Source organism: Cellulomonas sp. Marseille-Q8402 (assembly GCF_965119525.1).
On record NZ_CBCPLX010000001.1, the window covers coordinates 1423361 to 1481031 of the forward strand.

43 protein-coding genes and 1 tRNA gene (2 of these 44 running past the window's edge) are annotated in these 57671 nt (G+C 76.7%); 16 read left to right on the forward strand and 28 right to left on the reverse strand.

The window, feature by feature from the left end:
- From ACWPWW_RS06510 to ACWPWW_RS06530, 5 genes are all read right to left on the reverse strand, one after another.
- Positions 1-1840 carry the 5' end (the start) of a hypothetical protein gene (locus ACWPWW_RS06510; RefSeq protein WP_454049523.1) on the reverse strand. Its footprint begins 3020 nt before the window's first position, so only the first 1840 of its 4860 coding nucleotides appear in the window; the start codon lies at positions 1838-1840; the stop codon falls past the left edge of the window.
- 11 nt (positions 1841-1851) lie between these two features.
- The gene (locus ACWPWW_RS06515; RefSeq protein WP_454049524.1) at positions 1852-5127 is read right to left on the reverse strand and encodes a hypothetical protein; all 3276 of its coding nucleotides are present in this window, start codon (positions 5125-5127) and stop codon (positions 1852-1854) included.
- A 91-nt stretch (positions 5128-5218) separates the two neighbouring features.
- A complete protein-coding gene (gene ligD, locus ACWPWW_RS06520; protein WP_454049525.1) occupies positions 5219-6946 on the reverse strand; it encodes a non-homologous end-joining DNA ligase LigD in 1728 nt (575 codons plus the stop codon).
- On the reverse strand, positions 6930-7682 hold the full coding sequence (locus ACWPWW_RS06525) for a nucleotidyl transferase AbiEii/AbiGii toxin family protein (protein WP_454049526.1): 753 nt from the start codon (positions 7680-7682) through the stop codon (positions 6930-6932). Before ACWPWW_RS06525 ends, ligD begins: the two co-directional genes overlap by 17 nt.
- Positions 7679-8290, reverse strand: coding sequence for a type IV toxin-antitoxin system AbiEi family antitoxin domain-containing protein (locus ACWPWW_RS06530; protein ID WP_454049527.1), 612 nt, complete (start codon positions 8288-8290; stop codon positions 7679-7681). Before ACWPWW_RS06530 ends, ACWPWW_RS06525 begins: the two co-directional genes overlap by 4 nt.
- 187 nt (positions 8291-8477) lie before the next feature.
- Here ACWPWW_RS06530 and ACWPWW_RS06535 point away from each other — a divergent pair, with 187 nt between their 5' ends.
- From ACWPWW_RS06535 to ACWPWW_RS06550, 4 genes are all read left to right on the forward strand, one after another.
- A complete protein-coding gene (locus ACWPWW_RS06535) occupies positions 8478-10103 on the forward strand; it encodes a methyl-accepting chemotaxis protein (RefSeq protein ID WP_454049528.1) in 1626 nt (541 codons plus the stop codon).
- 25 nt (positions 10104-10128) lie between these two features.
- Positions 10129-11748 (forward strand): LuxR C-terminal-related transcriptional regulator, encoded by a 1620-nt coding sequence (locus ACWPWW_RS06540; RefSeq protein ID WP_454049529.1) that lies wholly within the window; start codon positions 10129-10131, stop codon positions 11746-11748.
- A 128-nt stretch (positions 11749-11876) separates the two neighbouring features.
- Positions 11877-12323 carry a hypothetical protein gene (locus tag ACWPWW_RS06545; RefSeq protein ID WP_454049530.1) on the forward strand — a complete coding sequence of 149 codons (447 nt, stop codon included), beginning with the start codon at positions 11877-11879 and terminating at the stop codon, positions 12321-12323.
- The gene (locus tag ACWPWW_RS06550; protein WP_454049531.1) at positions 12268-13377 is read left to right on the forward strand and encodes a class I SAM-dependent methyltransferase; all 1110 of its coding nucleotides are present in this window, start codon (positions 12268-12270) and stop codon (positions 13375-13377) included. The genes ACWPWW_RS06545 and ACWPWW_RS06550 overlap by 56 nt, the downstream gene beginning before the upstream one ends.
- A 43-nt stretch (positions 13378-13420) precedes the next feature.
- On the opposite strand, the gene ACWPWW_RS06555 is transcribed toward ACWPWW_RS06550, so the two are convergent.
- The 4 genes from ACWPWW_RS06555 to ACWPWW_RS06570 all read right to left on the reverse strand — a co-directional run bounded on the left by ACWPWW_RS06555 (position 13421) and on the right by ACWPWW_RS06570 (position 20454).
- Positions 13421-15034, reverse strand: a complete 1614-nt coding sequence (locus ACWPWW_RS06555; protein ID WP_454049532.1) for an FAD-dependent oxidoreductase — start codon at positions 15032-15034, stop codon at positions 13421-13423.
- 89 nt (positions 15035-15123) lie between these two features.
- Entirely contained in the window at positions 15124-16689 is a 1566-nt protein-coding gene (locus tag ACWPWW_RS06560; protein ID WP_454049533.1) for a CYTH and CHAD domain-containing protein, read from the reverse strand.
- Positions 16690-16767: 78 nt separating this feature from the next.
- Complete coding sequence (locus ACWPWW_RS06565; protein WP_454049534.1) at positions 16768-17514, reverse strand: DUF4386 domain-containing protein; 747 nt, start codon at positions 17512-17514, stop codon at positions 16768-16770.
- Positions 17515-17715: 201 nt separating this feature from the next.
- Positions 17716-20454: a LuxR C-terminal-related transcriptional regulator gene (locus tag ACWPWW_RS06570; protein WP_454049535.1), complete on the reverse strand. Its 2739-nt coding sequence runs from the start codon at positions 20452-20454 to the stop codon at positions 17716-17718.
- Positions 20455-20617: 163 nt separating this feature from the next.
- Between ACWPWW_RS06570 and ACWPWW_RS06575 the strand changes: the two genes are divergently transcribed.
- Positions 20618-24184: a TM0106 family RecB-like putative nuclease gene (locus ACWPWW_RS06575; protein ID WP_454049536.1), complete on the forward strand. Its 3567-nt coding sequence runs from the start codon at positions 20618-20620 to the stop codon at positions 24182-24184.
- Positions 24185-24200: 16 nt separating this feature from the next.
- Here ACWPWW_RS06575 and ACWPWW_RS06580 read toward each other — a convergent pair whose 3' ends face one another.
- Together ACWPWW_RS06580 and ACWPWW_RS06585 are read right to left on the reverse strand one after the other, a co-directional pair.
- A complete protein-coding gene (locus tag ACWPWW_RS06580) occupies positions 24201-24695 on the reverse strand; it encodes a GNAT family N-acetyltransferase (protein ID WP_454049537.1) in 495 nt (164 codons plus the stop codon).
- On the reverse strand, positions 24692-25228 hold the full coding sequence (locus ACWPWW_RS06585; protein WP_454049538.1) for a MarR family winged helix-turn-helix transcriptional regulator: 537 nt from the start codon (positions 25226-25228) through the stop codon (positions 24692-24694). Before ACWPWW_RS06585 ends, ACWPWW_RS06580 begins: the two co-directional genes overlap by 4 nt.
- Before the next feature lie 84 nt (positions 25229-25312).
- On the opposite strand from ACWPWW_RS06585, the gene ACWPWW_RS06590 reads away from it, so the two are divergent.
- Complete coding sequence (locus tag ACWPWW_RS06590) at positions 25313-25945, forward strand: FMN-dependent NADH-azoreductase (RefSeq protein ID WP_454049539.1); 633 nt, start codon at positions 25313-25315, stop codon at positions 25943-25945.
- Between the two features lie 16 nt (positions 25946-25961).
- Here ACWPWW_RS06590 and ACWPWW_RS06595 read toward each other — a convergent pair whose 3' ends face one another.
- From ACWPWW_RS06595 to ACWPWW_RS06620, 6 genes are all read right to left on the reverse strand, one after another.
- Positions 25962-26420 (reverse strand): GNAT family N-acetyltransferase, encoded by a 459-nt coding sequence (locus ACWPWW_RS06595; RefSeq protein ID WP_454049540.1) that lies wholly within the window; start codon positions 26418-26420, stop codon positions 25962-25964.
- A gap of 23 nt (positions 26421-26443) precedes the next feature.
- Positions 26444-27235, reverse strand: coding sequence for an amino acid ABC transporter ATP-binding protein (locus ACWPWW_RS06600; protein ID WP_454049541.1), 792 nt, complete (start codon positions 27233-27235; stop codon positions 26444-26446).
- A complete protein-coding gene (locus ACWPWW_RS06605) occupies positions 27232-27900 on the reverse strand; it encodes an amino acid ABC transporter permease (RefSeq protein WP_454049542.1) in 669 nt (222 codons plus the stop codon). Before ACWPWW_RS06605 ends, ACWPWW_RS06600 begins: the two co-directional genes overlap by 4 nt.
- A gap of 28 nt (positions 27901-27928) precedes the next feature.
- Positions 27929-28780, reverse strand: a complete 852-nt coding sequence (locus ACWPWW_RS06610) for an amino acid ABC transporter substrate-binding protein (protein ID WP_454049543.1) — start codon at positions 28778-28780, stop codon at positions 27929-27931.
- Positions 28781-29202: 422 nt separating this feature from the next.
- Positions 29203-29276 (reverse strand) — tRNA-Met (locus tag ACWPWW_RS06615).
- 299 nt (positions 29277-29575) lie between these two features.
- Positions 29576-32611, reverse strand: a complete 3036-nt coding sequence (locus tag ACWPWW_RS06620; RefSeq protein WP_454049544.1) for a UPF0182 family membrane protein — start codon at positions 32609-32611, stop codon at positions 29576-29578.
- A gap of 174 nt (positions 32612-32785) precedes the next feature.
- Here ACWPWW_RS06620 and ACWPWW_RS06625 point away from each other — a divergent pair, with 174 nt between their 5' ends.
- Positions 32786-33385 (forward strand): PPA1309 family protein, encoded by a 600-nt coding sequence (locus ACWPWW_RS06625; protein ID WP_454049545.1) that lies wholly within the window; start codon positions 32786-32788, stop codon positions 33383-33385.
- 16 nt (positions 33386-33401) lie between these two features.
- On the opposite strand, the gene ACWPWW_RS06630 is transcribed toward ACWPWW_RS06625, so the two are convergent.
- The gene (locus ACWPWW_RS06630; protein ID WP_454049546.1) at positions 33402-34553 is read right to left on the reverse strand and encodes a YlbL family protein; all 1152 of its coding nucleotides are present in this window, start codon (positions 34551-34553) and stop codon (positions 33402-33404) included.
- Between the two features lie 153 nt (positions 34554-34706).
- Between ACWPWW_RS06630 and ACWPWW_RS06635 the strand changes: the two genes are divergently transcribed.
- Positions 34707-36125: a zinc-dependent metalloprotease gene (locus tag ACWPWW_RS06635; RefSeq protein WP_454049547.1), complete on the forward strand. Its 1419-nt coding sequence runs from the start codon at positions 34707-34709 to the stop codon at positions 36123-36125.
- Between the two features lie 7 nt (positions 36126-36132).
- Here the strand turns inward: ACWPWW_RS06635 and ACWPWW_RS06640 are convergent, their stop codons facing one another.
- Complete coding sequence (locus tag ACWPWW_RS06640) at positions 36133-36735, reverse strand: YgjP-like metallopeptidase domain-containing protein (protein ID WP_454050409.1); 603 nt, start codon at positions 36733-36735, stop codon at positions 36133-36135.
- Positions 36736-36990: 255 nt separating this feature from the next.
- On the opposite strand from ACWPWW_RS06640, the gene ACWPWW_RS06645 reads away from it, so the two are divergent.
- Both ACWPWW_RS06645 and ACWPWW_RS06650 read left to right on the forward strand, forming a co-directional pair.
- The gene (locus ACWPWW_RS06645) at positions 36991-37149 is read left to right on the forward strand and encodes a DUF5679 domain-containing protein (protein WP_454049548.1); all 159 of its coding nucleotides are present in this window, start codon (positions 36991-36993) and stop codon (positions 37147-37149) included.
- An 82-nt stretch (positions 37150-37231) separates the two neighbouring features.
- Positions 37232-38254, forward strand: coding sequence for a ThiF family adenylyltransferase (locus tag ACWPWW_RS06650; RefSeq protein WP_454049549.1), 1023 nt, complete (start codon positions 37232-37234; stop codon positions 38252-38254).
- A gap of 49 nt (positions 38255-38303) precedes the next feature.
- Here the strand turns inward: ACWPWW_RS06650 and ACWPWW_RS06655 are convergent, their stop codons facing one another.
- The 3 genes from ACWPWW_RS06655 to ACWPWW_RS06665 form a co-directional block, all read right to left on the reverse strand.
- Positions 38304-38657: a WhiB family transcriptional regulator gene (locus tag ACWPWW_RS06655; protein ID WP_454049550.1), complete on the reverse strand. Its 354-nt coding sequence runs from the start codon at positions 38655-38657 to the stop codon at positions 38304-38306.
- A gap of 138 nt (positions 38658-38795) precedes the next feature.
- The gene (locus ACWPWW_RS06660) at positions 38796-39053 is read right to left on the reverse strand and encodes a hypothetical protein (protein ID WP_454049551.1); all 258 of its coding nucleotides are present in this window, start codon (positions 39051-39053) and stop codon (positions 38796-38798) included.
- Between the two features lie 79 nt (positions 39054-39132).
- Positions 39133-41187, reverse strand: coding sequence for an ATP-dependent helicase (locus tag ACWPWW_RS06665; protein ID WP_454049552.1), 2055 nt, complete (start codon positions 41185-41187; stop codon positions 39133-39135).
- Between the two features lie 182 nt (positions 41188-41369).
- Between ACWPWW_RS06665 and ACWPWW_RS06670 the strand changes: the two genes are divergently transcribed.
- Positions 41370-41636 (forward strand): mycoredoxin, encoded by a 267-nt coding sequence (locus tag ACWPWW_RS06670; protein ID WP_454049553.1) that lies wholly within the window; start codon positions 41370-41372, stop codon positions 41634-41636.
- Positions 41637-41672: 36 nt separating this feature from the next.
- Here the strand turns inward: ACWPWW_RS06670 and nudC are convergent, their stop codons facing one another.
- The gene (nudC, locus tag ACWPWW_RS06675) at positions 41673-42809 is read right to left on the reverse strand and encodes an NAD(+) diphosphatase (protein WP_454049554.1); all 1137 of its coding nucleotides are present in this window, start codon (positions 42807-42809) and stop codon (positions 41673-41675) included.
- Positions 42810-42926: 117 nt separating this feature from the next.
- Here nudC and ACWPWW_RS06680 point away from each other — a divergent pair, with 117 nt between their 5' ends.
- Positions 42927-43862, forward strand: coding sequence for a phosphotransferase (locus ACWPWW_RS06680; protein WP_454049555.1), 936 nt, complete (start codon positions 42927-42929; stop codon positions 43860-43862).
- A gap of 154 nt (positions 43863-44016) precedes the next feature.
- Here ACWPWW_RS06680 and ACWPWW_RS06685 read toward each other — a convergent pair whose 3' ends face one another.
- Together ACWPWW_RS06685 and ACWPWW_RS06690 are read right to left on the reverse strand one after the other, a co-directional pair.
- The gene (locus tag ACWPWW_RS06685) at positions 44017-47577 is read right to left on the reverse strand and encodes an ATP-dependent DNA helicase (RefSeq protein WP_454049556.1); all 3561 of its coding nucleotides are present in this window, start codon (positions 47575-47577) and stop codon (positions 44017-44019) included.
- On the reverse strand, positions 47574-50942 hold the full coding sequence (locus tag ACWPWW_RS06690; RefSeq protein ID WP_454049557.1) for an ATP-dependent helicase: 3369 nt from the start codon (positions 50940-50942) through the stop codon (positions 47574-47576). Before ACWPWW_RS06690 ends, ACWPWW_RS06685 begins: the two co-directional genes overlap by 4 nt.
- Positions 50943-51028: 86 nt before the next feature.
- On the opposite strand from ACWPWW_RS06690, the gene ACWPWW_RS06695 reads away from it, so the two are divergent.
- Together ACWPWW_RS06695 and ACWPWW_RS06700 are read left to right on the forward strand one after the other, a co-directional pair.
- Positions 51029-51796 (forward strand): TetR/AcrR family transcriptional regulator, encoded by a 768-nt coding sequence (locus tag ACWPWW_RS06695; RefSeq protein WP_454049558.1) that lies wholly within the window; start codon positions 51029-51031, stop codon positions 51794-51796.
- Between the two features lie 50 nt (positions 51797-51846).
- Positions 51847-52071, forward strand: coding sequence for a DUF3107 domain-containing protein (locus tag ACWPWW_RS06700; RefSeq protein WP_454049559.1), 225 nt, complete (start codon positions 51847-51849; stop codon positions 52069-52071).
- Positions 52072-52144: 73 nt separating this feature from the next.
- On the opposite strand, the gene ACWPWW_RS06705 is transcribed toward ACWPWW_RS06700, so the two are convergent.
- A complete protein-coding gene (locus tag ACWPWW_RS06705; RefSeq protein ID WP_454049560.1) occupies positions 52145-52882 on the reverse strand; it encodes a ferritin-like fold-containing protein in 738 nt (245 codons plus the stop codon).
- A gap of 130 nt (positions 52883-53012) precedes the next feature.
- Here ACWPWW_RS06705 and ACWPWW_RS06710 point away from each other — a divergent pair, with 130 nt between their 5' ends.
- Complete coding sequence (locus ACWPWW_RS06710) at positions 53013-54272, forward strand: MFS transporter (RefSeq protein WP_454049561.1); 1260 nt, start codon at positions 53013-53015, stop codon at positions 54270-54272.
- Positions 54273-54525: 253 nt separating this feature from the next.
- Positions 54526-56268, forward strand: coding sequence for a DEAD/DEAH box helicase (locus ACWPWW_RS06715; RefSeq protein WP_454049562.1), 1743 nt, complete (start codon positions 54526-54528; stop codon positions 56266-56268).
- A gap of 112 nt (positions 56269-56380) precedes the next feature.
- Here the strand turns inward: ACWPWW_RS06715 and ACWPWW_RS06720 are convergent, their stop codons facing one another.
- Both ACWPWW_RS06720 and ACWPWW_RS06725 read right to left on the reverse strand, forming a co-directional pair.
- Positions 56381-57256 (reverse strand): oxygenase MpaB family protein, encoded by an 876-nt coding sequence (locus tag ACWPWW_RS06720; RefSeq protein ID WP_454049563.1) that lies wholly within the window; start codon positions 57254-57256, stop codon positions 56381-56383.
- Positions 57257-57379: 123 nt separating this feature from the next.
- A protein-coding gene (locus tag ACWPWW_RS06725; RefSeq protein ID WP_454049564.1) for a MarC family protein crosses the window boundary here: on the reverse strand, positions 57380-57671 show its 3' portion. Its footprint extends 332 nt past the window's final position; the window shows 292 of its 624 coding nt (coding positions 333-624); its start codon lies beyond the right edge, outside the window; the stop codon is at positions 57380-57382.

Here is a 57671-nt window from a genome sequence, read left to right on the forward strand (position 1 = left end):
CGGGCGGCAGCTGCGGGACGGAGCCGCCCGCGAGGTCGACCGCCAGCACGCGGAAGGAGTACGACGTCCCGTACCGCAGCCGCGGCAGCGTGCCCGGCTCGACCCGCGACGTGACGCGGGCGCCGTCGCCCGGCGGGTCCGGCGGCGCGTCCAGCACCGCCTCGGTCGCGCCGTCGGGCCCCGGCGGCTCGACGTGCACGACCACCCGGCCGGGCCGCGGCGCGGACAGGCTCCAGCCGTCCCAGCCGGCGACGACCTCGTGCACGTAGTACCCGGTCGCGGCACCGGGCGGGCGGTTCAGCGCGGAGAGCTGGAGGAACCCCACGTCGGGCGCGTCGTCGAGCAGCACCGCCCCGGACGCGTCGGCGACCGTCACCCGGCGCCGGTGCAGGCTGTGCCACTGCCGGCTCGCGTCGTCCCAGACCTCCACGCGGATGCCGCGGACCAGGTCGTCCAGCAGCAGGTCGCCGGCGCCGCCCGCGAGCGCCTCCGCCTCCTGCACGCGCTCCCGGAGGCGGGCGGCGCGGTCCCGCCGGGCCAGCGCGAACCCCGTGGCCCGCAGCGTGCCGGGGGCCGAGGTCGCCGGGTCGCCGTTCGCCTCGCTCGCGTACTGCCGACCGAGGTCGCGGACGTGCTGGTCGAGCTTCAGCCCGGACGCGTCCGGGTCGGTGTCGAGCACCACCCACTCGTCGTCGCCGAGCGGCAGCGCCCCGCCGACCCACGCGGACGACGACCGCGCCGCGAGCACGGGCCCCTCGACCACGACGGCCGTGCGGCGCGGCGGCTGCACCTCCAGGTCGGGCACGTCCGCCGGCGGCGTCACCGTCACCGCGACCCACGTCGCCCCGGCCAGCGCGTCGCGCGCGCCGGCCGCGTCGAGGCCGTCCAGCACCACGTCCACCGCCAGCCCGAGCGGCCGGAGGAGCGCCGGCGTCGCACCGAACCCGGCGATCCGGGCGTGCACGTCGTGCTCCGGCGGCTCCGGCCGGGGCGTCGGCGGTGCGGCGGGGTCGGGCTCCGCGCGCGGCTCGGGCCCGGGCACCTCCGGGCGCTCGTAGTACCGGCGGACCGCGTGCGCGTCGGCCAGCAGCCGCAGCCGCGGGTCGCCGGGCGCGCCGGCCGCCGTCAGCGCGTCCAGCCGCTCCGTGACCCGGCGGTCGGCGTCCGGGTCGTCCAGCAGCACCTGCACGGGCGAGACCACGTCCGTGACCTCGGACCGGTACGGCGGCGGCGGGGGCAGCTCGCGGCCGTGCCCGCGCTCCGGGTCGGTCTCGTCCGGCTCGGTCAGCGGGCCGATCGTCGTCAGCGCGTCCTGCAGCCGCCGCGCCGGCAGCTGCAGCGCCCGGCGCGACCGGGCCGGCGCCTCGTCGAGCAGGCGGCGCAGCGGCCCGCCCCGGTCCAGGCCCGCGAGCGCCTCGAGCAGCCCGCCCGCCACGGGGTCGACGGCGACCCCCGGCCGCCGGGTGGGGGCGGCGGTCACCGCGGCCAGGTGCAGGTCGACGGCGTGGTCGCTGATCCGCGCGGCCGGCAGCGTGCGCCAGGCCTCCGCGGAGACGACCGGCTCGGGGAACGCGGCGACGGGCGTCGCCGGCGGCAGCAGCGCGGCCCAGGCGGCCGGGTCGGGCGCGGACACGACCCGCAGCGGCAGGTCGGTCCCCAGCGAGGTGGTCAGCGTGAGCGTGCAGCCGGCCAGCGTCGCGGGCCAGTCGACGGCGGCCGGGTAGTCCGCGAGGGTCGCGCCACCCGCGGTCAGCCGGTGCGTGAGGAACACGGTCAGGTGGCACGGGGCGTCGTCGGCGAGCGACCGCGGCAGGGCCGTCGCCAGGAGCGTCGTGGGCATCGGTCCGCGCCTCAGACCGGGGCGAACGCCGCGCAGTACGCGGCCCAGTCGGCGTTCGTCCCGTCCGCGGCGGGCGGCAGCACCTGGAGCATCGTCGGGTCCCCCTTCGAGCCGGCGAGCCGGCGCTCGACCGTGATCTCCACCGACGCGGAGAAGAACAGCACCTCGACCTCGACCACCAGAGAGGCGCGGCCGATCAGCTTGCCGGTCTCGAACTGGTAGGTCAGCGACAGCTCGAGCGTGATCGAGGCGCTGACCAGCCCGAGCACGTCGACCTCGCCGCGGATCCGGAAGTAGGCGGTCAGCAGGCCCTGGTCGGCCTCCAGCCGCAGGTACACGCCAACCGCGATCGACACCGAGCCCGACGCCACCCCGAGGTCGACCGACAGCGACGCGCACGCCTCCAGGCCGAGCTCGAGCAGCACCAGCCCCTTCGGCGCCGCCCGCAGCACCAGCCACCCGCCGCCGCCGACGGCCATGACCGTCAGCCGGAACGGGGCCTCCTTGCTGCAGAAGTGGAAGCCGACCGTCATCGCGTCGCCGAGGAACGGCACCCGGGCGTCCGCGCCGAGCGCGATGTTCTCCAGGCTGAACACGCCGACCGACACGTTGGGCAGCGCCAGGTCGAACCCGGCGGTGACGCCCTCGGGCGCCACGTCGACGAACGGCGGGTCGGCGAACCCGTCGAACGGGATGAGCTCGCGCAGCCGGTCCACGAACGACAGCGGGCCGAGGAACGCGATGCCGCCGAACACCACGTCGACCTCGGGCTTGCCCACGGACCCGGCGTGGAACCCGACCCGCCGGAACGTCAGCCGCATCAGCCCGCCGGACCCGTCACCGATCAGGTTGAGGTCGAACCCCTCGATCTCGGCCAGCACGTCCACCACGGGCGGGGCGCTCGCCGACGCGCGCACCTCGACGTCGACGTGCAGCGCGTGCGGGTCGTGCGGCCGGAAGACGTTCGCGGCGCCGCCGAGGCTCCACGGCCGGATCGCCGGTCGCCAGGCGAGCCGCGCGGTGACCTGCCCGGCGACGGCGCCCTCGAGCATCCGCGCCAGCCCGGCGGCGTCGGCCGCGAGCCCGGTCAGCGTGGTCAGCGCCTGCACCGGGACCGCGAGCGCCGACCGGACCGCCGCGGGGACGCCCGGCAGCCCGATCGCGTCGAGCAGCGGCTGCAGGTCGCCCGCGAGCGCCACCGCGGCGTCGCTGACCGCCTGCGGCTCGCCGGGCAGGCCGCGGACCGCCGCGACCAGCGCGTCGAGGTGGTCGCGCAGCGCCGCGGCGCGGGCGTCGAGCGCGTCCCGCGCCTGCTGCGCCACCGCCTGCGCGCCGCCGTGCGCGGCGGCGGTCACCTCGCGGGTCAGCCGCGCCTGGGCCTCGTCCAGCGCCGCCCGCAGCCGCTGCGCCTCGGTGAGCAGCCGCGTCACGGCGTCGAGCGCGTCGGAGACGAAGGCCGGCGCCTCGTCCAGCACGCCGACGGGCTCCAGCAGCTCCAGCAGGTCGAAGAGCCCGAACAGCTTCGGCAGCGCGCCGGACAGGAACGACGCCGGGTCGAAGACACCCGTGTCGAGCGGGGACGGCCCGGTCCCCGGGTCCCCGACGGCGCCCAGCGCGCGGGACACCCCGCGGACCGCGAGGTTCGGCGCGACGAACCCGCCGGAGCGGTCCGACCCGGTGCTGAAGTCGATCGCCGGCGGTGCGCCGGTGACCGACAGCAGCAGCTCGCCGGCGTTGCGCGCACCGGGCTCGGGCGGGTGCGCGGGCAGCCCGTCCGCGAGGTACGTGGGCGACAGCACCAGGTCGACGGCCGGCGCCTGCGGCGCGAGGTGCCGCATCGCCGGGACGACCGCCCGGAGCGCGGTGAGGAACGGCCGGGAGGTCGCCTCCCGCTCGTCGATCTCCCCGTCGAAGAGGACGTGCGCGACCTCGACGGAGGTGTCGCCCGCGCGCACCGACGGCGCGACCGCGAGCGTCTGGCCGCGCCCCTGGATCTGCCGGACGGGGCGGTACAGCGCCGACGCCTGGTCCGCGCCGAGCACCACCGTCCGCCCGCGCCGCCGCCCGACCTGGACGAACAGCAGCGGTGCCGGCCAGGTCCGCACCTGCCCGCCCCGGTCGACCGTCGTCAGGGTGAACGGGTACGGCACGCCGTCGCGCGTCGGGACGAACGGCTGCCCCTCCTCCGACGGCTGGTCGATGTCCGGCGTCACCAGCGGGCTGATGGTGACCTGCCCGTACGGGTTGTCCCGCTCGCGTGGCGGGTACGTGCGGGTGGGCTGCCGCAGCACGATGAACCACCGCTGCCACAGGTACGCGACCGGGGCGTCCCGGTGCCGCACCTCGCGCTCGGTGATCTTGACCAGGAAACACCGGTGGCCGAACGGGAACAGCATCCCCGGGTACGCCACCCGCACGTACGCGTCGCGGCCCATGAAGGCCTGGTGGCGGTACCCGACGACGTTCCCCTCGTCCCAGGTCTGCTGCCAGTCGAACCAGGCGCCGAGGGCCGACAGCTCCAGGCGGGTCACCACCAGCGGGGTGCCGGCGTTCGCCGGGTCGCCACCGTGCGTCTGGTCGACGACCGCGGTGCGGTCGCCCGGGGTGAGCGGCTGCGGGAACGGCGGCGGCGGGGCGCCCACGTCGCGGGTCCACAGGGCGCGGACGGTGCGCTGCGCCGGGTCGCCCGGTGCCCCGTCGTCCTGCGGCCGGACCGTGAGGTGCGTGCGCCACAGCTCGGCGCGGTCCGGCGGCCCCACGGGTGCGGCGCTGTGCCGGAAGGTCGCGCGGTCGCTGGGCGAGACGACCAGCCGGTACGGCGCCTCGACGGCGGTCTCGAGCTCGGCAGGCGGCGCGGGGTCGCGGCGCTCGGCCGCCGCCTCCCCCGTGGGGGTCGCGCCGGGGGCCACCCGCAGCCGCAGCCCCGGCAGCGCGGCGAGCACGTCCTGCAGCGTCCAGCGGATCCGGGTGCCCTCGGGGACGGCGTAGACCAGCCGCGACGGCCCGGCCGCCACGTGCGCCGACGGCCCCGGCGGTACGGGCGGGGGCGTCGGCGCGGGCGGCGGGGGCGGCGCGCCGGACTGCCGGACCTGCTCGCCCAGGTGCTGCGGCGGCAGGTGCACCACCAACGACGCGTCCGGGCCCGCGACCAGGTCCGCCCCGCCGTCGGTCGGCTCGATCGTGCAGCCGGGCGCCTCCAGGCGCAGGTCGACCAGGTCGCGCGGGCGCAGCAGCCGGACGTCGACCGGCGGTCGCTCGTCCCGCGGGACGTCGGCGGGCTGCTCCATCGCGGCACCGTTCCCCGAGGCCGCGGACGGCCCGATATGTCCGGATTAACCCTTCCGGGTGATCATGCTCCTGCCGAGGGGCTCCTGTCGATCAGCCGATCCGCGGCAGCACCTGGTCCGCGTGCAGCACGTCCCGGAACGGGTCGCCGCGCTCCGCGACCCGGTCCAGCACTGTGCGGATCGTGAACGCGTCCGGCCGGAGCCACGGCTCGTCGAGCTCGTCCCACGTGATCGGCGCGGACACCGGGGCACCCGGGCGGGCCCGCGGGCTGTACGGCGCGACCAGGGTCTTGTTGATCGCGTTCTGCGTGTAGTCCAGCCGCGCCTGCCCCCCGCGCGCCTTGACCTCCCACTTCCAGCTCACCAGGTCCGGCACGACGGCACCGACGGTGCGCGACACCTTCTCGACCCAGGCCCGCGTCTCGTCGAACGACGGTCCGGGCGCGATCGGGATCCACACCTGGATGCCGCGCCGGCCGGTCACCTTCGGCACCGCCCGCACGCCGAGGTGCGCGAACGCGTCGCGGTGCAGCCGGGCCAGGAGCAGCACGTCCTCCCACGTCGTCGAGGGCCCCGGGTCCAGGTCCACCAGCGCGTACGTCGGCCGGCGCGGCGCCTCGGTGCGGGACGTCCAGGCGTGCCACTCCAGCGCGCCGAAGTTCGCCGCCCACACCAGCGCGGCCGGCTCGTCCGCCACCAGGTACGTCGCGGTCTCCCCCGGGTCGGCCTCCGGGTTCCGCCAGCGCGGCAGCCAGTCCGGCGCGTGGTCGGGCAGCTCCTTGTGCCAGAACCCCGCGGTGCCGGCGCCCTGCGGGTACCGGTGCATGTTCAGCGCCCTGCCCCGCAGGTACGGGAGGGCGACCGGTGCGATCCGCGCGGCGTACCGCAGCAGCTCGCGCTTGGTCACCGGCTCCTCGCCCTCGCGCGCGGGGAACAGCACCTTGTCCAGGTTCGTCACCTTCAGCCGCCGGCCGTGCACCTCCCAGGTGCCGCCCTTCGGGCCCAGGTCGTCCAGCGCCGCGAGCTCGTCGTCCGTCGGCGGCGCGACCTCCGGCGCGCGCAGGTCCACCGACGCCTCCGCCGCCGGCAGGTCCGAGCGCCACAGCCGGTCGGGATCGGCCTTCACCTCGTCGTTCGTGCGGCCGCTCACCACGGAGCGCGGGTGGTCCTCGGCGTCCCAGCCGGCGACGGCGTGCTCGTCGTGCTTGTGCACGAGCAGCCACTGCTCCTTGCCGGCGGGGTCGGGCTCGCCGCGGCGGACCAGCACGAGCCGGCCGCGGAGCTTCTCGCCCAGCACGTCCGCGTGCAGCTCGCCCGCCGCGATGGTGGCCGCGGGGTCGTCCGTGCCGTGCGGCTCCCACGTGCCGCGGTCCCACACGATGACGTCGCCGCCGCCGTACTCACCGGCCGGGATGACGCCCTCGAAGTCCTCGTACTCGAGCGGGTGGTCCTCGACGTGCACCGCCATCCGCCGGACGTCCGGGTCGAGGGTCGGGCCCCGCGGCACCGCCCAGGACACCAGCACGCCGTCGACCTCGAACCGCAGGTCGTAGTGCAGCCGCCGCGCCCGGTGCCGCTGGACGACGAACCGGCGCGGCCCGCCGGGCGCGGGGGCGGGGTCGGCACCCGCGGGCTCGGCGGTGCGGTCGAAGTCGCGCATCGACCGGTACGTCTCGAGGCCGCGCGCGTCGCGCTCACGCCCGCGTCCGCCCTGCCGCCGTTGCACCACTCGTGCCCACCTCCGGTCTCTCCCGCATCGGGTCCAGCGTGGCGGACGCGCGGCGCACGTGCCGTCCGGAGCGTCACTGGGCGAAAGCACGCTCCCACGCGGCGCGCACGACCGCGGCGGCGGTCTGCGGGTCGATCGTCAGCACCGTCTGATGCGCGAGGTCTCGCTGCCACACCGGCTCCGACGGCGGCGGGGCGAACACCCAGCCGCCGGGCGCCGACCCGAAGGGTCCGAACCGGCGGAACACCTCGGCGGCGCGCCCGTCGACCAGCCCGACCTCGGCCAGCTGCGCGAGATCCCAGAGGTCGCGGGACGCGCGCCGGTCGATCCACGCGGCGAGCTTCGCGGCGGCGAACGCGGGGGCGGTGAGCGTCCGCAGCAGGGTGGGAGGCACGTCCGAGTAGCGCTGCTCGATCGGCGTCACCTCTGTCGGCCACGCGTACCCGTCCCCTGCGAGCAGCTGGACCCGGATGCTCGCCCCCGAGGGGACGGACAGCACGCTGGTCCCGGGACCTGTGACGTCCGCGAGGGCGGGCTCCCATCGCGGCCGCCCGTGGGTGCGCCGGAGCGCACGGTCCACCGTATCGGTCACGGAGTCGGCCACCGCCGCGCGGGACCCCCGTGCGATCAGGTCGATGTCCTCGCTCAGGCGACCGTGCGGCAGAAGCGTCCGCGACAGCGCGGTCCCGCCGAAGAACACGAGGTCGTCCGTCGGGACGGACGCGAGAGCGGCGAGCACGTGCGAGATCAGGTGGTCGCGCTCGACCTGCACCTGGTCGGCACCGAACCGTTCGGCGACCGCTCCGAGCTCCTCCGCCACCGTCATCGCACGGCCCGCTGGATCCGTGCCAGGGTCGCGACCGACCGCGTGCGCCGCGCGAGGTGCTCGAGCTCCTCCTCGTCCGCACGCGGCCACAGCGCGCGCAGCACCTCCCGGGTCTCCGGCTCGTCGCTCCCCGGGCGGGCCAGGTCCAGCAGCGTCTGCTCCGGCGTCGTCACCAGCACGGCGCCGAGATCCAGCAGGACACGCTCGGCGGCGAGGTCGTCGACCGCGCGGCGCACGAACCGCACGTCCGCCGGCCGGTCGGCCAGGCGGACGGGGCGCCGCGCCGTGGTGACCGAGACCCAGGCCGTGCTCAGCGCCCGCGGCAGGGCGTGGTGGACCCGGGCGGCGGACAGCCCCGTCAGCACCGGCTCCGACGCCTGGGCGGGTGTCCGGGCGACGGCCACGGCAGCCGCCTCCAGGGACGGCCGCCACGAGGTGGGGTCCGCGTCGGGGGGCACGAGGCAGTACGTCCCGTGCGCCAGACGGTGCACCACCCCCCGCCGAGCGAGGTCCCGCAGCCCGGCGCGCGGGTTGACGTAGTGCGCGGTCAGGTCCGCCGGGTGGACCGTGCGCGACGGTGCGCGCGCGATCGTCCTGAGTACGTCCATCGGTCCTCCCTGCCGCTCATGCTGTGCTCATAGTAGTGAGCAGCACTACTTTCAGCACAGAGGAATCGTCCGCCATGTTCCTGAGGCACCTAGGACTTTGGTCCCTCATCCCGGCGTGGCGCTTTCCGATGGGTCGGGGGACCGGTGCGCAGGGGGCGCCCCGGACCGCATCTCGGAGGACCGTCCCGTGACCACCAGCACCACCACCAGCCGCCCGTCGCTCCTGTCCTGGGTCCGGGACCGCGGGGTGAGCACCCGGATCCTCGCGGCCGTCCTGCTCGCCGCGGTCGTCGGCGCCGTCGTCGGGACCGTCGGCATCGCCTCGCTCGCGAGCACGAACGCCGCGACCACCGCGATGTACGAGCGCAACTTCGCCGGGCTGCAGCACGCCGCGACCCTGCGCCGCACGATGGTGCAGATGCGCCTGGACGTCACCAACCACGCCCTGTCCACCGACGACGCCACCATGACCCGCATGGAGGACAAGGTGGCCGCCAGCGAGGCCGAGCTGCGCGAGGCGCTGACCGCGTACGCCGCGCTGCCGCACGGGACGACGACGGCGCAGGCGCTCGCCGACTTCGAGGCCGCCCTGGCCCAGTACGTCACCATCCGCGACGGCCAGCTGCTCGTCGCGAGCCGCGCGCACGACGTCGCGACGTTCGCCCAGGTCCGGGACGACGTGGCGCAGCCCGTCATCGACGCGATGTCGACGGCCGTCACCACGCTCGTCGACTCCGAGGAGGCGGCCGGCGCGGCCGCGGCCGCCCGGGCCGCCGCGGACTACCGCGCGAGCCGGACGACCATGCTCGTGGTCCTGGTCACCGGGACGCTGCTCGCGCTCGGCCTCGGCGCGGTGGTCGCGCGGTCGATCGTCCGCGGCCTGCAGCGGGTGCGGGCGCTCGCCGACGCGCTCGAGCAGGGCGACCTCACGGTCACCGCCGGCCTGACCAGCCGCGACGAGGTCGGCCGGATGGGCGCCGCCCTCGACTCGGCGGTCGGCACCCTGCGCGGCGTCATCGCCACGATCGACGCGTCCTCGTCCTCCCTGGCCTCCGCCGCCGAGCAGATGTCCGCCAGCAGCGGGCAGATCGCGGCGTCCGCCGAGGAGACCGCCGCCCAGGCCGGCGTCGTCTCCGCCGCGGCCGAGCAGGTGTCGCGCAACGTGCAGACCGTCGCCACCGGCTCCGAGCAGATGGGCGCCTCGATCCAGGAGATCGCGCAGAGCGCCTCGCGGGCCGCCGAGGTGGCCGGCCGGGGCGTGTCCGCCGTCGGCGCGACCACCGCGACGATGGACCGGCTGGACGAGTCCAGCAAGGAGATCGGCAACGTCGTCCAGCTCATCACCTCCATCGCCGGCCAGACCAACCTGCTCGCGCTCAACGCGACCATCGAGGCGGCCCGTGCGGGCGAGGCGGGCAAGGGCTTCGCGGTGGTCGCCGGGGAGGTCAAGGAGCTCGCGCAGGAGACCGCCCGCGCCACCGAGGACATCGCGCGGCGCGTCGAGTCCATCCAGGCCGACACCGCCGGCGCCGTGACCGCGATCGAGGAGATCAGCGGCATCATCACGCAGATCAACGACTTCCAGCTGTCGATCGCCGGTGCCGTCGAGGAGCAGACCGCGACCACGTCCGAGATGAACCGCGGCGTCGCCGAGGCCGCCACCGGCTCCGGGGAGATCGCGGCGAACATCGCCGGGGTGGCCGGTGCCGCGGACCTGACCACGCAGGGCGTCGCGGAGTCGCGGAGCGCCGTCGCCTCGCTCGCCGAGATGTCGACCGGGCTGCGCCAGCTCGTGGGGCAGTTCCGGGTCTGACGGGCCAGGGCTACGGTCGGTGGGGATGGACCTCACCGACGAGCTCGTCGCGGCACGCGCCGCGCACGCCCGGGGCGACTGGGAGACCGCCTACGGGACGCTGTCGCGGGCGCGGGCGGTCGCCGAGCTCGGACCGGCCGACCTCGCCCTGCTCGGCGGTGCCGCGTGGTGGGTCGGCCGGGCGCAGGAGTCGCTGGCGGCGACCGAGGCCGCGTTCCGGCGGCTGGAGGACGACGGGGACGCGGCCGGTGCGGCCGGCCGCGCGCTCGACCTCGCGCTGGTCTGGTTCACCCGCGGCGACCTGGTGGTGACCTCCGGCTGGCTGAGCCGCGCGCGCCGGCTGCTCGCGGGGCTGCCGCCGAGCCCGGCGCACGGGCACCTGGTCTACCTGGACGGCTCGCTCGCCCTGTTCCGGCGGGACCTGCCGCCCGTCCGCCGCGCGGCCGACGACCTCGCGGAGCTCGCGCGGCGCCTTCGGGACCCGGCGCTCGGCTCCCTCGGGCTGGTGCTCGCGGGGCTGGTGGACCTGCGGCTCGGCAGGACCGCCGACGGGTTCGCCCAGCTGGACGAGGCGATGCTCCCCGTGCTCGCCGGCAGGCTGCCGCCGGAGTGGGCGGGCGAGGTCTACTGCACCGTGATCCACGCCTGCCACGAGCTGCGGGACCTGGAGCGGATGCGGGCGTGGACCCGCGCCACCGAGCAGTGGTGCGAGCAGTTCCGCGGCGAGGTGGTGTTCTCCGGCATCTGCCGGGTGCACCGGCTGCAGCTGCAGTGCACCGAGGGCGGCTGGGCCGACGCGGAGCAGGGCATCGAGCGCAGCGGCGCCGACCTGGAGGGGCGCAACGACTGGGTGGCGGGCGAGGCGTTCTACGAGCTCGGCGAGATCCGGCGGCTGCGCGGCGACCGCGACGGCGCGCGGGCCGCCTACGCGCGGGCGCGGGCGCTGGGCACCGAGCCGCAGCCGGGCGAGTCCCTGCTCCGGCACGCGGGCGGGGACCCGGCCGGCGCCTGGTCCGGGCTGTCCGGCGCGCTGGCCGGCCGGGACCGGCTCGCCTGCGCCCGGGTGCTCGCCGCGGGCGTCCCCGTCGCGCTCGCGCTCGGCCTGGTCGACGAGGCCGAGCGCTGGTCGGGGAGGCTGCAGGAGATCGCCGCCGACTTCGACACCGCGGGGTTCCGCGGCTGGGCGGCGCAGGCGCGCGGCGCCGTCGAGATCGCGCGGGGGCGGTACGGCGACGCGATCACGTCCCTGGAGGCCGCGGCCGGCGAGTACCGCGGCCTGCACTGCCGCTACGAGACCGCGCAGGTGCACGAGCTCCTCGCCGAGGCCCACCGCGGGGCCGGCCGGGCCGACGTCGCCGCCGCGGAGCGGGCGACCGCCCTCGTGGTCTACGCCGAGCTCGGCGCGCTGCCGGACGTGCGCCGGCTCGACGACACCGGGCTGCCCGGCGGCCTGACCGACCGCGAGGGCGAGGTGCTGGGCCGGGTGGCCGCTGGCCTGAGCAACCGCGAGGTCGCGCGCGAGCTCGTGATCAGCGAGAAGACCGTGAGCCGGCACCTGGCCAACATCTTCACCAAGCTCGGCGTGTCCTCGCGGACGGGCGCCGCGGCCTGGGCCCACGATCACGGGCTGCGCACGCCCGGCTGACCGCGTGCACCACCCGCCCCATCCCCGCCCGCGCGATCTGCACGCAACGCCCGACGCGGCGGGCCGGACCGCGCTCCTAGCGTCGACGGCATCCGGCGCACCGCCGGGCACCCGGGGAGCGGACGGACATGGCACTCGACCTCGCGGTCGTCGCGGGCAGCGTCTCGACGGTGGTCTTCGCCGGCAGCATGCTGCCGATGGTGACGAAGGCCGTGCGGACGCGCGACCTCGCGTCGTACAGCGTGCCGAGTCTGCTGCTGAGCAACGCGGGCAACGTCGTGCACTCCGTGTACGTGCTCAGCCTGCCCGCGGGCCCGATCTGGGCGCTGCACACGTTCTACCTGGTGGTCACGGCGCTCATGCTGGCGCTGGCCCTGCGGCAGCGGCGCACCGGGGTGCACCGTCTGCCCCACCCCCGCCCGGACGAGACGCACGATCTGCCCGATGTGGCGACGGGGGCGCCGTTCCTAGCGTCGGAGCACGCCGGCCACCCGGGCCCGGCAGGACCGGAGGACGACCATGACGACGACCACCACCACCCCGCTCGACGACCCGACCGCGCTGTCCGCGTCTGAGGCGGCCGCGGCGCAGGCCTTCGGCGGGCGGATGCTCGGCGTGCTGAACGACGCGGCCGTCGCGCTGCTGACCAGCACCGGCCACCAGACGGGCCTGTTCGCCACGATGGCCCACCTGCCGGCGGCGAGCAGCGCGCAGATCGCGGACGCCGGCGACCTCGACGAGCGGTACGTCCGCGAGTGGCTCGGCGGGATGACCACCGCCGGCATCGTCCGGTACGACCCGGCAGCGGGGACGTACGTGCTGCCGCGGGAGCACGCCGCGGTGCTCACGCCGGCGGCCGGGCCCGACAACCTCGCCGTGCTCATGCAGCACGTGGCGATGATGGGCGAGGTCGAGCAGGCCACCATCGAGCGGTTCCGGCACGGCGGCGGGCTGTCCTACGCGGACTACCCGCACTTCCACCGCAACATGGCGGAGACGAGCGCCGCCGTGCACGACGCCGCGCTGGTCGACGGCGTGCTGCCGCTGGTGCCGGGGCTCCCCGACGCCCTGCGCGCGGGCGCCGACGTGGCGGACGTCGGCTGCGGGCGCGGGCACGCCGTCAACCTCATGGCGCGCGCGTTCCCGGCCAGCAGGTTCACCGGCTACGACTTCTCGACGGCGGCGGTCGACGCCGCGCGCGCTGAGGCCGCCGCGCTGGGCCTCGCCAACGCGACGTTCGAGGTGCGGGACGTGGCGTCGCTGGACGTGACCGGGGCCTACGACCTGGTGACGGCGTTCGACGCGGTGCACGACCAGGCCGAGCCGGCGACCGTGCTGGCGCAGGTACGGCGTGCCCTGCGGCCCGGCGGCACGTTCCTCATGGTCGACATCCAGGCGTCGAGCCACGTCGAGCAGAACCTCGCGCTGCCGTGGGCCGGCTACCTGTACGCGATCTCGACCTACCACTGCATGAGCGTCTCGCTCGGGCTGGGCGGTGCCGGGCTCGGGACCGTCTGGGGGGTGGAGCGGGCGGCGGCGATGCTCGCCGAGGCCGGCTTCGACGACGTGCAGCAGCGGCAGGTGTCGGCGGACCCGTTCAACGCGTACTTCGTGGCGCGGCGACGCTGACGGAGCCGGATCCGGAGCCGGGGCCGGGGTGCGGGGCGGGGCGTCAGGTCGCGAGCGCGAGGTACTGGTGCGCGAACGCGATGGCCATGCCGCCCTCCCCCACCCCGGCTGCCACCCGCTTCACCGAGCCCGACCGCACGTCTCCGGCCGCGAACACCCCGGGCGCGGTGGTCTCGAGCGCGAACGGGTCCCGCGGGTGCGGCCAGGCCCCGGAGTCGCGGGCGTGCGGGCCGGTGAGCACGTAGCCGTTCCGGTCGCGCGCGACCTCCGCCGGCAGCCAGTCGGTCCGGGCGTCCGCCCCGATCATGACGAACAGCACCGCCGTGTCCCGCCGCGTCACCTCCCCGGTGCGGCGGTCGGCGACGTCGATCTGCTCGAGCTCCTCCGTGCCGTGCAGGCCCACCACCTCGGACCGCGTCTCCACGGTGATCCGCGGGTTCACCGCGATCTGGTCGACCAGGTACTGCGACATGCTCGCCGCCGGCGACTCCCCGCGGACCACGAGGGTCACCGCGCGCGCGTGCCGGGAGAAGAAGATCGCCGCCTGGCCGGCGGAGTTGCCCGCGCCGATGATGGCGACGTCCGCGCCGTGCGCCAGGCCCGCGTCGCTGCGTGCGGCGCCGTAGTAGACGCCCGAGCCGACGAGCCGGTCGATCTCGGGGACCGCGAGGTGCCGCCACTCGACCCCGGACGTCAGCAGGACCACCGGCGCGGTGATCGTCGTCCCGCCGTCCAGCGTCACCGTGCGCGCGGCCGGGTCCAGGTGCTCGATCGCGCGGGTCACCACGATCTCGGCGCCGAGCCGCCGGGCCTGCCGCAGAGCCTTGCTGGCCAGCTCGTCGCCCGAGACCCCGAACGGGAAGCCGGTGTAGTTCTCGATCCGCGTGGACGTCCCCGCCTGGCCACCGGGCGCGAACCGCTCGACCACCAGGGTGCGCAGCCCCTCGGCCGCACCGTTCACCGCGGCGGTCAGCCCGGTCGGCCCGCCGCCGACCACCACGACGTCGTACGCCGCCCTGGCCGGCTCCACGGCGAGGCCACCGGCCACGGCGACCTCCCGCACCGTGGGGTCGACCAGCCGCGTGCCGTCCACGAGCCGCACCTCCGGCGGCCGGTCGCGCACCGCGCCGCCGTCCTCGGCCGCGAAGGCGACCCGGTTGCGCGTCAGGAACGTCCGCAGCGTGTGCACCCGCGGGTCGACCGCCGACCCCACCACCGTCAGACCCGGGACCGCCGGCTCGGCCGCGATCTCGCGCAGGCCGGCGATCCGGCCCTGCGCCAGCGCCCCGACCTGGGCGGCGACCTGCGGCGCGGTGGCGGCGAGCGCGAAGAACGTCCCGACGTCCATCCGCAGCACCCGCGAGGGCTCGACCGCGGCGCAACTGGCCGGCAGGTTCATGCTGAGCATGACCGGGACCTCGCCGTAGAGCTCGCCCGGCCCGCGCGGGCCGATCACCCGCTCGGTGCCGTTCACCTCCTTGGTGAGCTCGACCAGGCCGTCGACGACGACGAACAGCGCGCGCTCGTCCCCCTCGTGCGCGACGAACTCGCCGGGCAGCAGGGACACGTCCTCGACGGAGCGGGCCACGAAGTCGAGCTGGTGGGGCGTCAGGTCGGCGAACAGCGGGATCCGGGACAGCTCGGCGGCGGTGATCACTCGGCACCCCTTCGTCGGTGACGTCGAGGCGATCCTAGGGCCGTTAAACCGGTCAAAAGGGGTGAAACAGCCCGGGATCGCCCGCCGCCTCACCGCAGCCAGCGCCGGAGCTTCGCCCCCTTCGCCCCGCGCCAGGCGTCCGCCACGGCGTCCTCCGCCGCCCGCCCGCGCGCCTCCTCCTGCGCGTGCAGCCGGCCGTACAGGAACGCCACGTCCGTGCTCGACGCGTGCCGGGCGAGGTCGCGCAGCCGCCGGCGGGCCACGACGGAGTCCTGGTGCTCGCCCAGCACCTCCTGCAGGTCCTCCATGGCCCGGGCGTACCGGGCGGCGTGCTTGCCGAGCACGCTGCGCACCGCCTCGCCCGCGTACCGCGCGCTCTTCGCGGACTTGCGGGCGGCGTGCAGCGCCTCGTCCCGCCGGCGCCCCGGCGGCATCCGACGGGCGCGCTCCAGCCGCCGCCGGACCCGCGCGTCCCGCTTCGCGACCCGTTCCGGCAGGAGCTTCCGCGCACGGCCGCCCGCCCTGCCGGTGAACGGCGGCGCGCTCACGAGGGCGTGCAGGTCCTGCAGCAGCCGGTGGTACCGGTCGGAGTCCAGCTGGGCCCGCACCGCGTCGAGCGTCTCCCGCGCCGCCCGCCCGAGGTCGGAGTCCGCCTCGGCCGCCGCCGAGAGCGCCACGTCGTCGGGGTCCTGGTCCTCGGCGCCCGCGCGGACGCGGCCCCGCAGCACCTCGGCGTCCCGCGCGGTCCCCAGCTCGTGCGCCAGCCAGCCGAGCTCGTCGCGCAGCGGCCGGGCGACGGCCGGGTCGAACAGCGGACCGAAGGTCTTCAGCGCGTTGCGCAGCCGCCGCGCCGCCACCCGCGCCCGGTGCACCGCGTCGGGCTCCCCGAGCCGGATCCGCAGGTCCTGCTCCCGCAGCTGCGCGTCCTGCGCGACGAGGTAGGCGAGCACCACGTCGCCCGCGGACGACGACGCGGCGAGCCCGGCCGACGCGTCCGGGACCGCCACGTCGTGGCCGAGCACCCGCGCCAGCTTCGACCGGGACCGCGCCGGCTTCACGCCGAGCGCGCGCAGCCGGTCCTCGACGGCGTCCAGCAGCTCCTCGCCGCCGTCGACCAGCTCCACCTCGATCTCCCGCCACGTGCCGGCCGCGCCGGTCGCATCCCCCGAGCCGCCGACAGGGCGGACCCGCCGGGCCGTCACCCGGTCGTCCACGACCTCCAGCAGCACCCGGCCCGACGCGTCGACCAGCCGGCGCACCGTCCGTGCCGTCCGCACCTCGGCGACCGGCCGGAGCGTCGCGCCCCGGGTCACCGCGCGCACGGTCCCCCGCAGCTCGGCCGGCACCGTGCGGACGGCCCGGCCCGCCGGCACCCGCACCTCCGACCGGGTGTCGGTCCCCGCGGGGACCTTGAGGTGCCAGCCCGCGTCGTCCCCGCCGGTCCGCCGGCGCAGCGTCAGCCCCGCGGCGGCGAGCCGCAGGTCGTCGGTGTCGAAGTACGTCGCCGCCAGCTCCACCTCCTGCTCGGCGGCGGTCGCGGGCGCGGCACCGTCGGGCAGCACCGCCGTCCCCGCCAGCAGCTCGGTCAGCGGGGGCAGCGCGACCTCCGACCCCGCCGCGTACTTGCGCTCGACCTCGCGGTGCGTGTCAGCCATGTGCTCGTTCCTACCGGAGCCGTGCCGGCCCGGCCAGCGCTGCGGCAGGGCGACGGCAGGTGGACCCGGTCCGGCCGGTCACGCGGATACCGGCCGGGCCGCCTCGCCCGCCTCGCCCGCCGGGGCCGGCGCGGGCCGGAAGCCCCGGATCGTCAGCCAGAGGCCGAGCGACAGCTCCCACACGAAGATCGGCACCACGGCGACGGCGGACAGGACCGACAGCTGGGTGTTCACGCCGAACAGCGTCGCCACGTCCGACGCCAGCAGCAGCGGCGCCCCGACCAGCCCCGCGAGCGGGATCAGCCGCGGCACGAGCCCCGACCGGAGCAGGAGGGACCCGAGGAGCAGCGCGTTCACCGCCGCCATCACGCCGGGGCCCAGCAGGAACGTCCAGTCGCGGACCGCCACGAGGCCCTGCGCGACGGCGACGAGGGCGGCGTCGTCCGAGCCCGGCGCCGGCTCCTGGCGCAGCGTCACCACGGCGAGCAGGCTCACGACGCCGACCAGGATCACGGCCGCCTCGAGCGTCCGCGAGGCGACGAACCCGAGCGCGAGGTGCTCCCCCCACCGCTTGACGACCCCGAACAGCACGACCGCCGTGCCGACGCACGCCAGCGCGTTGACCAGGTCGAGCAGCGCGCCCGCCACGACCCGGGTGTCCGAGCCGGGCCCGAGCACGTAGGCGGGGTCGTCGAGGACCGGACCCAGCAGGGGCAGCGCCGGGATCGAGCTGGCGAAGGTCAGGAGGTACAGCGCCCCCGCGAGAGCGGCGGTGCGACGGGCCGGGGCGGACGGCCCGCGGGGCGGGGGCCGGCTCTTATACACAACTGGCGCTGGCGACGGCCCCCTACGCGGGGATCGATGGGGGGGCCGCGTCCCCTTAATCAACAACCCATATACCCGGACATCCGACCCCCGCCCAGGTGCGTGCCCCGGACGGTAGGAGCCGAGGTGGTGAGGCCGCCTCACCCGACCTGGTGATCCCGCGGGTGAGCCGGGCGGGTCGGGGGACGGGTCGGGGGCGGGTCAGCGAGGACGCGGGTCGTCGCGCAGCAGTCCCAGCTCGCCGGCGCGCCGAACCGCCGCACGACGGCCGTGCACGCCGAGCTTCGCGTAGATGCTCTTGGTGTGCGTGCGCACGGTGTTGACCGACACGACCAGGTGCCGGGCGATCTCCGGCCCGTCCAGGTCGGTCCCGAGCAGCCGGAGGACGTCCCGCTCGCGCGCGCTCAGCGGGGGCACGGGGACGCCGCCGCGCCGGGGCACCTCGGGCACCTCGGGCACCTCGGGCACAGCGGCCGCACCCGGCACCTCCGGCACAGCGGGGCGCACCGGCGTCCCGGTCGCCGCCCGCGCGGGCCGGCGGCCGGCGACGTCCGCCAGTGTCACGGCCCACGGGGCCGGGTCCTCCCCCGCCGCCAGCTCCCGGAGCAGCGCCGCGACCGCGGGGCCCTCGTCGGCGACCAGCCGCACGTGCCCGAGCGGTCCCGCCGTCCGGACGGCGCGGTCGAGCACCGCGAGCGCCGCAGCACGGTCGCCCCGCGCCTGGTGCACGAGGGACCGGAGGACCAGCCCCTCGATCACCGTCCCGGTGCGACCGCCCGCCTCGGCGGCTGCCAGGACCCGGGCGAGGAGCCGGTCCGCGCCGGCCAGCGGCTCGGCAGCGGCGGGGTCCGCACGGTGCTCGGCGAGCAGCACGCGGACCAGCGTCAGGTGCTCGTGCTCCCGCAGGTGCTGCGGCTCGTCGTCCACGGTGAGGCCGCGCTCCCGGACCCACCGCCGGGCGGGGTCGAGCATGCCGGCGCGCGCCTGCAGGCCGGCCCGGACTGCCGCGACGGGTCGCACGTCCGGGAAGAAGTCGGGCACGTACACGCGCTCGGCCTCGTCGAGCTCCGCCACGGCGCCCGGCACGTCCCCGTCCGTGGCCCGCAGCAGCGCGGTCACCACGTGCCGGCGGTGGCGGTTCTGCGGCAGCCCGGCCTGCTCGCCGAGCGCGGCGGCGGCGTCCAGGTGCGCGCGCGCCGTCGCCGGCTCGTCGCGCTCCCGGAGCACCGCCGCGAGCGCGACGTGCATGTCCGCGGTCCCGCGCAGCGCCGGCCGGGCGGTGCCGGCAGCCGCCAGCGCCTGCGCGTAGCCGTCGGCGGCGTCCGCGAGGCGACCCTGCGCCACCCGGATGTCGCCGAGCGCGAGCAGCGCCCCGTAGGTGTCGGCCCGGTGCCCCGCGCGGTCGAGCGCGTCCAGCGACGTGGACCACCAGCCCTCCGCAGCCGCGAGGTCGCCGCGGCTCCACGCCACCAGACCCAGCAGGCCGCTCGCCGCACCGCGCCCCAGGTGCTCGTCCGGCCCCACCAGGTCCAGCGCGCGCAGGGCGTGCCCCTCGGCGGCCGCGTCGTCACCGGCCGCCCGCGCGGCCGCGGCCCGGAAGATCGCCGCCTGCGCCAGCACGGCCGACGCCTCGGGCGCCGGCGGGCCGGTGCCGGCCGACGCGGCCACCCCGCGCTCGACGTGCCCGAGCAGCTCACCGACCCCCGCCGGCCGGCCTTCCGCCAGCAGCGCGCCGGCGTACCCCAGGGCGAGCGCGGGCCGGGCACCCACGACCTCGGGCGGCAGGGCGTCGAACCACCGGCGCAGCGTCGAGTCCTGCCGCTCCCGCCGCATCGCCGGCACGGCCCGCTCCACCAGCTCGGCCGCGCGGGCGAGGTCGCCCGCCGCCAGCGCGTGGTCGACCGCGTCCGGGAGGTCCCCGTGCTGCTCGTGCCACGCACCGGCGCGCCGGTGCAGCCCGGGCGCGGTCCCCGGTTCCTCGCGGTCCAGGCGCCCGGCCAGCACCTCGGCGAAGAGGTGGTGGTACCGGAACCACCGTCGCTCCTCGTCCAGCGGGACGAGGAGCAGGTCCGCGCGGTGCAGGTCGTCGAGGGTCGCCGCGCCGCCGTCCTGCCCGGTGACCGCGTCGCACAGCGACCCCGTCAGGCGGCCCAGCACGCTGGTGCGCAGCAGGAAGGTCCGCAGGTGCGCCGGCTGCCGGGCCAGCACCTCCGCCACCAGGTAGTCGGCGAGGTGCCCGTCGGCGCCCGCGGACCCCGCGAGGACCCGCGCGACACCGCGCCCGTCGCGGACCGCGAGCGTCACGAGCTGCAGCGCGGCGGCCCACCCCTCGGTGCGCTCCGCCAGCACGGCGAGCTCCGCCGCGTCCAGGTCCAGCCCGGCGGCGGCGGCGTAGGACGCGGTCTCCGCGGCCGTGAACCGCAGGTCCGCGACGCGGACCTCGGCGAGCTGCCCGCGGGCCCGCAGGAGCGGGAGCGGCAGCGCGGGGGCGGTGCGTCCGGCGACGACCAGCCGGACCTGCGGCGGCAGGTGGTCGACCAGGAACGCCATGCCCTCGAGCACGGGCTGAGCGGTGAGGACGTGGTAGTCGTCGAGCACGAGGGTCAGGTCGTGCGTCAGCCGGTCCAGGTCGTTGAGCAGCGTCGTCAGCACCGTCTCGACCGGCTCGCCGCCCGCCAGCGCCGCCTCCGCCCCGGTCGTCGCCGCCGGCTCGACCCTCGCGACCGCCGCGAGCAGGTAGCGCCAGAGCACGCCGGGGTCGTCGTCCCGGGCGTCGAGCGACAGCCAGGCGACGCGCCCGCCGCTGGTCGCCGCCCACTCGGTGAGCAGCGTGGTCTTGCCGAAGCCGGCCGGCGCGGACACCACCGTGAGCGTCGCGTCCGCCGCCCGGGCGAGCCGGTCGAGCAGCCGCGGGCGCTCGACGCGACCGGTCCGGCGCACGGGTACCCGCGTCTTGCTGGTGAGCAGCGGCCCCACCCGGTGTCCCCCGTCCTGACCTGCTCCGGCCCCTCGTCCGACCGGTCGCGCCGGCCGGGCGAGGGCATGTGTACCACGGCCGGCCCCCGGCCGGCCGTGTCCCCGCCCGCCGGTAGCCTCGCGACTCGTGCTCATCCTCGAGGACGGCGCGCTGGCCTACAGCGCGACCGACATGGCGGACGCCGCGGCGTGCGAGTTCGCGGTGCTGCGATCCCTGGACGCACGGCTGGGCCGGGTCGAGCCCGTCCTGCGGACCGTCGACGCCACGCGGCAGCGCGCGGGGGTGCTCGGTGCGCAGCACGAGCGGCGGGTCCTGGAGGGGCACCTGCGGCAGCACGGTCCGTTCGACCCGGCCACCGGGCAGGGCGTCCTGGTGCTGGCCCGGCCCCGCGACACCACCCGGGAGTCGCTCCGCGCCGCGCACGACGCGACGCTGCAGGCGGTCGGCGCCGGGGCCGACGTCGTGTTCCAGGCCGGGTTCTTCGACGGCCGGTTCACCGGCTGGGCCGACTTCCTGGTCCGAGAGGGACGGCACACCGGCCGCCGGCCCCGGTACGCGGTCGTCGACACCAAGCTCGCACGGCAGGAGCGGCCCACGGCGCTGCTCCAGGTCACCGCCTACGCCGACCAGCTGCTCGCGGCCGGGGTGGACGTCGCCGACGACGTGCACCTGGTGCTCGGCGACCACGTCACCACGAGCCACCGGCTCCGGGACCTGCTGCCCGTCTACCGCGAGCGCCGCCGTCGCCTGCAGGACCTGCTGGACCGGCACCAGGACGCCGGCGCCGCGGTGCGGTGGGGCGACGACCGGTTCCGTGCCTGCGGCCGCTGCGAGGTGTGCGTCCCCGAGCTCGAGCAGCGCCGGGACGTGCTGCTGGTCGCCGGGGTCCGCACGCACCAGCGCACCCGGCTGCTGGCGGCCGGGGTGCGCACCGTGGAGGACCTGGCCGCCCGCACCGAGCCCGTGGCCGGCATCGGGGCGACGACGCTGACCGGGTTGCGGCGGCAGGCCGAGCTGCAGGCGAAGCAGGACGCGGCGGGCGGCGGGGTGGAGTTCGACCTGTTCGACACCGCGGCGGTCGCCGCCCTGCCCGCCCCGGACCCGGGGGACGTCTTCTTCGACTTCGAGGGCGACCCGCTGTGGGCCGCCGGCGAGCTCGGACCCGACGGCCGGCCCGCGGTCTGGGGCCTGGAGTACCTGTTCGGCCTCGTCGAGGCCCCGCAGGGCGACGCCGAGCCGACCTTCCGGGCGTTCTGGGCGCACGACCGCGCGGCGGAGAAGCAGGCGCTGGTGGACTTCCTCGACTACGTGCAGCAGCGGCGTGCCGCCCACCCCGGGATGCACGTCTACCACTACGCGCCCTACGAGAAGTCCGCCCTGCTGCGGCTGGCCGGACGGCACGGGGTCGGCGAGGACGTCGTGGACGAGCTGCTGTCCGCCGGCGTGCTGGTCGACCTGTACGCGACGGTCCGGGCGAGCCTGCGCACCGGGCAGCGGTCGTACTCGCTGAAGAAGCTCGAGCCGCTGTACCTGCCCGCCGCCCGGACCGGTGAGGTCACCACGGCCGGCGACTCGATCGCGGAGTACGCGGAGGCGTGCGCGCGCCGTGCCGCCGGCGACGAGGCGGGCTGGACCGCGGCGATCGACGCCATCGCCGCCTACAACGCCGACGACTGCCGGTCCACCCTGCGGCTGCGGGACTGGCTGCTCGCGCAGGCGGCCGAGCGCGGGGTCCGCCCCGGCCGCGCGGCGCCGGCCCCGGCACCGGACGGCAGCGACGGGGCGGCACCGGAGCACGACGACCTGGCCGCGCGCCTGCGCGCGCACGCCGACGACCCGGCCGGGCACGTGGACGGGCGACGCAGCGACGACCAGCAGGCGGTGGCGCTGCTCGCCGCGGCCCTGGGCTACCACTGGCGCGAGGACAAGCCGTTCTGGTGGGCGCACTTCGACCGCCTGGTCGCCGACCCCGCCGAGTGGACCGACGCCCGCTCGACGTTCGTCGCCGACCGCGTCGAGGTGGTCGAGGACTGGCACGTGCCGGCCGGGCGGCGCACGCAGCGGCGTGTGCTGCGGATGACCGGCCGCCTGGAGCCCGGCAGCGAGCTGCGCGCCGGCGCGCCGGCCCTCGGCCTGTTCGACCGGCCGGTCCCCGAGCACGCCCGGACCAGCAGCGCGGGCTCCCGCGGCTGGGCACCCGGCTTCACCGTCGAGGAGGTGACCTCCGCCGGCGACGGCTCGGGCGCGCGGGACCAGCTCCTCGTCACCGAGCAGCTCAAGGCCGGCGACGCCCCGCACGACCGCGCGCCGATGGGCCTCGGCCCCACCCCGCCGCCCAGCACCGCCCTGGTCGCGGCCGCGCTGCGGGGGTTCGCCGAGCAGGTCGCCGGCCACCTGCCGGTGCTGCCGGCGCAGGCCGCTCTCGACCTGGTGCGCCGGCGGCCGCCCCGCACCCGGTCCGGCGCCCCGCTCCCCCGGCCCGGGTCCGAGGAGGGAGACGGCGTGGTCGCCGCCATCACCGCGGCCGTGCGCGACCTCGACGGGTCGTACCTCGCGGTCCAGGGGCCGCCGGGCACCGGCAAGACGTACACGGGGTCCCACGTCATCGCCGACCTGGTCGCCTCCGGGTGGCGGGTGGGCGTCGTCGCGCAGTCCCACGCGGTCGTGGAGAACCTGCTGGTGAAGGTCGTCGAGGCCGGCGTCGACGCGGCCGCGGTCGCGAAGAAGCCGCGCGGCTCGAGGGCCGACCCCGCGGCGCCCTGGGTGCAGCCCCGAGACACGACCGCGTTCGGCGCCTTCTACGCCGCCCGGGACGGCGGGCTGGTGGTCGGCGGCACGATGTGGGACTTCACCAACCCCGCGCGGCTCCCCGAGGGCGGGTTCGACCTGCTGGTCGTCGACGAGGCGGGGCAGTTCTGCCTGGCCAACACCCTGGCGGTCTCGGCCGCCGCCCGGAACCTCCTGCTGCTCGGCGACCCGCAGCAGCTGCCGCAGGTGTCGCAGGGGCACCACCCCGAGCCCGTGGACGCGTCCGCGCTCGGCTGGCTGACCGACGGGCACGACACGCTGCCCGCCGAGCTCGGGTACTTCCTGGCGACCACCTGGCGGATGCACCCCGCGCTGTGCGCACCCGTGTCCGGCCTGTCGTACGACGGTCGCCTGACCTCCGTGGAGCACGCCGCCCGCCGCACGCTCGAGGGCGTCGAGCCCGGCGTCCGGTGCGTCCTGGTGGACCACGTGGGCAACGCGGTGTCCTCCGTCGAGGAGGCCGCGGAGGTGGTCGCCCAGGTGCGGGCCGTGCTCGGACGCCGGTGGGTCGACCCGGCGGCGGGCGAGGACCGCCCGCTGGAGGCCGCCGACGTGCTGGTGGTCGCCGCGTACAACGCCCAGGTCTGGACGATCGCCCGTGCGCTGGAGCGTGCCGGCCTGAGCGGGGTGCGCGTCGGGACCGTCGACAAGTTCCAGGGGCAGGAGGCGCCGGTCGTCCTGGTCTCGACGGCCGCGTCGTCGCCCGAGGACGTGCCGCGCGGGATGGAGTTCCTGCTCAACCGGAACCGGCTGAACGTGGCGCTGTCCCGCGGCGAGTACGCCGCCGTGGTCGTGCGGGCGCGGGAGCTGACCGACCACCTGCCCGCCACGCCCGCGCAGCTGGTCGAGCTCGGCGCGTTCATCGGGCTGTGCGCGGGGTCGTGACAGCGCGCGAGGCCCGTCAGCCCAGCAGCTTCTCGAAGCACCGCGACTGCGGCAGCGCCTCGTCGTACGGCGGGTAGGTCGGGATCCGCGTCCACCCGAGCGCCGTGTACAGCGCCTCGGCCTCGGGCTGCCGGTCCCCGGTCTGGAGGATGACGCGGGTCGCACCGGCCGCGCGGGCGAGCCGCTCGACCTCCGTCATCACCGCGCGCCCGATCCCGCGGCCGCGGTGGTCCGCGGCCACGACGACCCGCTTGACCTCCCACTCCCCCCGGTGGTCCCGCAGCGCGGCGTGGCCGACCGGCGTGCCGTCGTGGTCGACCGCGAGCACCGTGTGCCGGATCGTCGCCGGGTCCACGGCGAGCGCGGCCAGCACGGCCGGGCTCAGGCCGGGGCCGCCGGGGTCGGTGTAGCGGGCGGACATCTCGACGTCCATCGCGGTGCGCAGCGCCACGGCGCGCTGGTCGGTGTACTCGACCGCCTGGAGCGTGTAGCTGTGCCGCTGGTCGGTCACGCCGGCTGCTCCGCGGTCGTCCTCGCGCCGACTCCCCCGCACGGCCACAGCGTCGCCGCCACGTCGGGCGCGGCGCCGCCCACGACCGTGCGCGCGGCGTCGCCCAGCGCGGCCACCCGCTCGGGCCCGAGCGCGTCCACGACGAGCCGGCGCACCTCGCGCACGTGACCCGGTGCGCTCCGCTCCAGCTGCGCGGTCCCCGCGGCGGTCAGCCGGGCGCTCGTGCGCTTGCCGGCGGCCGAGCAGTCCCCGCGCACCACCCAGCCGGCCTGCTCGAGGCGGCCGACCGCGTGCGACAGGCGGGACGGCGAGCTCTGGGTCAGCCGGGCGAGGTCGCTCATCGGCAGCTCCTGACGCTCGCCCTCAGCCAGCGACACCAGCACGTGGTACTCGTACAGGCTCAGCCCGGCGTCCCGCTTGAGCTGCGCGTCGAGCGCGGCCGGCAGCGTGCTGATCAGCGCGACCACGGCCTTCCAGTCCTCGATCTCGGCGGCCGACAGCCAGGGCGTGGCGTCGTGGGTGGGCTCGGGCATGGCGCCATGCTACGGGAGTTGAACATTCAACACGCGGCGCCTACAGTCCGCGTTGAACATTCAACATCAACCTCGGGAGACACCATGACCGTCCTGCGCGTCGACGCCACCATCCAGGGCACCGCCTCCGCGAGCGCCAGGCTCGCCGACCTCGTGACCGCGGAGCTCGCCGCCGGCCGCCCGAACGAGACCGTCGTCCGCCGGCACCTCGGTGCCGACCCGCTGCCCGCCGACGCCTGGGCGACCGCCGTCGGCGCCGGGTGGACCCCCGCGGAGCAGCGCACGCCCCAGCAGGCCGCGGCGGTCGCGCTCGCGGTCGAGGTCGCCGACGAGCTCCGCGCCGCGGACGCCGCCGTGCTCGCGCTCCCCCTCTACAACTGGGGCGTCTCGCAGCACGTCAAGACCTGGATCGACCTGGTCATCGCCGGCGGCACCCCGGGCGAGCCGGTCCTGGCCGGCAAGCCCGTCGTGCTCATCACCACCCGCGGTGGTGGCTACGGGCCCGGCACCCCCAAGGAGGGCTGGGACCACAGCATCGACTACCTGCGCCGGATCGTCGGCGAGGTCTGGCAGGCGGACCTCACCGTCATCGAGCGCGAGCTCACGCTCGTCGGCGTCAACCCGGCGATGGACGCGCTCGCGGAGCCGGCCGAGCTCATGAAGAAGCAGGCCGAGGCGGCGGCCGTGGCGGCGGGACGGGCGCTCGCCTCGCGCTGAGCCACCCCGTCGGCGCTCAGCGGCGCGGCTCGTGGTGGAGCGCCCCGCCGGGGCGCTCCATCCACGCCCCCGGGTCCTCGACCGGGCCCCAGCCGAGCTGCTCGTAGAGCCCGTGCGCCTCGCTCGACGCCTTGAGGGCGATCCGGGTCAGGCCGAGCGGCTCGAGGTCGGCCAGCACCCCCTCGACCAGCAGCCGGGCCAGCCCCCGACCGCGGTGCCCGGGGTCCACCACGACGTCGGCGAGCCAGGCGAACGTGACCTCGTCCGTCACGACCCGGCCGTACGCCACCTGACGGCCACCGTCGTCGTACACGCCGTAGTTGCGGGAGGCGGCCACCGCCGCGTCCTGCGTGGCCCGGGACCGGTCCCGGGCCCAGAAGGCGTGCGCGACCAGCAGCTCGTGGGCGCGGGCCGGGTCGAGGCGGGCGGGGTCGGCGGAGAACTCGTACCCGTCGGGGGCGGCGGCAGCGAACACGGTCCGCAGTGAACCACCCGTCCCTAGAGCGGGTCCAGGATCCGCCGCAGGAACTGCCGCGTCCGCTCGTGCGAGGGCCGTCCCAGGACGTCCGCCGGCGCGCCCTCCTCGACCACGACGCCGCCGTCGATGAACACCACGTGGTCGGCGACCTGCTGCGCGAACCGGATCTCGTGCGTGACGACGATCATGGTCCAGCCCTCCGCCGCGAGGTCGCGCATCACCGTGAGCACCTCGCCGACGGTCTCCGGGTCGAGCGCCGACGTCGGCTCGTCGAACAGGATGAGCCGCGGGCGCAGGGCCAGCGCCCGCGCGATCCCGACCCGCTGCTGCTGCCCGCCGGAGAGCTCGTGCGGGTACGCGTCGGCCTTGGCCGCCAGGCCGACCTTCTCCAGCAGGGCGCGCGCCTCGGTCGTCACCTCGGCCACCGGCCGGCCCTGCGCGTGCACCGGGCCCTCGGTCAGGTTCGCCAGCGTCGTGCGGTGCGGGAAGAGCTGGTGCGACTGGAAGACCATCCCCGACTGGGCGCGCAGGCGCCGCAGCTCCGCCTGCGAGTGCCGGGTCGCGAAGTCGAGCTGCACCCCGGCGACCTCCACGGTCCCCGCGCCCGGGATCTCGAGCGCGTTGAGGCAGCGCAGCAGCGTCGTCTTGCCCGAGCCGGACGGCCCGATGATCACGGTGACGCTGCCGGGCGCCACGTCCAGGTCGATGCCGCGCAGCACGTGGTTGTCGCCGAACGACTTGGCGAGGCCGCGCACCCGGACCAGCGGCCGCTGCCCGTCCGTCGGGGTGTCGGTCACGTCGTCCTCCGTCATGTCGCCACGTACCGGTCGAGGCGCCGCTCGAGCCGCACCTGCAGGGCGGAGAGCACCAGGCAGATCAGCCAGTAGATCACCGCGGCCAGCGAGTACAGCGTCATGAACTCGTACGTCGGCGCCGCGATCTCCTGGGCCTTGCGCAGCAGCTCCGTCACCATGATCGTCGACGCGAGCGAGGTGTCCTTCACCAGCGAGATGAAGGTGTTGGACAGCGGCGGCACGGAGACCCGCAGGGCCTGCGGGAGCACCACCCGCCGCAGCGTGAGCGTCGGCCCGAACCCGATGGTCGCCGCCGCCTCCCACTGCGCCCGCGGGACCGACAGGATCGCCGCCCGGATGGTCTCGGCCGCGTACCCGCCCACGTTGAGCGAGAACGCGATGATCGCCGACGGGAACGGGTCGAGCACGATCCCGAGCGACGGCAGCGCGTAGAAGATCAGGAACAGCTGCACCAGCAGCGGCGTGCCGCGGATCACCGAGATGTAGGCGCGCGCCAGCCAGGACAGCACCCGCACCCGGGACAGCCGCGCGAGCGCGACCAGCAGGGCGATGACCAGGCCGATGACGAACGAGATCAGCGTCAGCGGGATCGTGCCGCGGATGGCGCCCTCGAGCAGCGGGCCGATCGAGGTGCGGACCAGCTCCCACGTCGAGTCGTTCACGGGCGACGGCCCCGGGCCGGGCGGCGGCTCACTGGCTGACGTCCTCGCCGAACCACGTCGTCGAGATCTCGGCGAGGGTGCCGTCGGCGCGCAGCTCGGCCAGGGCCTCGTCGATCGCCGGCGTCAGGTCCGAGCCCTTCAGCAGCGGGAAGCCCTGCTCCACGACGTCGTCCGTCTCGAAGGCGATCTCCACGTCCGTGTCGCCGGAGGACTTCAGGTAGTCCAGCACGGCCAGGTTGTCGTTGAACGTCAGGTCGATGCGCCCCTGCTTGAGCAGCGCGATCGCCTGCGTGAAGCCCTCCACCGACTCGACCGTCGCCCCGGCGTCGGTGGCGACCTCCGACCAGTTCGAAGTGGCGGACTGCGCCGTCGTCTTCCCGGCCACGTCGGCGAGCGAGGTGATGTCGTCCGTGCCCGCGGGCACGACCACCACGCCGGTCGACACCGTGTAGGGCTCGCTGAAGTCGTACTTCGCCAGCCGCTCGTCGGTGATGCTCACCTGGTTCGCGATCACGTCGTACCGGCCCGCCTCCAGGCCCGCGAAGATCGAGTCCCAGGTGGTCTCCGAGAACTCGGCCTCGACGCCCAGGTTCTCGGCCACCGCGGTGATCACGTCCACGTCGTAGCCCGTCAGCTCGTCGCTGGACGCGTCGTGGAAGCTGAACGGCGCGTACGTCCCCTCCGTGCCGACCCGCAGCACGCCCGCCTCCTGCACCGCGGCCAGCGCCGAGTCCGGGGCCGACGGCGCCTCGGTGCCCGTGCCGCCGGAACCGGAGCCCGAACCGCCGCCGCAGGCCGTCAGCGCGAGGGTCGCGGCGGCCGCGACCGCGGCGAGCACACGGGTCCGGGCACGGCGCGGGACGAGGGTGGGAGCAGACATGGTGGTCCTTCCGGACGACGGGGTGACGACGGGGACGCGCTCACGACCGAACGCGAGGGGGTACGACGGCGGTGCCGGGTGCGGGTCCTGCCGGGCGGGCACCGGGCGGATCCGGGGTCGGCGCCTCAGGCGCGGGGCGACGCGGTCAGCGCCGGGCCGGACAACAGCAGGACGCGGGCGCGACGACGGGGCGCCGGGCCGGGGTCGGTGCTGCAGTCACGGCGTCAGGCTAACAGCGGGGCGCCGGGTGCGCGGCCGGAACGCGGAGCGCCGCCGGGCGGGCGTCGCGGTGCACGGCGACGCGCCGGCGGCGGCACGTCGCGACCCGCCGAGGACCGCCGCGGACTCCCGGGAGAACGACGAGGTCTCCCTGGAGAACGACGAAGGCCCGGACCATCCGGTCCGGGCCTTCGTCTTCTGTGTAGCGGGGGCAGGATTTGAACCTGCGACCTCTGGGTTATGAGCCCAGCGAGCTACCGAGCTGCTCCACCCCGCGTCGGTGATCACTACGTTACGCCGAGGTGTCCGCGAGGTCCAAATCGAGCCACCGTGCCCTGCGTCACAGCCCGGGCGCCGTGCACCGCCGGACCGCCGTAGCCCCTGGTCGAGGTCGTCATCTCCGCACGAGGTCGTCAGTCCTGCGGGACGACCTCGTGCCGACATGACGACCTCGTCTGCGCGCACCGACCTCGCGCGTCCCGCCGCCGGGCGTGCAGCGCGCGACGGCCGGGACGGCAGCGGGCCGGTCCCCCCGTCGAGAGGGGGGACCGGCCCGGTGCCGTGGTGCGCCGCGGGTCAGCCGCCGGAGCCGTTGAGCTCCTGGTCGGCCGCCAGCGCGTCGTCCAGCGCCTGCTGCAGCCGCTCCTGCGCCTCGCCGTAGGCCGCGAAGTCGCCGTCGGCGAGCGCCGCCTGCCCGTCCGCGATCGCCTGGTTCGCGGCGTCGAGCGCCTCGGTCAGGCGGGTCGCGGCGTCGGCGGTGGGGCCGTCGCCGGTCCCGTCCGTCGGCGTGGGCGCCGGGGTGGACGGCGTGGTCGTGCCGTCCCCGGTGTCACCCGTGCCGGCGTCGCCGGTGTCGGGCGGGGCGATCTCGTTGCCCGCGTCGCCGGCGGACGTGCCGTCGTCACCGCCGAACACCTGGTCGAGCGCCTCGTCCAGGGTGCTGGCGAACCCGATCTCGTCGCCGAAGGCCACGAGGACGCGCTGCAGCAGCGGGAACTGGGTACCGCTGGCTGCCTGCACGTAGACCGGCTGGACGTACAGCAGGCCGCCGCCGACCGGCAGCGTGAGCAGGTTGCCGCGGATGACCTGCGACTCGCCGCGCGCCAGGATGTTCAGCTCGTTCGACACGTCGGGGTTCGACGTGAAGTTGTTGTTCATCTGGTTCGGCCCGGGCACGGTGGAGTCGCGTGGCAGCTCCAGCAGCCGGATCTTGCCGTAGCCCTCCGCGGGCTCGCCGGCGGTCGACCCGGCCTCCGCGTCCACCGCGATGTAGCCGGTGAGCACGTCACGGGCGTTGCCGCCCGACGGGACGTAGGTCGACATCAGCGAGAACGACGCCGAGTCCTGGTCCGGCATCTCCAGCGTCAGGTAGTACGGCGGCTGCGCGACGTCCGCGTCGCCCGCGGTGGGGTCGTTCGGGGTGCGCCACGCGTCGTTGCCGGAGAAGAACTGCCCCGGGTCGGTGACGTGGTAGGTCCCGAGCAGGGTCCGCTGCACCTTGAACAGGTCCTCGGGGTAGCGGATGTGGCTCATCAGGTCCGAGCTGATCTCGGAGACCGGCTCCAGCGAGGTGTCGAACACCTTGCTCCAGGACTGCAGGACCGGGTCCTGGTCGTCCCACGCGTAGAGCGTCACCGTGCCGTCGTAGGCGTCGACCGTGGCCTTGACCGAGTTGCGGATGTAGTTGACCGTCTCGGGCTGCAGCGCGGCGATCGTGGTCGACGTCTGGGTGAGCGAGTCGACCGTCGCGTCCTCCAGGGACTGCGCGGCCGCGTACGGGTACTGGTCGGACGTCGTGTAGCCGTCGACGATCCACTTGACCCGGCCGTCGACGACGGCGGGGTACACGCGGCCGTCGAGGGTCAGGTACGGGGCGACCTTCTGCACGCGCTCGACGGGGTCGCGGTCGTAGAGGATCTGCGACTCGTCGGTCACCCGCTCGGAGAACAGGATCTGCTCGGAGCCGAACTTGATGGAGTAGAGCAGCTTGTTCCAGAAGCTGCCGATCTCCGGGCCCGCGGAGACGTCGGACGTCGGGAACGAGGTGTTCACCGCGCCGCCCGACTCGTCGTCGGGGTAGTCGAGCTCCCACTCCTGGCCCTCGGGCGAGCCGACGATGGAGTAGGTCGGCGAGCTCTGACCGAAGTAGATGCGCGGCTCGTACTCGCCCATCTCACCGGTCGACGGGATGCCGCCCTGCCAGAACTCGGGCGCCCCGGCCGACGTGGTCGTGTTGCCGTAGGCGGCGACGACGCCGAAGCCGTGCGTGTACACGGTGGTGTCGTTCGTCCAGTTGCGGCGCTGGGCGTCGAGCCCCTCGAGGTCGAGCTCGCGCACCGCGATCACGGTGTCGCGGCTCTCGTCGGCGACGTCGTACCGGTCCACCGACAGCGTGTCGGGGAAGGAGTAGAACGCGCGGATCTGCTCGAGCTGCCGGAAGGAGTCGGAGACGACCTGGGGGTCGAGCAGGCGGATGGACGCCGTGGTCTCCGCGTCCTCGCGCAGCGCACCGGGCTCGGCGGTCACGTTCGCGTCGTAGTCCGACGTCGCGACGTCCTCGAGGTCGTACGCCGCGAGCGTCGCGTCGATGTTGCGCTGGATGAACGGCGCCTCGGCGTCCTGCTGGTTCGGGTTCACCTGGAACCGCTGCACGACGGCCGGGTAGATGCCGCCGATCGCGACGGCGCACAGCACCATGACGCCGACGCCGATGGCGGGGATGCGCCAGCCGCCGCGCACGGCGGTGACCACGAACATGACCGCGACCAGCAGCGCCACGATCGCGAGGATGCTCTTGGACGGGATGACGGCGTGCACGTCGGTGTAGGACGCGCCCTCGAACCGGTCGCCCTCGCGGGTGAGGATCGAGTAGCGGTCCAGGAAGTAGTTCGCGGCGATGAGCACCATCAGGACCGCGGCGATGACCGAGAGGTGCACGCGCGCGGCCGTGGTCATGCGCGGCGTGCCGCCCGACCCGCCGACGCGGAACCCGCCGTAGAGGTAGTGCGTCGCGACGGCGGCGATCCCGGAGAGCACGACGACCGCCATCAGGAAGCTGATGACGAACCGCATGCCGGGCAGCTCGAACATGTAGAACGAGAGGTCCAGGTTCCACTGCGGGTCGGTCTGGCCGACCTCGGTGCTGTGCAGCCAGAGCTGGACGGCGCTCCACTGCTGCGACGCGGCGATGCCGGCGAACAGGCCGAGCACGGCCGGACCGGCGATGAGCACCACGCGACGCAGCGGCTCGATGGCCTCGCGGTAGGAGTCGAGGCTGACCTGCTCCTGGTTGGACGGCGCGTAGACCGGGCGGGTGCGGTACCCGATGGCCAGGCTGGCGAAGACGGCGCCACCCATGAGGAGCAGGCCGATCAGGAACAGGGCGCCGCGGGTCAGCCACTGGGTCCACAGGACCTGCGAGTAGCCAAGCTGGTCGAACCAGAGGACCTCGGTCCAGAACTGGGCGAGCACGAGCACGGCGACCACGACCAGCGCGAGCACCACGACGGTGATCGCGAGGGGGCTCGGGCGGCGGCGTCCCGCTGCTCCTCGGGGCGGCCGGGGCGGGCGTGGCCCCCGGGGCTGTCGGGCGGACGGGTTGGCGAATGTCACGGCCTGGAGGTCCTCGTCGTCGGGTACGGGTCACGCGGGTTCAACGCTGCGCGTCGCGGGTTCACACCCGGCGCACACGCTGGTCACAACGCGCCAGGAGGCACCCAGGTTCCCACACGCCCGGCGCCCCCGGCCGTCGTCCCCAGGGCCTGCGTGGGTGCGAGGATGGCCCGCGTGACGCAGAGCGACCCGACCCCCGGCCCGACCGACGGCACGGCCCCCGCCGACGCCCCGACGACGACCCCCGCGCAGCGCGCCCTGGCCGCGGCCGTGGTGGAGATCGAGCGGCACGTCGCGACCGGCGGCTGGGACGGGCCGGTGCGGGTGTTCGCGCTGGTCCGCACGCAGGCCGCCCTCGACGCGGAGCCCGCGCTGGCCGGGCAGCTGCCCGCGGACGTGCTGGCCCTCGCCGCCGCCGACCCGGACCACCTCACCTCGATCGAGCAGGAGGGCCTGCCCGCGAGCGACGACCTCGAGGGGCTGCTCGGGGGCATGGGCTGGCCCGACGGCGTGGACGGCGCCGCACTGACCGTCGAGCGCATCGTGCTGCCGCCGGAGGCCGAGGAGGGGCTCCCGGAGGACGCCGACGCCGCGCTCGCGGCGCTCCTCGCCCACCCGCAGCGGCAGGACGTGCGGATCGCCGCCGGCGTGCTGCGCGACGGGACGTCGTGGTGCGCCGTGCGCCAGCGCGCCCAGGACCGCGACGAGGCCGTGGGCCAGGGCGCGGACGTGGTGCCCGGCCTGGTCGAGGCGCTGCGGGCGACGTTCGCCTGACGGCGCGGCGGCCGGCTCAGGCCGCCGCGTCCTGCGCGGTGCAGGTCGGCAGGTCGGCCGCGGTCCCGGCACCGATGGCCTCGACGGCCTCGCGCGCCTCGTGCAGCGTCTCGACGCGCACGACGCGCAGGCGGTCGGGCACGTGGTCGACGACCTCGTCGCAGTTGTCGGCCGGGGCGAGGAACCAGGACGCGCCGTCGCGCAGCGCGCCGGCCATCTTCTGCCGGATGCCGCCGATCGGGCCGACCGAGCCGTTGAGGTCCATCGTGCCGGTGCCGGCGATGACCTCGCCGTCCGCCTCGTCCTCGGGGGTCAGCTTGTCGATGATCCCGAGCGCGAACATCGTGCCGGCGCTGGAGCCGCCGATCTGGTCGATCCGGATCGAGACGTCGACGGGCGGGTCGAACGTCGGGTCGATGTAGACGCCGAGCTGGCTGCCGTCGCCGTCGTCCCGCGCGCCGGTGACGACCTCGAGGTCCAGGTCCTCCCCGTCGCGCACGACGCCCAGCGTCACGGTGCTGCCGGGCTCGGTCGCGGCCAGCAGGTCGATGAGCTGCCCGTAGGAGGTCAGCTCGGTCCCCTCGTAGGACACGAGGACGTCCTCGGGCTCCACGACCCCCACGGCACCCGACCCCTCGACGGCGTCGTGCACGGTGAGCGTGACCGGCACCGTGTACCCGAGCTCCTCGAGCGCGGCGACGGCGGCGTTCTCCTGCGAGGACACCATCTGCGCCTCGTTCTGCTCGTCCAGCTGCTCCTGCGTCGTGCCCTGCGGGAACACGGACTCGACGGGCAGCACGAGCCGGGAGCCGCCGACCCAGCCGGCCAGCACGCCGAGGACGCTCGAGGGGTAGCCGGGCCCGCCCGTCGAGGACACGGTGGTGAGGCGCAGCTCGCCGGTCGAGTCGTACGTGTCGGCGCCCTCGATCGTGATGAGCGCCTGGTCGTCGTGCGAGCCGAGCGTGTCGAGCGTCGGCCCCGGCGAGTTCACCGCGTACGGCACCGGCATCAGCAGCAGGACCACCAGCAGCGCGGCGGTCAGCAGCATGCCGCCCGACAGCAGGGCCGCGCGGCGGGTCACGGGCTCGGAGCGGGGCGGCTCGTCGTCGGCGAAGGGCGTCGCGGGATCCGCCGGGGTCTCCGCGGGCATCTCGGGCTGGGCGTGCACCGGACGATCATGCCCCACCGTGCTGTGCGGGGGCGTCGCGCGTGAAGGTCCCGTGCAGGGGCGTGCGCCCTCAGCGAACCGGCGGATCCGGCCTGGTCCCGCTGCCGGTCCCTGTGGTTACGGTGGCACCACGACGAGCCCCCGGGAGCACCGATGAGCACTGACGACCCGCGCCAGCCCGAGCCCACGGGCGGCTCCGCCTGGGAGCAGATGCTGCGCCAGATGTTCGGCGACGACGCGGACGAGGCGCTGCGGCAGATGCGCGAGCAGGGCCTCGACCCCGCCGAGATGGCGAAGGCCTCCGGCCTCCCGGACGACCCCGCGCTGATGAACCAGGTGATCGCCCAGGTGCAGCGGATGCTGTCGTCCGGCGGCGACGGGCCGGTCAACTGGGACGTCGCCCACGACATGGCGCGGCAAGTCGCCGTCGCGGGCGGCGACCCGACGCTCAGCCCCGCCGAGGTCCGGCAGGCGACGGAGGCGCTGGGCGTGGCCGAGCTCTGGCTGGACGCCGCCACCGACCTACCGCCCGCCGGCGGGCACGTGCGCGCGCTGTCCCGCTCCGAGTGGGTGGAGCAGACCCTGCCCACCTGGCGCACGCTGACCGAGCCGGTGGCGACGTCGATGTCGAGCGCGCTGGCCGCGACCCTCGCCGAGCAGCTCCCCGAGGGCATGGGACTGCCGCCGGGCCTGGGTGCGCCGGGCCTCGACCCGGCCGGGATGATGCGCCAGCTGGGCGCGCTCGTGTTCGGCATGCAGGTCGGCCAGGCGGCCGGGTCGCTGTCCCGCGAGGTGTTCGGCCTGACCGACGTCGGCCTGCCCCTGGTCGCCGACCCGGCCACCGCGCTGGTGCCGGGCAACGTGGCCGCGTTCGCCGAGGGCCTCGACGTCCCGCTGGAGGAGGTGCGGCTCTTCCTCGCGCTGCGCGAGGCGGCGCACGCCCGCCTGTTCACCCACGTCACCTGGCTCCGCGGCCACCTGCTCGCCGCCGTCGACGCCTACGCCCGCGGCATCACCATCGACGTCGAGAGCCTGGAGGAGTCGGTCCGCGCGATCGACCCGACCGACCCGAGCGCCCTGCAGGGCGCGCTGTCGTCCGGGGTGTTCGCGCCGCAGACGACCCCCGAGCAGCGGGCCGTGCTGGCCCGGCTCGAGACGGCGCTCGCGCTGGTCGAGGGCTGGGTGGACGAGGTCGCCGCGACCGCCGCGCTCCCCCACCTGCCGCACGCCATGGCGCTGCGGGAGATGATCCGCCGCCGCCGGGCCGCCGGCGGGCCCGCCGAGCAGACGTTCGCCACGCTGGTCGGTCTGGAGCTGCGCCCGCGCCGCTCCCGGGACGCCGCCGCGCTCTGGGCCCGCATCGCGCGCGAGCAGGGCCCCGAGGCGCGTGACGCCGTGTGGGACCACCCGGACCTGCTGCCGACCGCCGAGGACCTGGACGACCCCGCCGGCTACGCCACGCGCCGCGCCGCCGCCGAGGGCGAGCACGCCGACCTCGACAAGGCCCTGGCGGAGATCCTCGGGGACGACGGCCCGGAGCCGTCCGGCCGCCCGGAGGACGAGGGCCGCTGACGGGGGGTCAGCCGGCGGCGGGCGCCCCGTCGTCGGCGCCCGTGCCGTCGAGGTCGTCGGCGTCGGTCCCCGCCCCTGCCCCGTCCACGGGGTCCACCCGGTCCGACGGGTCGGCGGGGGCGCGCTCGGCGAACGAGAAGCCCTCGAGGAAGCCCCGGGCCCGCTCCGTGCGCGGGTAGGCCTCCAGCTCCGCCCAGAAGTCCGGGCCGTGCCCGGCGTGCAGCAGGTGCGTGAGCTCGTGCAGCAGGACGTAGTCGGTGACCCACGACGGCATGCCCCGCAGCCGGTCCGAGATGCGGATGCTGCCGTCCCCGACGCTGCACGAGCCCCAGCGCCGGCCCTGGTTGCCGGACCAGCGCACGCTCGACGGGACGGCGCGACCGCCGAGGTAGCGGGCGGACAGCTCGGTGGCCCGGCGGACCAGCTGGTCGTCCGACGGCCGGCGGCGCTGCTCCTGGTTCGCCAGGCGGTCGAGCATCCGGCGCACCCACTCGCGCTCCTGCGCGCGGGTGAACCGGGCCGGGATCGCCACGATCGTGCGGCCGCCCTCGCGGTACGCGGTCACCGTGCGGGACCGCCGTCGCGAGCGGCGCACCTCGACCGGGCCCAGCGCGGGGTCGACGGTCCAGCCGTCGCCCGACGCCGCCGGCGGTGCTGCGGGCACGCTCGTGGCCGCCGGGTCGACCGGTGCGCGGGGGTGCTCCCTCGACGGCTGCACGCCAGCACGGTAGCGGCTCCGGGCCGTGATCACGGCGAACTCCACCGCGACGTGGGGACCGAACCTCTCCCCGAGCAGGCACATCACGTGGATACTGGCCCGGGCGCCGGGTCCGGCGCCGTCCCGTACCGAGCTGAGGAGACACACATGGCCGAGACCTACGCCGGCGAGTTCTACTGCGTGAAGTGCAAGGAGAAGCGCCAGGCCGAGGGTGACGTCGTCGTCTCCGAGTCGGGGCGCCGGATGGCGAAGGCCGTGTGCCCCGTCTGCAGCACGAAGCTCAACCGCATCCTCGGCAAGGCCTGACCGACCCGTCCTGTGGACGACGGGTCCCGCCCCCGTCCGGCGTGCCACCGTGGACCCGTCGGAGGTCGTCGAGGGGACGGGGGTGGCAGCCGTGCAGCTCAAGCCCGGTCTCCGCGTGCTGCGACGGGCGCCGGACGAGGTGCAGGTCGGCACCGACCCCCGGTGGGCGGTCCGGGTCCGCGGCCTCGCGCCGGAGCAGGTCGAGCGCCTGCTCCGCGCCGGTGACCGCGCGCTGGACGGGCTGCCGCCCGCGGTCCTCGCGGGCCTCGCCGCCACCGGGCTGACCCGGACGCCGCGCGCCCGCCCGCCCCGGCGCCGGGAGGCGCTGGTCCCCGAAGCGCTCGCCTACGGGCTCGTCGGCACGGGCCAGGACGACGACGGCACCGACGTGCTGCGCCGCCGGGCACGCGCGACCGTGGCGGTCACGGGGCTCGACCGGGTCGGCACGACCGTGGCGGGCACGCTCGCGGCCGCGGGGGTCGGCACCCTCGTGCTGGACGACCCCGCACCCGTCCGTCCCGGCGACGTCGGGGGTCCGCTGACCGCCGCGGACGTCGGCGCCGCCCGGACGACCGCGGCGGGCGCGGCGCTGCAGCGGCTCGTCCCGTCGCTGCGGGTCCGCACGGACAGCCGTGGCGTCGTGCCCGACGTCGCGGTCACCGTCGCGCGCGACGCCGTCCACCCGGCGGCGGCGCAGACGGCCCTCGGCTCGGGCGTGCCGCACCTGGCGGTGGTGACCCGGGAGGCCGACGCGCTGGTCGGGCCGTTCGTCGCCCCTGCCGCGCCGGGGCACGACCCGCTCCCCTGCCTGCGCTGCCTGGACCTGCACCGGGCCGAGGCCGACCCGGCGTGGCCCACCGTGCTCGCCCAGCTGGTGGCCCGGCAGCCGCCCGGCGGCCGCACGCCGACGGCGCTCACGGGACCGCCCGCCGCGCTGGCGGCCGTGGCCGGCGGGCTGGCCGCGGCGGAGGTGCTGGCACACCTCGACGGCGGGACCCCGCGGACGCGCGGCGCGCAGTACGAGGTGGCCGTGCCCGAGGTGGAGCCGCGCCTGCGCCGGTGGGCGGCGCACCCGGAGTGCGGGTGCGCCGCCCTGACCGGGTGACGTGACGAACCGGGCCGTGTCGGGCCGTGCCGGTCCGCCGGTCCGCCGGTCAGGCCGTCGCAGCAGCAGCGGCGTCCTTGCGGGGCCGGCCGCGGCCGCGCTTGACGGCGACGACCTGGCCGCCGACGAACACCTCCCCGCCCCACACGCCCCACGGCTCCTCCCGCTCGAGGGCGCCGGCGAGGCAGCCCTCGAGCAGCGGGCAGGAGCGGCAGAGCGCCTTGGCCTGCTCGACCTCGGCGGTGCGCTCGGCGAACCACAGCTCGGGGTCGTTCGACCGGCACGGGATGAGGCCGGCGACGAGCGCGTCGAACTGCACGTCGGCGACGGTGGCGGCCTCGGCAGGGGGCCAGGGACCTGATCCACCCTGGTTGATCGTGTCGAGCAGCGTCGTGAGCCGCACGATGTCCTCCTGATGACTTGCGGGTTGAGCGAGGTGGCGGTGGATCCGCTGCTCGCCCAGCCCAGGCATCAGGCCGGGGGATGAGAGAAGCCGCGGAATCCGGTGGACTCCGCGGCCTGGTCGGGCTCGGTCATCGACTCAGATGACCGGACCTCCTGGGACGGAGTCGGGGGCGATCGCGCGATCGCGTGCACGCAGCCGGAGACCGGCGCCGCCGAAGCCCGAGGTGATCCCGGTGCTCCGGTGAGCGGACACAGAGGTCCCCTGGAACGCGCCGACGGTGGGTGCGATGAACGGCAGCGCGATGGCGCCCAGCTCGTTCGTCATGTACTTCTTCACAGCACCCACCTCCTTCGCGTGCTCGGGCCGGGCTGCTGACGCAGCGCGGCCTCCCATCAGGACTCGTTCACCGTAGAGGGGCCCGGCGGGGCCGCACAACCGAATTACCGACGAATCTTCGACGAGTTTCCGACGGTCATCCCGCGGCGCTCCCGGGGGCGCTCCCGTCGGCCGCCGCGGCGGGTCGGCGCCCGGCCACGATCGCCAGCAGGTCGGGCCCGTACCGGTCGATCTTGGCAGGCCCGATCCCCTGCACCCGCGCCAGCTCCGGCACGCTGCCGGGGCGCAGCTCCGCGATGGCGGACAGCGTGGCGTCGCCCAGCACGGTGTAGGTCGGCTTGGCCGTCTGCTTCGCCAGATCGGCACGCCACGCGTGCAGCGCCCCGAGGAGCTCCGCGTCGACCTCGCCCGTGAGGCGGGGGACGGCGCGCGGGCGGCCGTCACCGAAGCGCGCACGCCCCTCCTGCGGCCACAGCCCGTCGAGGAACCGCGAGCGCCGCCGGGTCGCCCGGCCGCCGGGCGTGCGGGACCGCCCGTAGGAGAGCTCGAGGTGCTGGCGGGCACGGGTGATGCCCACGTAGAGCAGCCGGCGCTCCTCGGCCAGGTCGGCCGCGGTGTCCGCGGACGCCCAGGGCACCAGGCCCTCGCTCAGCCCGCAGAGGTACACGGCGTCCCACTCCAGGCCCTTCGCGGCGTGCAGCGAGGCGAGCGTCACGCCCTCGACCGTCGGCGCGTGCTGGGCGGCGGCGCGCTCGTCGAGGTCCGCCACCAGGTCCGACACGGTGGCACGCCCGCCGGCGCGCTCGGCCGCCGCGGCCAGGTCGTCCGCCAGCGCGACCAGCGCGTGCAGCGTGTCCCAGCGCTCGCGCGCGGCACCACGGGCCGCCGGCGGCTCGTCGGACCACCCCGCCGAGCGCAGCGCGTCCCGCACCGTCTCCGTCATCGGGACGTCGGCGTCCGCCGCCACGGCCGCACCGCGCAGCCGCACGATCGCGTCCCGGACCTCCTTGCGGGCGAAGAACCGCTCGCCCCCGCGCAGGACGTAGCCGATGCCGACGTTCGCCAGCGCCTGCTCGAAGGCCTCCGACTGGGCGTTGGTCCGGTACAGCACGGCGATCTCGCTGGGGCGGGTGCCCGCGGCGATCAGCCGGCCGATCCGCGTCGCGACGCCCGCGGCCTCCGCCTCGTCGTCGTCGTACACCGCGAACCGCACGGGGCCGCCGGACGGCCGCTGCGCGATGAGCTCGAGCGGCTCCCAGCGGGCCGCGCGGTCCTTCGGGGCGCGGCGCAGCACCTCGTTGGCCAGGCCGACCACCTGCGGCGTCGACCGGTAGTCGCGGACCAGCCGCACCACCTCGGCCTTCGGGTGCTCGGCGGTGAACCGGGTGAGGTAGTGCGGCGTCGCCCCCGCGAACGAGTAGATGGTCTGGCTCGGGTCCCCGACCACGCACAGCTCGTCCCGGCCGCCGAGCCACTGGTCCAGCAGGAACTTCTGCAGCGGGGAGATGTCCTGGTACTCGTCCACCACGAACCGCCGGTACTGCGAGCGCACCTCGTCGGCGACGGCGCCGTTCTCCACCAGCATCCCCGCCAGCAGCCAGAGGATGTCCTCCATGTCCATGACGCCGCGCGCGTCCTTGGCGTCCTCGTACGCCGTGATGAGCCGTGCCACCACCTGGTGGTCGTGCCCGGCGGGTGCCGGCCGGTCCGCCGCGGCGGCGGAGCGCACGTAGTCCTCCGACGTGATCCGCGAGACCTTGGCCCACTCGATCTCCGACGCCAGGTCGCGCACCGCGACGCGGTCGACCGACAGCCCGAGCCGGTGGCACGCGTCGGCGACGACCGGCGCCTTCTGCGCCAGCAGCGTCGGCACGGGGCCGCCGACCACGCGCGGCCAGAAGTACCGGAGCTGGCGCAGCGCCGCCGAGTGGAACGTGCGGGCCTGCACGCCGGGCACGCCGAGGTCGCGCAGCCGGGTGCGCATCTCCCCCGCCGCGCGGGCGGTGAACGTCACCGCGAGCACGCTGGTGGGCGCGTAGACGCCCGTCCGGACGCCGTACGCGATGCGGTGCGTGATCGCGCGGGTCTTGCCCGTGCCCGCACCGGCCAGCACGCAGACCGGCCCGGTGAGGGTGCGGGCGACGTCCCGCTGGTCGGGGTCGAGGGCGTCGAGCAGGTCGTCGGGAGACATCGCCGACGATCCTCGCACCTCCCGCCGACAGCCCGGCACCGTCGTCCCCAGACCGCCGCCCGGCCGCGGTCCGGGGCTGCGCGCGCGAGACGGCAGCGCGTGCTCCCGGACACGTCCGGGATGATCTGGCGGCGCCGGGACGTTCACCCGGTGGACCACCTCCCGAGACCCGAAGGCAGACGATGACCACCACGCAGGACCTGCCCGCCGCGGGCACCGTGACCATGTACTCGACCACCTGGTGCGGCTACTGCCGCCGGCTGAAGACGCAGCTCGACTCCGCCGGCATCGCCTACGCCGAGGTGGACATCGAGCAGACGCCGGACGCCGCCGCGTTCGTCGAGCAGGTCAACGGCGGCAACCAGACCGTGCCGACCGTGCTGTTCCCGGACGGCTCCGCCGCCACCAACCCCTCGCTGGTCCAGGTCCGCGAGCGCCTCGGCGCCTGACCCCGGACCGGGTGGTCAGCTGCGGTCAGCGGGCGGTCAGCGCACGCCGGGCGGTCCCGCCTCCTCGGAGGGCGGGGCGGCCCGGCGGCCCTGACGCCGCGTCGCCGGTGCTGCGGCCGCCACGGGTCCCGCCTGCTCGCCGGTGCCGGTCCGGCCGTCGCCGTCCGGCGCGGCCGTGCCACGGCTCCAGCCGTCGCCCAGCGGGCCGGTGGGCAACGGTCCGCCGAACCAGTCCTCGATCAGCGCCCGCGCGATCGAGGTGCCGGAGGGCAGCGCGACCGCGCCGCTCGCGACCTCGGCACGCAGCGTGTCCCGGTCGAACCAGCGGGCGGAGCGGAGCTCGACCCCGTCGACGGTGATGTCGGTGGACAGGGCGCGGGCGCGGAACCCCAGCATGAGCGACGCGGGGAACGGCCACGGCTGGCTGCCCCGGTACTCCACCTCGCCGACCACGACCGCCGACTCCTCGCGCACCTCGCGCCGGATCGCGTGCTCGACCGACTCCCCCGGCTCGACGAAGCCCGCCAGCGTCGAGAACCGGTGGGCGGGCCAGGCGGCGGAGCTGGCGAGCAGCAGCCGGTCGTCGTCGTCGACGACGGCCATGATCACGGCGGCGTCGGTCCTCGGGTAGTGGTCGGTCCCGTCCACCGGGCAGCGACGCACCCAGCCGCTGGACACGGGCGTGGTCTCCGCGCCGCAGCGCGGGCAGCGCGGGTTCCGGACGTGCCACTCGTAGAGCGCCACCGCGGCGGTCGCCAGGCCGGCGTCCCGGGCCGAGAGGTCGCCGCCGACCTCGCGCAGCGGGGTCCACTCGTCACCCGCAGCCAGGGCGGCGGTCGCGCCCTCCGGCACGTGGTGCGCGACGTACGCCGGACCGTCGGGGCGCTGCTCGCCGGGCGCCACCCCCGGAACCCGGTCGGCGTCGTCGTAGCCGAGGAACGCCCAGCGCTCCTCGAGGGAGCCGGACGGCGCCCGCAGCGCCGCCTCCTGCGGGGAGTACAGCGCCAGCGTGCGGCGGCGGCCCCGTGCGCGGGTGACCACCCGCCCGCCGGAGACCAGCAGCACGCGGGTGGAGTCGTCGTCGAGCAGCGCGGCGAGCAGGTCCTCGTCCGCGCGCAGGTCCGCGGCCCGGTCCGTGACCGTCCGCGACAGAGGGAGGTCGGAGGCGAACACGTCGCCACCGTACGCGTCGTGCGGCCGGGTCGCAGTCGGCGACCGGACGACGGGCGGTGACACGCCCGACGGCGCGCGCGGACGCGCCGCCGGGCCCGCGGGTCCTACCCTGGGGCGGTGCGTTCACCCCTCGCCCTCGCCGCTCTCGCGACCGTCGCCGTCCCCGGCTTCGACGCCCGCGAGGTGCGCGCCGCCGCGGCCGCGGGTGACGACGACGTCGCCCTGGTGACCGACGCGCAGCGCCACCACTGGGTGGTGCGCGCACCCCGGACCGCCGCCGCGGGCGCCGCGCTGGAGGCCGAGCTGGTCCTGCTGGGCGCCCTCGCGGACCAGGTGGACGCGGGGCGCCTGCCGTTCGACGTCCCGCGGGTCGCCGGGGCCGCGCCGCTCGAGGAGGGCGGCCGCGTGATCGTGCACCGCGAGCTCCCCGGGCGGCCCGTCGACCTGGAGCGCCTCGCACCCGGGCCGGGGGTCGCCGCGTCCCTGGGCCGGTCCATCGCCGCCCTGCACGAGCTGCCCGTCGCCGTCGTCGAGGACGCCGGCCTGCCCGTCTACGACGCGCCCGCCTACCGCGCGCGCCGCCTCGCCGAGGTCGACGAGGCCGCCCGCACCGGCCGGGTGCCCGCCACCCTGCTCCGCCGCTGGGAGGAGCGCCTCGAGGACGTCGCGCTGTGGAAGTTCAGCCCGGTCGTCCTGCACGGCGACCTGTCCGCGGACCACGTGCTCGTCGCCGACGGCGCCGTCACCGGCCTGCTGTCCTGGGGCGAGGCGAAGGTCGCCGACCCCGCCGACGACCTCGCCTGGCTGCTGGTCGCCGCCCCGCAGGAGGCGGTCGACTCGATCCTCGAGGCCTACCAGCTGCGCCGCACCGAGCTGACGGACCCGCACCTGGCCGAGCGGGCGCTGCTCGCCGGCGAGCTCGCCCTGGCCCGCTGGCTGCTCTACGGCGTGCGGTCGAAGGACGACGAGGTCGTCGCCGACGCGGTGCAGATGCTCGATGAGCTCGACGAGCAGACCCGCGACGTCGCCGAGCCGGGCGCCGCCCCGCTCTGACGCCGGCCGCCGCGCTCGCGCCCTCGCGCCGCCGCACGGCGACGCCCGGTCGTCACCTGCGACCGAGGTCGTCACCTGCGACCGAGGTCGTCCCGCAGGACTGACGACCTCGGGCGACATGACGACCTCGGGCCGCCGTGACGACGCCGGCGGCTCAGGCGTCGGGGGCGGGGGTGGCCGCCAGGAGGAGACGCTCGATCTCGTCGGCGCCGAGCAGGCGCTCGGGGCGGACGGTGCGGCCCGCGCCGACGTAGCAGAACGCCGCGCTGACCCGGTCCAGGGGCGTGCCCGTCCACCGGGACCACGCGAGCCGGTACACCGCGAGCTGCAGCTCGCGCACCGCGGTCGCGGAGGGATCGGTGGGCGGGGCGCCGGTCTTCCAGTCGACGACCACCACCGCGCCCGGGACACCGGGGCGCTCGGGGTCGCGGAACACCGCGTCGATCCGGGAGCGCAGCACGTACCCGGCCACGGTCGTCTCGACGTCCACCTCGATCGCGACGGGCTCGAGCGCCGCCCACGGGGTCGCGAGGAACGCGGCGCGCAGCGCGGCCTGGTCGGCGTCGACGGCCACGGAGTCGTCGTCGGCACCCGGCAGGTCGTCCAGGTCCACCAGCGCGGGCGTGCCGTAGAAGCCCTCGACCCACGCGTGGAACTGGGTGCCGCGCCGGGCCTGCGGGGACGGGCGGTTCGGCACCGGACGCCGGAGGGCGCGCGCGAACTCGTCGCCGTCGGACGCGAGCCGCACGACGGCGGACGCGGACAGGTGGGCGGGCAGCTCGACCTCGGGCCGCGGCCGCGCGTCCAGCGCGCGCTCCGCGAGCAGCAGGTCGACGGTCCGGTCCCACGCGGTCGCCGGGCGCGGCGTCCCGCTATCGGCACGGTCGGCGCTGTCGGCGCTGTCGGCGCTGTCGGCGCTGTCGGCACGGCCGGCGCTGTCGGCGCGGTCCGCACGGTCCGTGCGGGCGGCCCGGACCGCGGCGGCGGCCGCCTCCACCGCGGGGCGGCGCGAGGGGGCGCCGTCGCCCGCCCCGGCGAACGGGTCCACCGGCCACACCGCGGACGCGGACTCCTGGGTCCGGGGGTTCTCGGTGCCGTCGTCCGGGGAGTGCGACCAGCCGTCGACCCGGGCCAGCCCGGCGTCCACGACCTCGGTGAGGAACAGCGACGGCGGTCGGGGCCGGCTGCCGTCGCCCCACCACGCGCCGGTGAGCAGCAGCGCCGAGCGGGCGCGCGTGAACGCCACGTAGGCGAGCCGGCGCTCCTCGGCGACCTGGTGGTCCCCCGCGTCGCGGAGGAACTGCTGCCGCCGCTCCTCGAGGTCCTTCGGGTCGGCCGCGCCGGCGACCACCAGCTCCGGCAGGTCGTGCCGGTCGCCGCGCAGCGGGTACGGCAGCTCCCCGAGGCCCGTCAGCCACGCGGAGTCGGTGGGGCCGTCCTTGCCCTGGGTGCGGGTGGCCGGCAGCCCGCCGTCGACGAGGCCGGCGACGGCGACGACGTCCCACTCGAGGCCCTTGGCGGCGTGCACGGTGATGAGCTGGACCGCGTCCGGGTCGGGCTCGGCGACGGGCATGTCGAGGCCGTGCTCGTGGGCGTCGGCGGACTCCAGCCACGCGAGGAACCCGCCGAGGCTCGGGTCGTCGGTCGCGTCGGCATAGCGCACGGCGACCTCGCGGAACGCGTCCAGGTGCGCGCGGGCGCGCCCGGGCGCGACGCCGGGCCGCGCGGCCACCTCGATGTCCAGCCCCCAGAGCCGCTCGGCGTGCGCGACCAGCTCCGGCAGCGAGAGGTAGGTGTGCTGCCGCACGGCGCGGAGCACCTCGCCGACGGCCGTGACCCGGGCCAGGCCGCCCGGGGTGAGGCCGCGGCCCGACGGACTCCGCCAGCCGGGCGGGGGCGGCGAGTCGACCGCGTCGACGATGCTCCGCTCGTCGACGGCGTCGGCGACCACGGGCGCCGCGGCGGGCACCGCGTCCGGTGCGGCGTCCGGAGGTGGCGCCGACCCGGTGGTTCCCGCGGCGTCGTCCTCGGCCGCTCCCGCGGCGCGCCCCCGCGCCAGCGCCGCCGCGGCGCGGGCGTCCAGGCCCCGCGCGAGGTGCCCCGACCAGTCGGCGAGCGCGTGCAGGTCGGCGGCGCCGAGCCGCGTGCGCGCGCCGGTCAGCAGCCGCATCAGCGCGTCCCCGCGGGACGGGTCGTGGGCGGCCTGCAGCAGCGCGACGACGTCGACGACCTCGGGCGTCGCGAGCAGGCCGCCGAGCCCGACGACCTCGACCGGCAGGCCGGCCGCCCGCAGCGCGCGGTGCAGCACGGGGAACTGCGCGCGCTTGCGGCACAGCACCGCCGCGGACACCCGGGCACCGCCGGGCGCGGGCGCACCGCCGTCCACGCCCGGACCGCCCTCGGGCCGCCAGCGCGCGGCGACGAACTCCGCGACCGCCTGGGCCTCCTCCTCCAGCGTCGGGGCGAGGTGCGCCACCACGTCACCGGCGTCGGCGCCCGGCCGGGGCGCGAGCGTGGGCAGCGCGACCCGCGCCTTCCCGGGCCGGCGCAGCGGCTCGGCGACGCGGTTGGCGGCGTCCAGCACCGCGACGTCGTTCCGCCAGGACGTGGACAGCGCGTACACCGCCGCACGGCGCCGGTCGCCGTCGTCCGCGACGTCGGGGAAGTCCGCGGGGAACCGCTCGAGGCCGCCGGCGCTCGCCCCGCGCCAGCCGTAGATGGACTGGTGCGGGTCGCCGACGGCGGTGACGGGGTGACCGCCGCCGAACAGCGCCGACAGCAGCACCAGCTGGGCGTACGAGGTGTCCTGGTACTCGTCGAGCAGCACGACCCGGAACCGCGCCCGCTCCCCCGCCGCGACCTCGGGGACGTCCCGCGCGAGCCGGGCGGCGATGGCGACCTGGTCGCCGAAGTCGAGCGCGTCGGCCGCGCGCTTGCGCTCCCGGTACGCCGCCACCAGGTCGAGCACCCGCTGCCGCTCGCGCAGCGAGGCGACGAGGTCGCGGACCTTGGCGTAGGGCGCGCGCGGCGGGGTCCCGGGCGGCGTGTCCTCGATGGCGTCGACGATCGCGTCGATGCCGCGCCGGGCGCCGTCCGCGTCGAGCAGGTGCTCGTCGAGCGCGCCGGACAGCGTCAGCACCGCCTCGACGACGGTGGACACCGCGGCGGCGGAGTCGAGGTCGGCGGTCCACGACTCGACGACCTCGCTGGCCAGCTGCCACTGCGCCGCCTCGCCGAGCAGCCGAGCGGACGGCTCGACGCCGATGCGCAGCCCGTGGTCGGTGACCAGCGAGGCGGCGTACGCGTTGTACGTCGAGATGGTCGGCCGGGAGACGGTGAGCAGCGCGGCCCCGCCGTCGGCGGCGTCCTCCGCGACGGACAGCCCGGGCAGGTGCACGCCCTCGGCCGCGGCGTTGCGCGCCAGGTGCCGCAGCCGGCGGCGCACGCGCTCGGCGAGCTCGCCCGCTGCCTTGCGCGTGAACGTCAGCCCGAGCACCTCCTCGGGCGCGACCAGGCCGTTCGCGAGCAGCCACACCACGCGGGCGGCCATCGTCTCGGTCTTCCCGGACCCGGCGCCGGCGACGACCAGGGCGGGCCGCAGCGGGGACTCGATGACGGCGACCTGCTCGTCCGTGGGCGGGTCGCGGTGCAGCAGCGCGGCGACGTCGCGGGCGGACAGCACCGGGGCGGCCGTGCACACGGGCGCGGTGCTCACCCGACCACCTGCCCGCCCTCGTCGCGCAGCGGGCACGACCGCCGGACCGGGCACCGGTCGCAGAGCGGGTTCACCGTGGCGGCGAACGACGAGGCGGCCATCCGCTCCGCCACCTCCTCGATGTGCGCCCGCGCCCAGGACGGGTCCTGCGGGGACTCCGGGCCGATCGCCGGCTGGGCACGCAGCGCCGCCCTCGCCTTGTTCACGTCGGACACGTACACCAGCTGCGCACCCGCGCTGCGGGCCTCGGGGGGCAGCCCCTCGACCGCGCCCGCGTCGACGGCGAGCTGGTACGCCCCGAGCTGGGGGTTGGTCTGCGCCTCCTGGGCGGACGGCGCGGACCGGCCGGTCTTGAGGTCGACGACGCGCACGGGCACGGTCCCCGCGTCACCGGGCACGTCGGCACCGGGCACGTCGGCACCGGGCACGTCGGCACCGGGCACGTCGGCCCGCTCGACCCGGTCCAGCGTCCCGCGCACGACCGCGCGCTCCAGCTCCAGCTCGAACCGGGCCTCGACCGCCAGCGGCTCCCCCGCGGTGGCGAGGTAGTCGGCGAGCCGGCCCACCATCGCCTCGGCGCGGCGGCGTTCCAGCGTCGCCGGCCAGCCGTTGCCCAGCCCGAGCTCGGGCCACCGCCGGTCGAGCTCCGCGAGCAGCGCCTCCCGGCCGCCGCGCGGATGGGTCTGCGCGAGCGCGTGCACGAGGGTGCCGAGCGACTGCCGGGCGCTGCTGGGGGCGGTCCCGCCCGCGGCCTCCAGGGCCCAGCGCAGCGTGCAGGTCCCGGCGGTCTCGACCCGCGACGGGGAGACCGTCACGCGCTCCCCGGGCGCCCAGAGCGGGTCGTCGCTCGACGGGTCCGCCAGGCCGTGCCACTCGGCGGGGTCCGCGCCCGGTACGCCCTCGTCGGCCAGGCGCGCGAGGACCGCGGCCGCGCCGCCGTCGGGCCCGCCGTCGCGCGCGGACTGCTCGAGCCGGCCCCGCAGCTGGGCCACGAGCCCGCGCAGGTCCAGCGGCGCGGGCGCGACGGCGCGGCGGGGGTCGTCGTCCTCGTCGTGCGGCTCGACCAGGTCGAGGAACGGCGACGGCTGGTCGTCCTCGTCGGACACGGCGGTCACCAGCAGGACCCGCCGGGCGCGGGAGACCGCCACGTGGAACGAGCGCAGCTCGTCGGCGAGCACCGCCGCACGGGCCGCCGCCCCGTCCGCGGGCCGGTCCGACGACGGGGCGCCCCGGCCGGACAGCACGTCGACCAGCGCCTGCGAGCCCAGCAGCGAGTCGCGCAGCCGCAGGTCGGGCCAGACGCCCTCCTGCACCCCGGCGACCGCGACGACGTCCCACTCGCGGCCGGCCGCACCCGCGGGCGTCAGCACGGAGACGGCGTCCCTGCTCGCACGGGCCGCGATGGTGTCGGACGGCAGCTCCTGCGCCTCGACCCACTCGAGGAACGCCGCCGCCCGGGCCTGGGGCATCCGGTCGACGAACGTCTCGGCCGCGCGGAACAGCGCGAGCACCGCGTCGAGGTCGCGGTCGGCGCGCGCGCCGCCCGGCCCGCCGGCGAGCGCCGCCCGACGCCAGGGCTCCACGAGCCCGGAGGCGTCCCAGATCGCCCACAGCACGCTCTGCGCGTCGGCACCCGGCGCGGTCGCGGCGGCACGGCCCTCGGCCAGCACGGTCGCGAGCCGGGTCACGGGACGGCGCACCCCCGCCGGGAGCGCCGCGGCGCGCGCGGGCAGCCCGAGCACCTCGACCAGCAGCTCGTCGCTCGGGCGGCCGCCCCCGGCCGCGACCTCCTCGGACCGGAGCCCGCGGCGCAGCCGACGCAGGCCGACCGCGTCGAGCCCGCCGAGGGGCGACAGGCACAGCCGGGCGGCCAGCTCGGCGTCGAGCGCGGCGCCGCCGCCGTCCGGGCCGAGCGCGCAGCGCAGCGCGTCGAGCAGCGGGCGCACCGCCGGCTCGTCGCGCAGCGGCACGTCGCTGCCCACGACCGCCACGGGCACCTGCGCCGACCCGAGCGCGCGCCGCAGCGCCGTCACCTGGCCGCCCGACCGGGCGATCACGGCCATCTCGGCCCACGGGGTGCCGTCCTCCAGGTGCGCGCGGCGCAGCGCGTGCGCCACCCACGCCGCCTCCTGCGCCGCGCTGGGCAGCACCGCGGCCCGCACCAGGTCCCGCGGGACCGCGTGCGCGCCGGCGTCCGCCGGGGTGGGCAGGACGCCGCCGGCCCGGGTCACGGGCAGCGCGCGCCGGTGCGCGGCGCCGCCCACCACCGCGACCCGCTCGGCCACCCGCGCCGTGACTGCGCGCAGCGCCGGCCCGTGCCGCCGGACGCCGTCCAGCAGCATCCGGTGCGCGCCGAGCTCCCCCGGGCCGTCGCCGTGGACGTCCGCGCGGCCGACCAGGGCGGGTGTGGCACCGCGGAACGTCTGCACCGCCGCGTCGGGGTCGGCGAGCAGCAGCAGCCGGGCGCCGTCGTCCTGCAGCACCCGGAGCAGGCGGGCGGTCGCCTCGGTGGCCTCCTGGTAGTCGTCGACGACGACGAGCCGCCAGCGCGGGCGCGGCCTGCCGGGCAGCTCGGCGTCCCACGCGCGCAGCGCCTCGGCGGCCTCCTCGACCACGACGGCCGGGTCGAGCCGGGCGCCGGCGTCGGGCGTGCCGGTGCGCAGGGTGGTGACGTCCAGGTACTCCTCGTACAGCGCCGCGGCGGACACCCACTCGGGACGGCCGTGCCGCTCGCCCAGCAGCGCCAGGTCCTCGGGCACCAGCCCGCGCTCGGCGGCGCGCATCAGCAGGTCGCGCAGCTCGCCGCGGAACGCCCGCAGCGTCAGCGCCTCGTCCGGGACGCCGGCGGGCCACCGCAGCGGGACCCCGTCCCCGGCCGCGTGCCCCGCCAGCAGCTCGGCCAGCGCGAGGTCCTGCTCCGGCCCGGAGATCAGCGTCGGCGCCGGCTCCCCCAGCAGCCCGGCCCGCGCACGCAGGACGGCGAACGCGGCGGAGGCCGCGGTGCGCACCATCGCCTGGCCCGTGGTCCGGCGGACCCGGCCGCCGATCCGGTCGCGCAGCTCCGCCGCCGCGCGCCGGCCGGAGGCCAGCACGAGCACCTCGTCCGGCCGCGGGAGGTCCGGCGGCGCGAACAGCGCGTCGTCGTCCGCCCCGAGGGCCGCGGCCACCGCCTCGACCGCGAGGAGCGTCTTGCCCGTCCCCGCGGCGCCCACCACGAGCAGCGCCGGGTCCCCGCCCGCCAGCAGCCGCTCGACCACCGCGCGCTGGTCCGCGCCGAGCCGCACCGGGGCGGGCACGTCGGCCAGCGCCGGCCGCACCAGGCGCAGCGCGCCCCCGCTCGGCGGGGCGGTCAGGGTCGGGTTCACGGGCCCGATCCCATCACACGCCACCGACACCGCCGACCGCCCGGACGCCGCCTCGGGAGCCGCGACCGGCTGGCTATCATCGCCCGATGGACCTCTCCCCGGCAGGCCCGTCGGACCCGTCAGGCCCGTCGCGCGGCGGACGCCCGGCGCGCATGCCCCGCGCGGTGCGGCGCGCCCAGGTGCTGCAGATCGCGCAGGAGCTGTTCACCTCCGAGGGCTTCCACCACGTGTCGATGGACGACATCGCCGACCGGGCCGAGGTCAGCAAGCCGGTCCTCTACCGGCACTTCCCGTCCAAGCTGGACCTGTACCTGACGGTCGTCGACGCCCGCGGCGACGCGCTGCTGTCCGCCGTCGACGCGGCCGTGGCCACGCACCCGCCGGGCGAGGTCCGGCCGCACGACGCCCGCGCGATCGTCACCGGGGTCGTCCGCGCCTACCTGGACTTCGTCGACGGGGCGGGCGAGTCGTCGGCGCTCCTGTTCGAGTCCGACGTCCGGCACGACCTGGAGGTCCGTGCGCGCGTCGAGCGGGCGACGGAGGCGGTGACCCGCCGCCTCGAGACGGTGCTGGCCGACGTCGCCGGGCTGCCGCGGGGCACCGCCGCCCTCCTGGCCCCGTCGATCGCCGCGATGGCGCAGGCGGCGGCGACCCGGCGGCTGCGGGCACCCGACGCGGCCGACGCCGGCACCGCCCGGGAGACGGCCGTGCTCGTCGCGCGGCTGGCCTGGGGCGGCGTCGCCGACTTCGTCCCGGGCGGGGCGGGCGGGGCCGCCGGGGCCGGCGGGCCCGCGGAGTCGGCCGTGGGCGAACGCGGCCCCGTCGGCGGACCCGGGGACGCGACCCCGGCCTAGGATGTGCGAGCAGCATCGCAGCATCACCCCGAGCGAGGAGACGACGAAGCGTGGACATCACGATCGGTGTGCAGAACCTGCCCCGCGAGCTGGTGATCGAGTCGGACCAGACGGCCGACGAGGTCACCGCCGCCGTCAGCGCCGCTCTGGACGGCAAGTCGGTCCTCGAGCTGGTCGACAGCCGCGGGCGGCGCGTGATCGTGCCGTCCGCCTCGATCGGCTACGTCGAGATCGGCACGGAGTCGAAGGGGCGCGTCGGCTTCGGCGCGATCTGACCTCTCGCACGACCGACGACGCCCCGCACCGGACCGGTGCGGGGCGTCGTCGCGTGCGGGCGGCCGTGCGGCGTCAGGCCGTCAGGCCGAGGCGCGACATCCGGCGGGTGTGCTCCGCAGTGAGCTCGCCGAACAGCTTCGCGGGCGCTGCGGGGTCGTCGACCGCGTCCGTGCCCGGTGCGGCGTCGGCGGCGGCTGAACGGGCGACCGCCTCCGCCGCCTCGGTGTCGCGCCGGGTGACCAGGCGGCCCAGCCCGGGGTGCGCGGACATCGCCTGCTGCACGACGCCGAGCGCCTCCCCGACCAGACGACGCCCCCACAGCGCGAGCCGGGACACCAGCACGGCGTCGTCCGCGCCCGCCGCCTCCAGCTCCCCGACGGCGAGGTTGGCGTGGTCCGCGTCGTCGAGCACCTCGAGCAGCAGCGCCCGGGAGTCGTCGTCGACCGCTGACGCGGCGATGCGGCAGAAGTCGTCGGACACGCCGTCGGCCACGTACGACCGCAGCAGGCGCTCCCACCACGTGGAGGGCTGGGTGCGGGAGTCGAAGTCCTCGAGCAGGCGGGCGTACGCGCCGAGGCAGAGCTCGGGGTCGCCGCCGAGCTCGACCACGCGGGCGAGCACCCGGTCGCGGCGGTCGACGGCCGCGGCGGCGAGCCGGCTCAGCTCCAGCTGCTGCGCGGTGGAGGGCGCGACACGGGCGTCCTCGGCGAGCCGGTTGAACGCGACGTGCTGCAGGTGGGCGACGAGCCCGAGCAGCTCGACGGTGTCGGCGGCGGCGGGCGCGGGTGCGTCGGGAACGGCGTCGGTCATCCGGGCAGCGTAGCGCCGCGGCCGCGCGACGGCGGCGCCCGGCTAGGATGACGCCCAGCTGAGGGACTGACGGACGCGACCTGGTGGCGGGGAGGCGCGTCGCCCGTCTCGTGCACCCGGAGGGTCCCTCGTGTCCGCCCTGAGCGCCTACGCGCGTCTGTTCCGCCTGGCAGGTCCTGCCTACGTCGTCGTCGCCTTCCTCGGCCGCCTGCCGATGGCGATGGCCCAGCTCGGCGCCCTGCTCCTCGTCTCCACCGCCACCGGCACCTACGGCCTCGGCGGGCTCGCCGCCGGCACGCTCGCGGTCGCCAACGCGGTCGGCGCCCCGGTCGCGGGCGGGCTCGCCGACCGGTTCGGCCAGCGCCCCGTCGTCCTGGTCCAGTCGCTCGCCGGGGCGCTGTCGCTGACGGCCCTGACCCTGCTCGCCGACGGGGGCGCGTCGGGCGCCGTGCTCGTGGCCGTCGCCGGGGTCACGGGCCTCGCGCTGCCGCAGGTCGGTCCCCTGGCGCGCGTGCGCTGGCGGCCGATCACCGCCGGCGGTGGCACGTCCGGCGCCGAGCAGCGCCGCCTGGTCGACGCCGCGTTCTCCTACGAGGGCGCGGTCGACGAGGCGTCGTTCGCGATCGGCCCGGCGCTGGTCGGCGTCGTGGCCGTCGCGCTGTCCCCCGCGGGTGCCCTGCTGACCGCCGCCGTGCTGCTCGCGGTGTTCGGCACGGCGTTCGCCCTGCACCCCACCGCGCGCCGCACCGCGACCGGCCCGCACGTGCGGCCCGCCGGGCGGCTGCTGACCCCGGCGTTCGCCGTGCTGGTCGTCGCGCAGGCCGCGGTCGGCGTGCTGTTCGGCTCGGTCCAGACGGGTACCACGGTGCTCGCCACGCAGGCCGGCCAGCCGGGCCTCGCCGGCCTGGTGCACGCGGTGCTGGGCGTCGGCAGCGCGGCGGCCGGGATCGGGACCGCGTTCATCCCGGCGCGGGTGGGGCACCAGCGGCGGGTGCTGGTCGCCGCCGCCGCGATGGTCGCGCTGTCCTGGCCGCTGCTGCTGGTCGGGTCGCTGCCCTCCCTCACGGCGGCCGTCGCCGTCCTCGGCTTCGCGATCGCGCCCTACATGATCGGCGTGTTCTCCCTGGGCGAGCGCGTCGTGCCCGCCGGGCGGACGGGCGCGGCGATGACCGCCCTCGCCAGCGCGACCGGGGTCGGGTACGCGCTCGGGTCGAGCGTCGCGGGGCGGCTGGCGGACGTGTCCGGGCACCGTGCGGCGTTCGCGGTGACCGTGACGGCGACCGTGGTCGCGCTCGCGCTGGCCGCGACCCAGCAGCGCCGGCTGACCCGGGCGCTGCGCACGGCCGAGGCGCCGGACGCCGAGGTCACCGTCGCGGTCCCCGCGGGCTGACGCGCTCCCGCCGCGCCAGCGGGGCCTGGCGTCCAGGGCCCGGGACGCGGCAGATGCGTATCATGGCCGTGTTCATCGGTTGCCCGGTCGTCTCGACCTCGGTGCTCCTCGAGCGGCGCGACGCCCACCGGCGCGCGGCCCGCCTCGACTGACCTGCACGATCGGCTGCCGGACCACCTGTGGCGATGCCCGTCGCGGATCCGCTCGCGGGCGCGACGTGCGGCACGCCACCTGCACGAGTGAAGAGCAGTCCGTGACCTCGACCGAACCCACCACCGACGCCGGCCTCGCGCCCGAGGACGTCGCCGTGGAGACCATCGACACCCCGACCGCCGCGTCCGTCCAGGCGGCCGACGTGACCTTCGCGGACTTCGCCGTCCGCCCGGAGATCGTCGCCTCCCTCGCCGACGCCGGCATCACCACCCCGTTCCCGATCCAGGCGATGACCCTGCCCGTGGCGCTGTCGGGCCACGACATCATCGGCCAGGCCAAGACCGGTACCGGCAAGACGCTGGGCTTCGGCGTCCCGCTGCTGCACCGCGTCGTCGCCCCGGACGAGGAGGGCTTCGACGCCCTGCCCGCCCCCGGCAAGCCGCAGGCCCTGGTCATCGTCCCCACCCGCGAGCTCGCGGTGCAGGTGGCCGGCGACCTGGAGACGGCGTCCAGGCGCCGCTCGGTCCGCATCGCCCTCCTGTACGGCGGCCGCGCCTACGAGCCGCAGCTCGAGATGCTGCAGCGCGGCGTCGAGGTCGTCGTCGGCACGCCGGGTCGCATGATCGACCTGATGAACCAGGGCCACCTGGACCTGTCGCGCGTCAAGTGCGTCGTGCTGGACGAGGCCGACGAGATGCTCGACCTCGGGTTCCTCCCCGACGTCGAGAAGCTGCTGGCCCGCACGCCGGCCTCGCGGCACACGATGCTGTTCTCGGCCACCATGCCCGGGGCCGTCGTGGCGATGGCGCGCCGCTACATGACGCAGCCGACGCACATCCGCGCGAGCGAGCCGGACGACGTCGGCAAGACCGTCAAGAACATCAAGCAGGTCGTCTACCGCGCCCACGCGCTGGACAAGGTCGAGGTGCTGGCCCGCATCCTGCAGTCCGAGGGCCGCGGCCTGACGATCGTGTTCGCCCGCACCAAGCGCACCGCGGCCAAGGTGGCCGACGAGCTGGTGGACCGCGGGTTCGCCGCCGGCGCGCTGCACGGCGACCTGGGCCAGGGTGCCCGCGAGCAGGCGCTCCGCGCGTTCCGCAACGGCAAGGTCGACGTCCTGGTCGCCACCGACGTCGCCGCCCGCGGCATCGACGTCGACGACGTCACGCACGTCATCAACTACCAGTGCCCCGAGGACGAGAAGACGTACCTGCACCGCACCGGCCGCACCGGCCGCGCGGGCAACAAGGGCACGGCCGTCACGTTCGTGGACTGGGACGACGTCCCTCGCTGGGGCCTGATCAACAAGGCGCTGGAGCTCGGCTTCCCCGAGCCGCAGGAGACCTACTCCAGCTCCCCGCACCTGTTCACCGACCTGAACATCCCCGCCGGCACCACCGGGCGGCTCCCCCGCTCCAAGCGGACCCGCGAGGGCCTGGGCGCCGAGGTGCTCGAGGACCTGGGCGAGACCGGCAAGCGGCACACCCCGAGCCGGGACTCCGGTTCGCGGGACGGCGGGCGCGGCTCGCGCGACGGCGGCCACGGACCCCGCGGCGAGGGCGCGGGGCGCGGCGAGCGCGGCGAGCGCGGTCCCCGCACCGAGGGCGAGGGCGGCGGCCGGCGCGAGCGTCGTCGCGGCGGCTCGGGCTCCGGCGAGGGCGCCGCGGCGACCACCGAGGCGTCGGCCCGGCCCGCCGAGGGCTCGACCGGCCCTGTCGAGGGTCGCTCCGAGGACGGCGCGGCCCCGCGTCGCCGCCGCAACCGCCGCCGTACCCGCAGCGGCGGCGAGGGCGCGTCGGCGACGCAGCCGGCCCAGCCGGCCCAGGCCCCCACGGAGGCCTGAGCAGCACCCGCAGCACCCGCGAGGGCGTCCCGGCACGAGCCGGGGCGCCCTCGCGTCGTCTCGGGTCGCCGCCATCGGGCGCGCCCGCTCGCGGGCAGCCGCGGGCCGCGGGCTACTCGGCGGGCGTCGGCGGGGCCGGGTCGGCCGCGAGGGCCCACCGGATCGCGCGCGTGACCGCGTGGCCGCCGCCGCGGGCGAGCGTCGCGTCCAGCCACGGCACGTCGGGCAGGCCGAGCGGGGCCCGGGCAGCGCGGGGCAGGCCCGCGATCGCCGCCGCGCTGAGCACCGCGTAGGGCAGCCGCGCGGCGGCCGGCAGCGGCGGGTGCACCAGCAGGAACCGGGCAGCCTCGCGCGCCTCGGGCGTGCCGCGGAGCTCGGGCAGGTAGGAGTCGAGCGCGTCCCGCAGCCCCGCCGCCGTCTCCGGCAGGTCCTCGGCGCCGAGCGCCCGCCCGACCCGCGCGCCCTGCGCGACGTAGGCGTCGCAGCCCGCGGCGTCGAGCGGGTCGGCGCCGTACCGCTGGTGCGCGGCGAGGAACGCGTGCGCCTCCGTGACGTGCACCCAGCGCAGCAGGTGCGGGTCGGACGCCGCGTACGGCTCGCCCTCGGCGGTGACGCCGCTGATCCGGTCGTGGATCGCACGCACCGTCCCGATCACCTGCTCGGCGTGCGCCGCGGTGCCGAACGTCGTCGTCGCGATGAAGGTGCTCGTGCGCTGCAGCCGCCCCCAGGGGTCGCCCCGGTACCCGGAGTGCGCGGCGACGGCGGCCATCGCCCGCGGGTGCCAGGACTGCAGCAGCAGCGCGGTCAGCCCGCCGACGAACATCGACGCGTCGCCGTGCACGCGGCGGATCGCGTCGTCCGGGCCGAACCAGCGGGTGCCGGGCGTGGTGTGGATCCGGTCGCGCACCTGGTCGCCGCGCGGGCCGGCGACCCGGGCGAACAGCTCGCCGCCGAGCCGGCTGCGGAGCGTGGGGGTGGAGGTGGTCACGGGCCGATCCTCGCCCCGCGGGCGCGAGCCTGCCAGCGCGGCCTCGCCGCAGGCCGGTCCTCACGTCGCCGGCCGGGAGATCGGGGGGTGGCGCGAGGATCCGCCGGCGGTGCGGCCCGGGCCCTACGCGGCCTTGATGAACGCCTTCACCGCGTCGGCGACCAGCTGCACGGCGATGGCCGCGAGCAGCAGGCCGGCGATCCGGGTGACCAGCGTCGTGCCGGAGTCGCCGAGCAGGCGGTGGATCACCCCGGCGAACCGCATCGCCAGCCAGAGGCAGACGTGCACCAGCACGATGCCGACGGCGATCGCCGCCCAGTCGGCGAGGGTCCCGTCGCTCTGCTGCACGAACACCATCACCGCGACGATCGCACCCGGCCCGGCCAGCAGCGGCGTGCCGAGCGGCACCAGCGCG

Coding starts and splice junctions, on each gene's coding strand:
- ACWPWW_RS06670 (WP_454049553.1), top strand. CDS start 41,370: ATGACCACCACGCAGGACCTGCCCGCCGCGGGCACCGTGACCATGTAC.
- ACWPWW_RS06525 (WP_454049526.1), bottom strand. CDS start 7,682: ATGACGGTGGCGGAGGAGCTCGGAGCGGTCGCCGAACGGTTCGGTGCC.
- ACWPWW_RS06645 (WP_454049548.1), top strand. CDS start 36,991: ATGGCCGAGACCTACGCCGGCGAGTTCTACTGCGTGAAGTGCAAGGAG.
- ACWPWW_RS06590 (WP_454049539.1), top strand. CDS start 25,313: ATGACCGTCCTGCGCGTCGACGCCACCATCCAGGGCACCGCCTCCGCG.
- ACWPWW_RS06665 (WP_454049552.1), bottom strand. CDS start 41,187: ATGTCTCCCGACGACCTGCTCGACGCCCTCGACCCCGACCAGCGGGAC.
- ACWPWW_RS06585 (WP_454049538.1), bottom strand. CDS start 25,228: ATGCCCGAGCCCACCCACGACGCCACGCCCTGGCTGTCGGCCGCCGAG.
- ACWPWW_RS06660 (WP_454049551.1), bottom strand. CDS start 39,053: ATGGGAGGCCGCGCTGCGTCAGCAGCCCGGCCCGAGCACGCGAAGGAG.
- ACWPWW_RS06530 (WP_454049527.1), bottom strand. CDS start 8,290: ATGGACGTACTCAGGACGATCGCGCGCGCACCGTCGCGCACGGTCCAC.
- ACWPWW_RS06550 (WP_454049531.1), top strand. CDS start 12,268: ATGACGACGACCACCACCACCCCGCTCGACGACCCGACCGCGCTGTCC.
- ACWPWW_RS06515 (WP_454049524.1), bottom strand. CDS start 5,127: ATGGAGCAGCCCGCCGACGTCCCGCGGGACGAGCGACCGCCGGTCGAC.
- ACWPWW_RS06545 (WP_454049530.1), top strand. CDS start 11,877: ATGGCACTCGACCTCGCGGTCGTCGCGGGCAGCGTCTCGACGGTGGTC.
- ACWPWW_RS06705 (WP_454049560.1), bottom strand. CDS start 52,882: ATGACCGACGCCGTTCCCGACGCACCCGCGCCCGCCGCCGCCGACACC.
- ACWPWW_RS06560 (WP_454049533.1), bottom strand. CDS start 16,689: ATGGCTGACACGCACCGCGAGGTCGAGCGCAAGTACGCGGCGGGGTCG.
- ACWPWW_RS06635 (WP_454049547.1), top strand. CDS start 34,707: ATGAGCACTGACGACCCGCGCCAGCCCGAGCCCACGGGCGGCTCCGCC.
- ACWPWW_RS06610 (WP_454049543.1), bottom strand. CDS start 28,780: ATGTCTGCTCCCACCCTCGTCCCGCGCCGTGCCCGGACCCGTGTGCTC.
- ACWPWW_RS06540 (WP_454049529.1), top strand. CDS start 10,129: ATGGACCTCACCGACGAGCTCGTCGCGGCACGCGCCGCGCACGCCCGG.
- ACWPWW_RS06695 (WP_454049558.1), top strand. CDS start 51,029: ATGGACCTCTCCCCGGCAGGCCCGTCGGACCCGTCAGGCCCGTCGCGC.
- ACWPWW_RS06600 (WP_454049541.1), bottom strand. CDS start 27,235: ATGACGGAGGACGACGTGACCGACACCCCGACGGACGGGCAGCGGCCG.